The organism is uncultured Alistipes sp., from assembly GCF_902388705.1.
Taxonomy (GTDB): Bacteria; Bacteroidota; Bacteroidia; order Bacteroidales; family Rikenellaceae; genus Alistipes.
The window spans coordinates 1-57,671 of sequence record NZ_CABMQJ010000009.1; the positions used below are offsets into that span (position 1 = coordinate 1).

Below are 57,671 nucleotides of genomic sequence, written 5' to 3' on the forward strand. Positions count from 1 at the left end.
CGCTCACCCGCCGGGCCGTGGAGGTCGTACGCCGCATCCACACCCGCTCGGGCGGCAACTTCCCGATTATCGGCGTCGGTGGCATGATGACCCCCGACGACGTCAAGGCAATGCTCGACGCCGGGGCCGATCTGGTGCAACTCTACACCGGATACATCTACAACGGCCCGGGACTGGTGCGGGACATCTGCCGCACACTGGTCGCCGAGGCAGAGGCAAAAGCCGCCCGGGAAGCCGCAGCCGCGGCAAAAGAGGCCCAAGCTGCTGCGAGTGCCGCAGCCAAACAGGACAAAGCAGCCGCAGAACAGCAAACCGCAGAAACCGCCACACAGGCGGCGGAATCCCCGGCCACGGAAGAGGCCGCGACACCCGGCACGGAACCGGACGAAACGGCACATCCCGCATCCTGACCTTTTGATAACGCCATGAAAGCAACGATCATTACCATCGGCGATGAAATACTCATCGGCCAGATCGTGGATACGAACTCCGTATCCATCGCCCGGCACCTCAACGCCGCAGGCATCGTCGTACACGAAAAGGTTTCGATCGGCGACGAGCGCGGGCAAATCGTCGGAAGTATCGAACGCGCCCTCGCGAACTCGAACGTCGTGATTATCACCGGCGGCCTCGGCCCCACCAAGGACGACATCACCAAAAAGACGCTGGCCGAAATGTTCGGCTGCGAACTCGTCCCCGACAAAACCGTCGCCGACCACGTGAAACGCATGCTGGAAAGCCGCGGCATCGAATTCAACGAGCTCAACCGCGGGCAGGCCATGGTACCCGCCTGCTGCACGGTGCTGTTCAACGCCCACGGCACGGCGCCGGGCATGTGGTTCGAACAGGGCGGCAAGGTGGTCGTATCGCTGCCGGGCGTACCCTACGAAATGGAACACCTGATGCAGGACGAGGTGATGCCGCGCCTGAAAGCCCACTTCGAACTGCGGCAAATCGTACACCGCACGATGATTACCGCAGGGCTGCCCGAGTCGATGCTCGCCGAAAAAATCGAAGCGTGGGAAAGCGCCCTGCCCCCGTACCTGAAACTGGCCTACCTCCCCAATCCGGGAGCCGTGCGGCTGCGGCTGTCGGCCTACGAGGTCGAAGGCGCGAGCGTTTCGAAGGAAATCGAGCGGCAGTTCGAAGCCCTGCGCAAAATCATCCCCCACAACATCATCGGGTACGAAACGGCCACGATGCAGGAGTTGGTGCACAAACTGCTCACCGAGCGGGGGCTGACCCTGGCCACTGCGGAAAGCTGCACGGGAGGCGCCATCGCATCGCGCTTCACGGCCATGCCGGGTGCATCGGCCTACTTCCTCTGCGGCGTGGTTTCGTACAGCAACGCCTCGAAACACGACGTGCTGGGAGTCGACCCCGACGCCATCGCACGCCACGGCGCCGTCAGCGAACAGGTCGCCCGCCAGATGGCCGAAGGTGCGCGCCGTATCGCGGGAGCGGATTACGCCATCGCCACCACCGGCATCGCAGGGCCCGCGGGAGGCTCCCCCGAAAAGCCCGTGGGCACGGTCTGGATTGCCGTCGCAAGCCCGCACCGCACGACCGCCATTCTGAAACAGTGCGGCTCCGACCGGGGACAGATTATCGACCGCGCGAGTGCATTCGCAATCAGCCTGCTGCGCGACGAACTCAACGGGAAATAGCCACTCACCACTCTCCATATGAACAGAATCATAGCCTCGACCGCAATCGCACTCCTCACCCTGACTGCCTGCAGCAGCCGGGCTCCGGAAAAACGGGTGCACCGAATCCTCACGGAGCGCATACAAACCCTCGCCATTGCGGAAAGCTGCACGGGAGGCACGCTCGCCGCACGTTTCACGGCCATGCCGGGCGCATCGGCCTATTTCAAATGCGGCGCCGTGGCATACAGCCTCGACGCCAAACAGCACCTGCTGCAAATCAGCTGCGACACGATTGCCCGCTATGGCGCGGTCAGCGAACAGGTCGTACGCATGATGGCCGAGGGCGTACGCCGCACGTCTAATTCGCACTACGCCATCGCCACGACAGGTATCGCAGGCCCCACGGGCGGAACGCCCGAATATCCCGTCGGATCGGTGTGGATTGCCGTCAGCTCGCCGCTGCACACCACCTCGCGGCTGCTTCACCTCAAAGGCAACCGCCGGCAAATCATACGGCAGGCCGGCACCGCCGCTATCGAGTTGCTCGAGCAGGAACTGCTCGCGGCACAACCGGCTAAATAGTGTAAGATTGCGGCGAAATTGCTTGCTTATCTAAACAATTTCGCTTATTTTTGCACCAATTCAGCCCAAAATGATGAAAAAAGCATTTATTTTGTCGGTATTGCTCGTCTTGGCATTCTCCACGGTCCATGCGCAGAACGAAACCTACAAAAAAGTCGACAGCACACTTTACGCCTACTACCGGTGGTGCAACAACAACATCCGCGATTCGCTCGTCCTGCTCAAAGCCGACACCCTATTCCGGCTCTCGGCCGAAAAACACGACACCCGCATGCAGGCCGTTTCGTTGAGTTTCAAGGCCGATCACTACTATTTCAATAACAACCTCGACTCACTCAAGGCGTGGATTCCCCGCGTTCAGGAGTTCGCCCGCAAGAACGAGCAGCTCAAATATTACTATTTCACCTGGGGGCGGCTCATCCTCTACTACACCAAGCATACCCAGTATACGCTGGCCCAATACGAATTGGAGCGGTACATGGAGCAGGCCGAAAAGGACGACTACAAACCCGCCATCGCCGAAGCCTACAAACAGCTGGGACATATCTACCGCACGCGGGGCCTTAAAAACGTCGCGGCGGAATATTACGGCAAAGCCATCGATTTCATCATCCGGAACGACCTCGACAGCTTCTCGCTTTCGAACCTCTACTCGGAGATGGCCTCCATGCTGATAGACGACCAACGGTATGCGGAAGCCGCCGCCGCAATCGAAAAGGGCAAAGCCTGCATTCCCCTGCCGGAATACATCTGGTCGCTCAAGCTCAAAGAAACGCTCCTGCTGGCCAAGACAGGCCATATCGACGAAGCAAAGGCCCTGTTCAGGGAGGTGCGGAAAGGACACGGGGGCTACCTCACGGAAACGAGCCTGCGCGAAACGCAGTTGGCCGTCTACAACTGCTCGCACGAGTACGGCAAGGCGATGGCGGCAATCGACACCTTGATCGAACTATTCGTAGAAGCCGGATACAAGGAGTCGTACTTCGCCACTCTCTATGAAAACCGGGCGGCAATCAATGCCGCGACGGGTAAATTCGAAGCCGCATACCGCGATTTGCTCCACTATATCGACGTCTACCGCCGGAAAGCCAGCGCCGACAACGAGAAGACCCTCGGGGAGTTTGCCACGCTGCTGGACGTCAGCCGGCTGGACAAGGAGAAAGCGGAGCTGGAACAGCAGGCGCAGGCGGAACGCCTGCACCGCATGCAGCTGGGCACCATCGGTCTGGGAATCATTCTGTTGCTGGCCGCGGTGTTCATCGGGTTCATGACGCTCATGAACCGCCGCCTCGCCCGTGCAAAGCGGGCTGCGGAAGAGGGCAGCCGCATGAAAGGCATCTTCATCCGCAACATAACGCACGAAATCAACACGCCGCTCAACGCCATCGTGGGATTCGCCGAACTGGCAGCGGCGGCGGACAGTCCCGATCCTGCCGAACGGCAGTCCTACATCAACATCATCCAGGAAAACAGCGGATACCTGCAAAAACTCGTAGACGACGTGCTCTACATCGCCGGGCTCGAATCCTCGGATACCCCGCCCGCCATGGGGCCGACCGACATCAACGCCTGCTGCCTGCAATGCATCAAAAACGTAAAGTTCAGCAATTCGCGGGAAATCGACATCCGGTTCCTTCCCGCACAGGAGAAGTTCCAGGTACACACCTCGTGCCTGCTGCTCTCGAAAGCCATCACCGAACTGCTCCGCAACGCCGTACGTTTTGCCGCCGACGGCCGGATCACACTCGCGTATACCCTCTCCGAGCAGAACCGGCAAATCGTCTTCTCGGTAACCGACACCGGCCCGGGCGTTCCGGCATCCGAGGCCGGGCACATTTTCGAGCGTTTCGTCAAACTCGATCCCTTCTCGCAGGGCATGGGCCTCGGGCTGGCCGTATGCCGGCTGATCGCCTCCGCATTGGGCGGCAAAGCGGAACTCGATACGACCTATACGGCAGGGGCACGTTTCACGCTTACGATACCCCTGCGTTAATCACTGGTTATCAACATAATAATCGGCGCACAAGAAAATTAATGCGAATTCTTAATTTTTAATTCTTAATTTTTACGTATATTTGCACTCCCTTACGGGAATAACAATCAAATTACCGAAAACAAAATGAAAGTTTGCGAAATCACAGGCAAGGTCGCGATCGTGGGCAACAACGTATCCCACTCGCACCACAAGACCAAACGCAAATTCAGTCCCAATCTGAAAACCAAGCGTTTCTGGTCTGAACAGGAGGGCCGCTGGATTACCCTGAAAGTATCGGCAGCCGGCATGAAAACAATCAACAAGAAAGGTCTTGCAGCCGCTCTGCGTGAGGCTGCCGCACCCAAGTCCGTTTACTAAAACACCGAAGTAACAAATGGCAAAGAAAGGCAACAGAGTTCAGGTCATCCTCGAATGCACCGAACAGAAAGAGAGCGGAGTTCCGGGAATGTCCCGTTACATCACGACAAAAAACAAAAAGAACACCCCCGACCGTCTGGAGCGTAAAAAGTACAATCCGTTTCTGAAAAAGGTCACCGTTCACCGTGAAATTAAATAGTTTTGAAGCTCTATGGCAAAGAAAGTAGTCGCAACACTGAAAACCGGCACGGGTAAGAACTTTACGAAGTGCATCAAGATGGTCAAGTCGGACAAGACCGGTGCTTACATGTTCAAGGAAGGCATCATTCCCAACGACCAGGTCAAGGAATTCTTCGAAGAGAAGAAATAGTATTTTAAGAGCGATCTTAAATACAAAGGGCATCCGAACGGGTGCCCTTTGTGTGTTTAACAGGCCGACCATTTGATATACGGCGGAAAATCCATATCTTTGGACAACCAAACGACCTCATTCAATAATTGTCCGCAGAAAAAATGCAGAATCAGCAACGAATAGCCATCGCCTTTACGGTCAACGACTCCTATGCCCAGCACTGTTGCGTCGCAATGGTTTCGGCACTGGAAAACAACAAATCCGAACAGCTCGACATTTACATATTCACCGATTATTTTTCGGAGGAAAACCGGCAGCTATTCGAGCAAACGGTAAAACGCTACGGCGACAAACAACGGCTCACGTTCGTGACCGTCGAAGACAGCGCCCTGAAAAAGCTGCGGCTAAACATCGGCTACATCACCCACCATACCTACTACAGGCTGCTGCTGCCGGAATTGCTGCCGGAGCTGGACCGGGTGTTGTACCTCGATTCCGACCTGGTCGTCGACGGGCCCCTGCGGCAGTTATGGGAAACGCCCCTCGACGGATATTACGGCGCAGGGGTCAAAGACACGTGGATCGACCGGAAAAACTACAAATTCCAGGTGGGAATGCACCGGGAGGATCTCTACATAAACGCCGGCGTCATCCTGATGAACCTCTACCTGATGCGCAAGGACGGAATCGCCGACCTGCTGATGAAAACGGCCGTCGAAAAGGGACAGCTGTTCGAGTACCAGGATCAAGATGTAATAAACACGACGCTGAAAGGACGGATACGGCCGCTTCCCGGAATCTACAATTATGCGGCAACCGACGACAAGCTCGGCACGGTAAAAGCCCCGGTAATCATCCACTACAACGGAGATGTAAAACCCTGGGCCCTCAAACGCAGGTGCCACAATACGAAAACGTCCCGTTATTTCACCTACCTGCGGCTCACGCCCTACCGGAAATTCCTGTCGACTTATATCAAATGTCATATAGTGCGGGCCCTCAAAAAAATCGTGGGGGGGGGTTCTGATCCCTCCCGAATCCGGGTTGCACTGGTTATCGACGAATATTTCGGGGCCTGCGGCACGGCGTACGGCGGTTATGGATTTCTGGCCCGCAATTACATCGCCCGCTATCTGCCCGACACCAATATTTCAATCGACGTACTGCTCTCGAACTATTCGCGCAGGAAATTCGCTTTTCATGCCCGGTGTGAAAAAGTCGAAGGGCGCAACGTAATCACGCCCCCGGGACGCTTTTTCGCCAAACGGTGGCTGAAAAGGAAAAACTACGACCTATACCTCACGATTGAACTGACGCACAACCTCCTCAAATACGAACGGCGAAACAAACCGATTATCCACTGGATACAGGATCCCCGTCCATGGAGCGAGTGGCAGGAGATACACACGGTGAAGTTGTTCCCTGAAAAATCCTACTGGGATTCGGGGCTCTACGACACCGTGCACAAACTGTACAACAAAGGGCTGGTCACATTCGTGTCGCAAGGGTACTTCCTCAACGACAAGGCCAGGCAATTATACCGGCTTCCTTACGACGCCCCCATCGCCTATATGCCCAACCCGATCGACATCGATTACGAATTCGACCCGCTGCATTACCAGAAAAAGAACCACATCCTGTTTATCGGTCGCATCGAATCCGTAAAGCGCGGCTGGCTTTTCTGCGAAATAGCCAGGCAGATGCCCCAATACGAATTTTTCATGCTGGGACAGACTTACTGGGAAAAATCGGAGAACGAGAAAGTCATGGCCGGCTACCACGACATTCCCAACCTCCATTTCACAGGGCACGTGGAAGGTGAAGAAAAAATGAAATATATCCGGGAGGCCAAGATACTGGTCAACACCTCGATTCACGAGGCGCTGCCGATCACGTTCCTCGAAGCGCTCGCTTACGGAACCCTGCTCGTCAGTTGCCGGAATCCGGAAGACCTGACCTCGAAATTCGGCCGATACGTAGGCCCCGTACTCGGCGACGGATTCGACAAAGTCCCGCTTTTCGTCGACGCCATCGAAGAGTTAATCAACGACGAGGAATTACGCCGGGAACTCTCCTGCAAGGCAGTCGAATACATCCGGGAGGTGCATCCGGTGCACAAATTCCAGCGCGACATGAAAACACTGATACACAAGCTCGTGCATAAATAATGTATGTGAATCGACCAAACGGAAACGGTGTAACCCCTCGCGGGATTACACCGTTTTATCGTCCCGGCGTGCCTTGTCAGAACTTATGCACGGCACGCACGAGGAACTTATTGTACTTGGGAATGTCGATGACATAGGGAGGCTCGATGCCCATGTGCGTCGTATAGGCCTCTTTCTCATTTTTTTCGGTCGAGGAGAAATAGTAGACCAAACGATCCATCCGTTCGCCGCCGTTATCCTTGAGGGCATTGTTGAACTTGTTGCGTGCCTGGCGGTTGGACTGCAGGCGCGCGCCGCCGTTGTAATTATGGCCGATCGTCAGCATCTCGTCGATGGCGGGCAGGTACCACCCCTCGCCCTTCTCGCGGCACCATTTGAAAGCCGGGAAATCGTCCCACGAAAGGTTGTTACCGGCGATATAGGCCGCTACTTTCTCCATATTTACGGCACCGTCGGCCCGGTCGTCGGCACCTACGACCCGCAGGTCGGGTTTGCGGAACGAACTCCAATGCAGGTAACGCTCGTCGAGCGAAATGATCAGTCCGTGCTGGCGATCCTCCGTAAGCATGCAGACCACGCCCTTGACACCGTTCTGGTTATAGAGTTCGCCGATTTCGTACTCCTTGGCCACATACTGCACGGGAGCCGCCGGTGCAGTGGAGGCAGCAACCGGAGCGGCGGTTGCAGGGGCAACAGCAGGCTCTACGGGAACGGCAGGCGTCAGCGGAGTGGCCGGAATAGTTTCGGAAGCCTTGAAAACCTCCTTTTCCCCGTTGGCATACTGGATATAGCTGATATCGGCGACAGGCACCACGTAGGTCGGCCCGTCGGGATTCGAGAAGCGTTTGTAGCGCACGGCATCGGGCGTTATCTCGGTTACTTTCGCTTCGACTTTCGTAGCATCGGTCTTGACAATCAGGTCTTGGGCCGTCGCGGCAAGTACACCGCAGAATGCTGCCAGAAGCAGCAGGATTGTTTTCTTCATCATCGTTGGAAATGTATATAGCGCAAATATAACGTTTTTTTCCAAACTTTCTTATTATCTTTGTCCGGATATATAGATATTAGGTATGGCATTTTTCGATATTTTCAAAAAGAAACAGGATAACGCCGCCGCGCAGGCTCCCGAAGCGCACAAACAGCAGCAGGACGAGCTCAACGCCGGGCTGGAAAAGACCAAGACGGGCCTCTTCTCGAAACTGGCGCGCGCCGTGGCAGGCCGCTCGACGGTCGACGCCGGCGTTTTGGACGACCTGGAGGAGGTGCTGATCTCCTCGGACGTAGGCGTCGAAACGACCGTAAAAATCATCCGCCGCATCGAAGAGCGCGTGGCGCGCGACAAATACATGAACACCTCGGAGCTGCAATCCATCCTGCGTGAAGAGGTCACGGCGCTGATGGAAGAGTCGCACGGCTCCGAAAAGCATTTCGGGCTCGACGCCAAAGAGGGCGAGCCCTATGTCGTAATGGTCGTCGGTGTCAACGGCGCCGGTAAGACCACCACCATCGGCAAACTCGCGGCCCAGCTCACCAAAGCCGGCCGGAAAGTCTGGATCGGCGCAGCCGATACGTTCCGCGCCGCGGCCATCGACCAGCTCAAGGTCTGGGCCGAGCGCGCCGGAGCCACGATGATCCGTCAGGAGATGGGCTCCGATCCGGCCTCGGTCGCATTCGACACGCTCACCTCGGCCAAGGCCAACGGCGCCGACGTGGTGCTAATCGACACGGCGGGCCGCCTGCACAACAAAGTGAACCTGATGAACGAGCTGACCAAAATCCGCAACGTCATGGGCAAGGTCATCCCCGGGGCACCGCACGAGGTGATGCTCGTACTGGACGGCTCGACCGGCCAGAACGCTTTCGAGCAGGCGCGGCAGTTCACGCAGGCAACGCAGGTGACGTCGCTCACCATCACCAAACTCGACGGCACGGCCAAAGGCGGCGTAGTCATCGGCATCAGCGACCAGTTCCACATTCCGGTACGTTACATCGGCATCGGCGAGGGCATCGACCAGCTGCGCATTTTCGACCGCAGGGAGTTTGTCCACGCCTTGTTCGGCGACGAAAAATAACACCGCATTTCCCCGGGCAAACGACACCGGAGTATCCCGGAAAAGAGATAAACGGCACACCTTTATTATAATATAAGTATACGACCGCAGGCGACAGGCACCGAAATGGTGCCTGTCGCTTTTTTGTGCCCGTACGTCCCGGACTACCCGATTGCGGCAATCAATTATACGCAATTTGAGGATTCAAATACGCAAACCACGCCCACCAAGAACTCCGATATACATAATTTTGAATATCAAATTTCCACATACCGTAAATAGACTGCAAAAGCCGTCTGATATTTTAATTTATTTTAATAATATCAAAACCCAAACAAGAGGAAAAACAAGCCTCTGTACACAATAACCAATATTAACCTTAACTCTATGGAAATGAATTTGACTACTTCGGAGAAGAAAAGGGGAATCGTCCGCTTTCTTCTGATGAGTTTGCTGCTGTGCTTACTCATTCATCCGGCCCAAGCGCAGGAGCGCGTCACGGTTACGGGACGCCTGATCGATTCGGGCCAGCTACCGCTCATCGGTGCTTCGGTCATAGAACAAGGAACCACCAACGGCGTCACGACCGACGCGGAGGGCCGTTACCAGATCTCCGTAAACGGCGACGCCACGCTTACGTTCTCGTTCATCGGCTACAAGCCCCAGAGCGTATCCGTCATGAACCGCACCGAAATCAACATCACGCTGGAAGAGGACGCCACCATGATCGGTGAAGTCGTAGCCATCGGTTACGGCTCGCAGCGCAAGGAAGACCTCTCGATGGCCGTGACGACCATCAAGCTCGACGAAGCCGCCAAGAGCCGTTCCTCCGATTTGGCGACGATGCTCCAGGGCCGTATGCCGGGCGTCACCATCCAGAAAAGCGGCGACCCGATGAAACCGGCTTCGTTCACCATCCGCGGACGCGGTTCGAAAGGCAACGACGAAGGCACCGACCGCGGCCATGACGGCCCGACCTCGGGCGACGGCGTGCTGGTGGTAGTGGACGGCGTACCCAATGCCCCCTACATGGTCGAGGACATCGAAACCATCACGGTGCTGAAAGACGCGGCATCCGCCGCCATTTACGGCGCATCGGTAGGTTCGAGCGGTGTTATCCTCATCACGACCAAACAGGCGCAGAGCGGCAAGATGCGTGTCGACGTGAATATCTCGCTCGGCTTCGAAAAGGTGACCAACCTGCCGAAAATGCTTACGGCCGAGCAGTACAACCGGGTTTGGGCAAAAGCCGTCGAGAACGATCCCGGCAAGCAGCTGCCGAGCGCGGCCAATCCCGAACTGTATCCCTGGGGCAACGTTACGCGCACAGACTGGCTCGATGAAATTTTCCAGACCGGCTTCACCCAGCATTACGCCGCGACCGTTTCGGGCGGCAGCGAAAAGATGCAGTCCATCCTCTCTTTCTCCTACGACAAAAAAGAGGGCGTCCTGCTCAACACGTTCAGCGAAAGCTACAACGGTAAATTCCAGACCGATCTGAAACTGACCAACTGGCTCAAGATTTCGGAAAGGGCTTCGTTCGTCGTTTCCAATGGACAGGGTAACGTAGACACGGGCCACCAGGGCCCGATCATGGGTGCCGTATGGTATCCCCGTGCCGCCTCCGTATACGAAATGAACGAAGACGGCAGCTATGCCCTCGACGACAAGGGCAACAGATACTTCGGCGGTACGAGTCCCAAATGGGCCGACGTAAACGGCACCCCGCTGCTGTACAACCCGGTAGCCTACCTCGAGCGGCTTCACCGGAAATACCCCGAATACAAGATGTTCACGACCACTTCGGTCGAAATCAAGCCCATCTCCTCGCTGACCATCAAATCGGACTTTACAGCCGACCTGCGCTACAAGGAGTCCGACGAATACTATCCCGAAATGACGGAGCGCGGACTTACGCGCGACGACAACCACCGCGAGCAATTCATCGACCGGGACAACCACTGGCTGTCGGAAACAATCGTCACGTGGGCACAGGTGTTCGGCCGGCACCATATCAGCGCCATGGCCGGATTTACCGCCGACTTCCGAAAATCACAGACGCGGGAAATCTACACGCGCGGCTACTCGCCTTCGGTCGACATCAACCACTCGACCTGGAACGAAGCCAGCGAATGGACGCCCACTCCGAAAGAAACCATTTTCGAATATACCATGGCCTCGTTCCTGGGCCGGGTAGGCTATTCGTTCGACGACCGCTATTTCGTCGTGGGTAGCATCCGCCGCGACGCATCGTCGAAACTGCCCCTGACCAAACAGTACGACTGGTTCCCGTCGGTTTCCGGTTCGTGGAAACTCTCTTCGGAAAAATTCTTCCAGAAAGCAGGCCTGGACAACGTATTCGACCTGATCAAATTCCGCGCAGGCTGGGGACGCGTCGGCAATGTGGACCTCTATCCGCGCAACGTCGGACAGGTAGACGTACTGACTTATCGGTATCCGGTAATCTTCGGCCAGGGCCTCGACCAGCTGCTGGACGGTAAATACCTCTCCACGATCCCCAACCTGAACGCCCGTTGGGAAACGACCGAACAGACCAGCGTGGGCCTCGACCTGACCATGTTCAAAAACAAACTGGACATCAGCGTCGACTACTACCACAAGGTCACCAAAGACCTCATCGACTACATCCCGACGCCCGAACAGATCGGCGTGGCCGATCCCCCGCTGGGCAACATGGGTAACGTATTGAACAAAGGCTGGGAGTTCTCGGTCAACTACAACGGCAACGCCGCCCAGGGCAAGCTCAACTACAACGTATGGGGTATGTTCTCGACCAACAAAGGCTATGTCCGTGAATACGGCGTTCGCCAGGGCCCCGTCATGCACGAAAACCCCAATCTGAACAGCAACGCCCTGCTTTACTCCGATGCAGGTCAGCCGTGGTATTCGTTTATGGTTTACCGCACGGCAGGCATCTTCCGCTCGCAGGACGAAATCGACAAGTACATCTACAAGAACCCCGAAACCGGCGAAGCGAAGCTGCTGATGCCCGATGCCAAAGTCGGCGACCTGATCTTCGTCGACACCAACAACGACGGTGTGATTAACGACTCGGACAAAACGTTCGCAGGTTCCTACACCCCGAAAAACACCTTCTCGTTCGGCGGCTCGCTCAACTGGAAAGGCTTCGACTTCAGCTTCTTCTTCCAGGGCGTAACCGGCAACAAGATTTACAACGGCCTGCAGCAGATGGCCATGAACGGCCGAAACGACTACGGCAACCTCATGACCGAAGTGCTGGACACCTGGGATTTCAATCCGCAGAACAGCAAGCATCCCCGCCTGGGCATCACTTCGGACACGAACGGCAACTATGTCAAATTCTCGGATCACTTCCTTGAGGACGGCGACTACCTCCGCCTGAAAAACATTACGCTGGGCTACACGCTTCCCAAGAGCATCAGCCGCTATGTAGGACTCGAGAACGGCTCCCTGCGCGTCTACATGAGCATCGACAACCTATGCACGATCACGGGCTACTCGGGCGTGGATCCCGAAGTCGGAAACTACGGCATCGACCGCGGCGTTTACCCGGTTTCGCGTTTCTTCAACTTCGGCGTGAATATCAACTTCTAACCAACACAAACTACAAAAGCGATGAAAAAGATATTAATAATAGCAGCCAGCCTTTTTGCATGCAGTTCGCTCCTGCCGGGCTGTGACGACTTCCTCGACACCAAAAAATACGGTGCCCCGACGGATTGGCAAACCCAGGAAGACGTACAATACGCAATCAACGCACTTTTCTCTTTCAACACGAACGATTCGGAAGGCGTTACCGGCCGCGGTATCACGTGGTTCGAGTGCTGCAGCGACGACATGACCGTAGGCCGTCCGCAGGGCGAGGCCGAAGACATCCGCAACTTCCGCATGTCGCCCAGCAACGGCCGCGACGTGAAGAACAACTGGAAAATCATGTACGAGGTAAACGCCAAGGCCAACAACATCATCAAGGTCGTTCCCACGATGAACCTCGACGAGGCGTTCAAAACCAAGGCGACCGGCATCGGCTATTTCTTCCGCGGATTCGCCATGCTCTGGATTGCGCCCTATTACGGCGACAACGGCCCTAACGGAGGCATTCCGATTATCCTCGACACGACCGAACCGGCGGCCATGGACAGCCCGCGTCCCGCATCGGTGCTGCAGAACTACGACCAGATTATCAGCGACATGCGCATAGCCGGCGAGCGCCTGCCCCTCTTCTCGCAGTTGGCCCCGACGGAATACGGCCTGCCGCACAAAGCCGCAGCCTGGGCCTTCGCGGCACGCGCAGCCCTCTATGCAGCGCAGTACGACGCCAAATATTACGACGTAGTCATCGAAATGTGCAACAATGTGATGAACCTGACGGGGGCGGACAAGCGCGAGTTGTTCGACGACGGCACGGACAATGCCTTTGCCAACCTCTGGCGCAAGCAGCAGAATTTCGGCAGCGAATATATCTTCTCGCTGCTGGGCAGCGCTGTCGACGGCCCGAAATTCCACGGCATGTCGTTCCAGAACGGCGGTTGGAACCTGTACAACCACTGGGGATATTTCCAGCCCACGCTCTCCCTGTGGGAGGCATTCGAGGCGGGCGATATCCGTCGTGACGCAACGATTCTCTATCCCGGCCAGACCATCAAGTTCATGGGACGCGAGATCGTCTTCGGAAGCCGCTCCTACTCCATCGCATCGGACACGGGCATGACCTTCCGCAAGTTCCTCTCCCCGTGGGAAGAGGCGGACTGCAAGGGAAAAGACGTGAACACCAACGGCGACAATGCCAGCAACACGCTCGGCACCTGCCTGATCCGCTTCGCAGACGTACTGCTGATGAAAGCCGAGGCCCTGATCTGGAAAAACGGCGAGGGCGATGCCGAGGCCAAACAGCTGCTCAACCGTATCCGCAAACGCGCACGCCTCCCGGAAAACAGCCCGGCGACGAAAGCCGAACTGAAGAACCAGCGCCGCTGCGAACTCGCATTCGAGTTCATGCCGAGCCGCCACCTCGACATGATTCGCTGGGGCGATGCCAAAGAGGTTTATGCAAAACCGACGCAGCGCGTGAACTCGCACTGGGACGCCACGACCGAACAGGTCGTAATCGACGCCCCGACCAACTACGACAACGGACGTACGTTCGATCCTACGATCCACCAGGTTTTCCCGATTCCGGTAACCGCATTCAACGGCACGGTAAACCTGAAACAGAACATAGGGTATTAGTAAACCATCAAGACAATCATCGAATATGAAACTGTTGAAACATATTATCCGCGCAGGTCTTTTATGCGGCCTGCTCCTTACGACGGCTGCGGGAAAAGCACAATCCGTGCAGCTGAAAGTATTGGATTGGAACGTGCTGTCGTTCGAAATGACGGACAAGTCCAACCAAATCGACTTCATCATCGACGAATACGTCGCCCTGATCAAGGCGCAGAACCCCGATATCGTCTGCATCAACGAGCTCGAAACCGGCACCAGCCGCATGGGCAAGGAGAAACTCACCGAACTGGCCGCCCGCTTGGACATGTATCCCTACTTCATCATGTCCTACCCCAAAGACGTGGGCTTCTACGGCAACGGCATCCTCTCGAAATACCCGATTCTGAATTCGTTCTCGGCACAGTTCACATACAAGCATGCCAGCGGCGACGGGAACTACCAGTGGAATACCGGCAGCAATTACAACCGGTACGGCTACGACCAGCGCAGCATCGGCTATATCGACATCCTCGTACCGACCTCCGATTCCGACGGACAAATCGTACGCATCGCCTGTGCGCACTACGACCACGGCCCCAATGCCGCACGCACCCTGCAGTCCAACGAAACCGTGACCTACCTGGGACTGGACGACCCCGAATATCCGACGCTGCTGCTCGGCGATTTGAACACGAGTGCCAGCAGCCTGCCGGCCCTTACCGAGCGGGGCGACCATATCGGCGTGTCGTGGGTGGACCATATCTTCGGATTCCCCAAAGGGAAATGGACAAGCAGCGATTTCAAATCCCTCCCGTGTCCCAGTGCCGGCGGTGCATATCTTTCGGACCACAATCCGATTACGGCAACCATGGTACTCAAATAACCGATTGTTGAACCCACAAAAGTCGAAAACATGAAAAATGTAAATAAATATCTCGCAGCGCTCCTCGTACTCGCCCTGGCTGCACCGGTATTTACCGGATGTACCGACGACGACGAGTACTCGTTGAGCTCGATAAGCGCCAAACCGTCGGACAAATTCAATGCGACGATCCAGTTCGTAAGCCGCCTGAACGACGGGGCGCTGGTGACGAGCGACGCCGACTACACGGCGCTCAACAACTACATGGTCAACACGCTCAAAAGCCGCGAAGAGGCCTGGCTCACAATCTTCGACCGCTCGGACAACACGAACCTGTCGAAAGTGATGGAGGTTTCCCTCAACACGTACCGCTGGACATGGTTCGCCTTCAACGGGCTTACGAACCGGACGACCTACAAAGGCAGCACGCTCTTCTTCAACCAGCCCACCCGGCTGGTCAGGGCCACGGCGTCCGGCAAGGGCTGCTACGTCACGGGCTTCTCCCCGCTGATGGAGGGTACCCGCACGGATAAGGACGAAGCAGGCACCGTAACCGGCACCGTAGACATCGCCTACAACATCAATTTCCGCACGGTGCGCTTCGAAACGAACGAACAAATCGGCGCATTCGGCGGCGAGAACGGCACCATGAACAAGCTCAAGCGCGAAAACATGAACATGCTGATGATCGGCACCGTGAAGAACGACCTGTACGGCTCGCTGGAATCCGCCGTAAAGGGCACCGACGCGTCTTTCAACGTCTACAACATCGCGACCGGCAGCGCCTACACGATTTTCATGCTGGCCCAGGAACGTTTCTGGGATTTCACGAGCGTAAGCTCCACGTCGGTAGGCAACGGCATCGAAGCCTATGCCATAAACGTGATGTGGTAAACCTTTACCGGCTCCTTTTTGACAGCGGCGCACCGAAAGTGCGCCGCTCTTTTTTAGGATTATTCCGGGAATAATCCATACATTTGTGCGGAAATACGAAGCACATGAAAAAAATCAACGTCATAACGCTCGGCTGCTCGAAGAACACGGTCGACAGCGAGCACCTGATGGCACGGCTCGCAGCGGCAGGATACGAAGTCCTCTTCGACAGCGACCGCACGGACGCCAAAATCGTGGTCATCAACACCTGCGGCTTTATCGGCGACGCCAAGCAGGAGTCGATCGACATGATTCTGCGTGCGGCAGCGGCCAAGAACGCCGGGAAAATCGAACGCCTGTTCGTCGTCGGATGCCTCTCGGAACGCTATGCCGACGAACTGCGGGCCGAACTTCCCGAAGTGGACGACTTCTTCGGGGCGCGCACCTGGGACGGCATCGTCCGGGCGCTGGGCGCAGCCCAAGACCCGGCGCTGGCCACCGATCGCCTGCTCTCCACGCCCAAACACTACGCCTACCTGAAAATTTCGGAAGGCTGCAACTGGAAATGCGGCTACTGCGCCATCCCGCTCATCCGCGGCCCGCATGTATCCGTGCCGATGGAGGAGCTGGAGGAGGAGGTGCGCAAACTCGCGGCCGGCGGCGTAAAGGAGCTGATTGTCATCGCGCAGGATACGACCTATTACGGCCTCGACCTCTACGGGAAACGACGACTGGCCGAACTGCTGCGCCGCCTGTGCCGCATCGACGGCATCGAGTGGATACGCCTGCACTACGCCTATCCCACGGCTTTCCCCGACGATGTGATAGAAGCCATGGCCGAAGAGCCGAAAATCTGCAAATACCTCGATATTCCGTTCCAGCACATCTCCGACGCCCAGCTCGCGGCCATGCACCGCCGCCACACCAAAGCCGACGCCTATGCGCTAATCGGCAGGCTGCGGCAGGCGATTCCCGACCTGGCGCTGCGCACGACGCTGCTAATCGGCTATCCCGGCGAAACGGAGGCCGATTTCGCAGAACTCGAACAGTTCGTACGCGACGTGCGTTTCGAGCGGCTCGGGGTTTTCGCCTATTCCGAAGAGGAGGGCACCCGTTCGGCGCAAGAATTGCAGGACGATGTTCCGGAAGAGGTCAAGCAGCAGCGCGTCGAGCGCATCATGGCGCTCCAGAACAAAATCGCACTCGAAAACAACCTGCGCCGCGTAGGGCGCACCGAACGGGTGCTGATCGATTCGCGGCAGGGCGATTACTATGTCGGGCGCACGCAGTACGACTCGCCCGAAGTGGATCAGGAAATCCTGGTTCCGGCAGCCGGACGGCGCTTGCTGCGGGGACATTTTTACGAGATAAGCATCTGCGAAGCCGCCGACTACGACCTCTACGGTCGGGTGGCGGGGAAATAAAATTTGCTTTTTAGCGTTCCTTTTCGTACCTTTGAAATGTAAATCGGACTTTACCCGACCCCCAATGGCCGAAAAAAGCGTGATAACAAATATCGAGGCCCGCATCCGGCAGCTTATCGACGACCACAAAAGGTTGTCGGAATTGTGCGCGGAACTGACGGCGCAACGCGACAGCCTGAAAGCCGAAAACCGGACTTTGCAGGAGCGTATCCGCGAACTCGACGGCGAATTATCGCGTATGCAGCTGACCGAGGGACTGGCGGGCGAAAGCCGTAACCGGGAAAAAGCGCGGGCGCGCGTCAACCGTCTTATGCGGGAGGTCGACAAATGCATCGCGCTGCTCGGAAGGCCGCAATAAGGACAACACGGCGGACGGTATCCGCAACGCCGGGGCCCCAAGCCGCAGGATGCAGGAAAGAAGTAAGACAAACGAAACAAAGAGATGGCACAACAGGCGATAACCCTTAAAATAGCAGGCAAAAGCTATTCGCTCAACATCGAGCGTGAAAAAGAGGAGGTGTACCGCCTGGCCGAACGGGAGGTGAACAATTACCTCGCAGCGATAAAACAGAACAACTTCAAGAACTGGACAGACCAGGACTACCTGTCGATGGCGGCACTGAAATTCGCCATTGCACTCGTCGACATGCGGCAGAGCCGCGAAGTGGGCGACGACGATGTGAAACACCTGGGACGCCTCGGGGAGGAAATCGACGCTTACCTCAATACCCTGAAAGGGTAACGCAGGGAAGCCCGGCACCCGGCACGGCGAAACCGGGCACAGAGGTTCTTTAACATACGAAGGAAAAATCTACCCGCATAGATTCCTTACAGCTTTGCGAAACTGAACACTTTTTAAATTGGGGCAACTCACGGCGCTTCAAAATCAGGCCTTAACCCTTCGGGGTGTATGCTGCGGCGTACCGTTGGACGATTGCGATTGTCGGAGCCCCCACACGTGACTTATCTTGCAGATTCGTCAAACAAGAGTAAGGAATCCTATGCGGTTTTTTTTATGTACAACAACAAACCCTTATAATAACAACTCAAAACAGCAACAAAATCATGTATACTACCATTTTGGTTGCCTGCATCTCTGCCGTGGCCGGCATCGGGATCTACGCGGTGGTTACGAACCTCGTAGCCAAGACCTCGATCCGCAAGCGCCGCGAAGCCGCCGTCAAGGAGGCCGAAGCCGAAGGCGAGATGATTAAGAAGGAGAAAATCCTCCAGGCAAAAGAGAAGTTCATACAACTGAAAAGCGAATACGACCGGCAGGTCAACGAACGCAACCAGAAAATCGCCCAGAGCGAACAGCGGGCCAAGCAGATCGAAAGCAACCTGCAGAACCAGCAGCGCGACCTGGAAAACAAACTCCGGGAGAACGACCGCCTGAAAGAGCAGATGCAGAACCAACTGCAGATACTCGAGCACAAGAAAGACGAGGTCGATCAGATGATGCGCGAACAGAACGCACGCCTGGAGCAGATTTCGGGCATGAGTTCGGAGGATGCCAAAAACATCCTGATCGAAAACATGAAGGCCGAGGCCAAAACCGAGGCTGCCTCCTATGTCAACGAAACCATCGAGGAGGCGAAGATGACCGCCACGAAAGAGGCCAAGCGTATTATCGTAGCTTCGATTCAGCGTGTCGCGACCGAAACGGCCATTGAAAATGCCGTCACGGTATTCAACATCGAAAGCGACGAGGTCAAGGGCCGCATCATCGGCCGCGAGGGCCGCAACATCCGTGCACTGGAAGCTGCGACCGGCATCGAAATCATCGTCGACGACACCCCCGAAGCCATTATTTTGAGCGGATTCGACCCTGTGCGCCGCGAAATCGCCCGCCTGGCCCTGCACCAGTTGGTAACCGACGGCCGTATCCACCCGGCACGCATCGAGGAGGTCGTAGCCAAAGTCCAGAAGCAGATTGAGGAGGAGATTGTCGAAGTCGGCAAGCGCACCACAATCGATTTGGGCATCCACGGCCTGCATCCCGAACTGATTCGCATGATCGGTAAGATGAAGTACCGTTCGTCGTACGGCCAGAACCTGTTGCAGCATGCACGCGAAACCGCGAACCTCGCGGGCATCATGGCTGCGGAGCTGGGCCTGAACCCCAAAACGGCACGCCGCGCAGGCTTGCTGCACGACATCGGCAAGGTACCCGACGACGAACCGGAACTGCCGCACGCAATCATCGGCATGAAACTCGCCGAGAAGTACAAGGAGAAACCAGAAGTATGCAACGCCATCGGCGCCCACCACGACGAGGTGGAGATGACTTCGCTCATCGCCCCGATTATCCAGGTATGCGACGCGATTTCGGGTGCACGTCCCGGCGCACGCCGCGAAGTGGTCGAAAGCTACATCAAGCGCCTGAAAGAGATGGAGGACATCGCCCTCTCGTACCCCGGCGTGCTGAAAACCTATGCTATCCAGGCCGGCCGCGAACTGCGCGTAATCGTCGGCGCCGACAAGCTCTCGGATCAGGAGTCGGAGGGGCTGTCGCACGATATCGCCAAGAAGATTCAGGACGAAATGACCTATCCCGGACAGGTGAAAATCACCGTTATCCGCGAAACGCGGGCCGTATCGTACGCCAAATAACCGGACTGCAACCGAAAGGTCATCGCGGCCTTACCGATAAACAGTACTTTAAATCCCTCCCGGAACCGGGAGGGATTTTTTTGTCCGGCCAGGTGAAAATTTCCGTATCCGAGAAACCGGACTGCGCCACGTGCCAAACAGTCGGATTACGACAGGAAAGGTCATGCAGCCGCACCGGCACATTGAAAATCCCGCCTTTTATAAGGCGGGATATTTTAATATACGACAGAGCCCAACCGCGGCCCCCGGGAAATCCATCGGGCACAGACTATTTCCAACCGCTCATTTTCCGGAAATCGGACGGTGTAACCCCCTCCTTATGCTTGAAAAACGTGGAGAACTGCCCGGCATTCACGAATTTCAGGGCATAGGCAATCTCCGCGATATTCATATTCGTATTCGTCAGCAACTCCTTGGCTTTCAGCAACCGCTGTTGCAGTTGATACTGGGCCGGAGAGATCCCCGTATACTCCTTGAACATCTTCCGGAACCAGGAATAACCCACCCCGAGTTTACCGGCAATGGCTTCGACATCGAGCGGATTGTCCATGTCCCGCATCAACTCCCTCGCCGCATTCACCTTTTCCAGCACGAATGTATTCGCATACGAATTGTTCCGCTCCTTATAATAGACGGAACCCAGAATATGCAGTACGATACTCGAAATAATCTGCTGGCATCCCGCCTTCTCGGCAGACGCCAACTGGAGAACCTCTTCGTAAAGGCTCACGATTCCCGAACTTACCCCGATAACGTGCAGCGGATGCTCCCGCGCAAGAAACCTGTTTTCCACCCGGTCATCGATATACGGCCCCTTAAACCCGACCCAATACTCATCCCAGCCAGTTTCCGCATCCGGATGATAGCTGTGCCACTCCCCGGGAAAAAGCAGGATCATCGTACCGGCTTTCACATGCACCTCGGCACAGGATCGGGAAGAAAAGCGACCGAAGCCTTTGGTAATATACACCAGTTGATACTCGTTCAGCACCCTCCCTACTCGGGGCATGAAGTTATACTTATCCGGATGCGCGGAGAGGGGATACCTCGTTCCGGGCGGAATGAACTGGTAGCCGACCGTCGTCACGACAACACCCCACCGTTCGTCCTTGTCGCCGATGGTCAGATAACATAACTTGTCGCGCTCCTGCTGCATATCGGATTGGGTGGATAAATGCCACCTTTCATAAGCAAATATACTATTTTCTGCATAATAAACAGATTAAAACGGCAATAAGATTCTTATGACAGCGTCTTATTGCCGTTTTCGGAAGGAATATCCGCCTGTAACCGCACCGTTTTACGGGAAAGAACGAGCTGTTTCCGGACTCTGCAGCAATGCTATCAACAGCCGCATAGATACGACAAAAGGTCCGGGCCTCCCGGAATCCGAGTACGGCAGTCTGCAACCTCCGTGGCAAAAATACGGCAGGGGCGCGCCTATGCTGTACGAATTCGGACAAGGCTGCCCGTTCGCCCCAGGACTCTCCGGGCACCGGCACCGACAAGAATCGGCCACAGGAAAAGTCCCGCATCAAGTTCTCCGGCAACAGCAGCCGTTCCGGCAAATAACGACACGGCTGTTCGAACAGTAGCGTCGAAAATACGGCCTAAAAGGCATCTATCGGGCATTTCGTACGACCGTAAGCTGTCCGTTCCAATTTTGTCCGACCCTCCAAACACCCCGTTTTACGCGATTTCAACCTGTGAAAATACCGGGATAAAACCATAAAAACCGGTATTAGTATTAAATCTGATATTGAAATTTTAAAAAATGACAACAAAAAGCCCGGGCCGGCTGGGAGCCTGCAAAAATGCGCCCGCATTTATACACAGAGCACGATTACGTACTACAAATTCTCAAAATCGTACTAAACGGGGGGGGGAAATCCAGTATATTTGAATTGCAAATTAAACGTTGCAGATTTTAATATTTTCAAATAATAAACCTAAAAACAACCTAAATTGGACAAGCCTATGCAGAACTAACTCCCATTTCCCTCGGGTTTTTCTTAATTATATATAGGTATAAGACCCGACGCGGGATTTTATCTCATTCATTTATCTACTATGGACAAAACCAACCAATCTTTATGAAGAAAAATTTATCCATTTTTATGACAGCCGGAAGCTGGTTGCAGCGTGCAGTTGTGTTGTTTTTGTGCGTTGCCGCAATGCAGACCCTGCATGCCCAGGACACAAAAAAGACCGTTACGGGTACGGTTGTCGACCAGAACGGCCAACCTGTCGTCGGAGCTACGGTCATGATTCTGAACACAACGAAAGGTACCGCCACCAACGGCAACGGACAGTTCAACCTTTCGGGCGTATCCGACAACGACGAGCTGAACATTTCATTCCTCGGCTACAAGCCCGTAACGATTAAAGTCGGCACCCGTACCGCCGTTTCGGTGACGCTCGAAGAGGATTCGAGTTATCTGGACGAGGTCGTAGTCGTAGGTTACGGCACGACGACCCGCCGCCACATCATTTCGTCGGTATCGACCGTCAAATCAGATGTCATCGAAAATCGCCCGGTAGCGAATGTCCAGCAGGCTTTGCAGGGTGCTGCAGCCAACTTGATCATTCAGACCAAGAACTTCGACCCGACCGGCGATGGACAGATGAACCTTTCGATCCGCGGTGTGAATACCATCGGTAACAATACGCCGCTGGTAGTTATCGACGGCGTCCCCCAGTCGGACGCAGGCCGTATGAACGAACTCAACCCGAACGACATCGCTTCGATCAACATCCTGAAAGACGCCGGTTCGGCTGCTATCTACGGAGCACGTTCATCGAACGGCGTCATCCTGATTACGACCAAAGGCGGTAATAAGGAAATGGCCCCGAAGATTCGTTTCAGCGCGCAGCTCGGTGTGGAGAATCCCCACACGCTCTACGAGCAGGTTCCCACATACCTTAACTCCATTCTGCGCAACGAAACCCTGACCAACGTAGGCCGCGACCCGTATTTTACGCCGTCCGAGATTCAGGAGTTCTATATCCACGGCGACAGCGAGCCCATGTACAAGCAGGCGATGCAGAACGCATTCCAGCAGAATTACAACGTGAGCGTTACAGGCGGTACGAAGACAACGACCTATATGCTTTCGGCAGCCTACTACGATCAGGAATCCAACTACGTCGGCAACGATTACGGTATCAAACGCTACAACCTGCGTTCGAACCTGACGACCGAATTCGGCCGCCTGAAACTGGGAGCCAATGTCAATTTCACCCGTTCGGAAACGAACTCACCCGCAGATGCGAACGTCGGATTCCTCTTTGCAGACCTCGTCCGCTTCCCGAGTTATTACTTCAACCGTCAGTACGAAAACGGCATTTTCTACGGTAACAACTATAAATACGGAGGCTATTCTGTCAGCCCGTTGGCTGGCCTGATCGGCGGTGGAACCAACAAACACGACAACGAATACCTCACCGGCACCTTCACTGCCGATTTTGAAATCGCCAAAGGCTTGAAAGCCCGTGCAATTTTAGGAGCTGAAGTTCGCCATGATCACCGTTTCACATCGCATAAAACATATATGTATGCGACGGACAGCGGTTCTGAACAGGCAGATCCCTCGTCGGCTACGATCGGCGGCAGCAAAGATCGTAATGTAGACGACTGGGTAAACAAAAGCACCTATGTAAGTGCCCAGTTGATGTTGGACTACAACCGTACATTCGCCGAAAAACACAATGTGTCTGCGATGCTCGGCTGGTCTGACGAATCGAATGTCAGCTACAGCCTTACCGCTGCTAAAAAATACATGAACAGCATCGATCAACCCGGCGAAGGCACGGTTGTCGATGAAAGCACTTCGCTCTCCTCGCAGAACAAGAGTCGTTCTGCCCTCCAGTCCTTCTTCGGCCGTGCCGGATACTCGTACGACGAGCGCTATTATTTCGAATTTACGGCTCGTTACGATATGTCGTCTAAATTCCTTAAAAAGCGCAACGGCGGTTTCTTCCCGGCCGTATCGCTTGGATGGCGTCTGTCGCAGGAGGCTTTCATGGACACGTACCGCGACCGCGTAGGCGATCTGAAACTCCGTGCATCGTACGGTATGAACGGTAACCAGCAGGATGTCGGCAACTACGACTTTATGACAACCTACGGCCTGTGGCAAAACGCCTACGGCTTCAACGGCAAACCGGTTCAGGGTCTGATGTTCACCATGGGTAACGAATTCCTGACCTGGGAAACGTCTAAAACATTCAATATCGGTTTGGACGCTACGTTCTTCAAAAACCGCTTGAGCGTAAACTTCGACTACTTCTACAAGCGTACAGAAGACATTCTGCTCAACCCGATCGTTCCCGGAACTTTCGGTGCCAGCATTGCCAAAGAAAACCGGGGTATATTGGACAACCAGGGTTGGGAGTTGACCATTAACTACAACCTCACCCACGGAGCATGGAAGCACAATTTCTCGTTCAACATCGCAGACTCGAAAAACGAACTCGTTCGTTACGGAACGCGCGACATCCACGCAAACGACGGTGTAACCGTTCTTCGTCAGGAGGGACTTCCCCTGAACGCTTACTACGGTTACAAAACCAACGGCTTCTTCCAGAACTACGAGGAGATTGAAAATGCAGCCATTCCGACAACGATCGACCGCACGCAATTGCGCCCGGGTGACGTACGCTATGTCGACCTGAACAAGGACGGGAAAATCGACGAAGAAGACCGCACATACCTGGGTTACGGATTCCCGCGTTATACCTTCGGTTTCAACTACAATGTAGCATGGAAAGGTATCGACCTCGGTATTATGCTGCAAGGCGTGCTGAAGCGTACAAACGCTATCCGCGGCGAGCTTGTTGAGCCTTTCCACTCCGACTACTCGATGACCATGTTCAAACACCAGCTCGACTACTGGTCGCCGGAAAATCGCGACGCACGTTGGCCCCGCCTCTCCGCTTCGGGTTCTGTCAGCACGCAGAACAACTGGGGACAGGCCGGTTCGGAACTGAACATGATCGACGGCGCATACCTGCGTGTAAAGAATATTCAGGTAGGCTACACGTTCCCGCAGAAATGGACCAAGAAATTCGGTTGCCAATCGTTGCGAATCTATTTCGCAGCACAGAATCCGCTGACCTGGACCAAATACGATTTCGTCGATCCCGAGACCTCGGAATTCGGCAGCAACATGGGCCGCGGCGGAGCGAACTCGGTACGTAACTACCCCACTCTGCGTTACTTCGGCGGTGGTATCGATTTGACTTTCTAACAAACTAACCGAAAACGATTATGAAAATCAGAAATATATTAGCCATCCTTACTCTCGGTATGGTAAGTTGCGTCGGTCTGGAACAATTCCCCACCAACTCGTTTACCGACGAAAACTACTGGAAGTACGACGAGAATGTCCGTGCGGCCCTCTATTTAGGGTACAACCAGTGCTGGTCACATGAATATTATTTCAATAACAACCTGCTTTCGGACGATGTCTATGGCAGCCGCCACTCTCCGTGGGGACTGTTGAATGTCGCAACGGGCATGGCAAATACGACCGTAGAACGTTTCAGCAAAGAGTGGAATGACTGCTATCAGGAACTCCGCACGCTCCATACGGCACTCGACGCCGAGGATCGCATCGATACGGGCGATCCGGTATTCAAGACCCGTATGCTTGCAGAACTTCGTCTGATGCGCGCATTTACCTACCTGCGTCTGGTAACATGGTTCGGTGACGTTCCTTTCTACACAACCAACCCGACGCTTGCCGAATCGCGAGTTACCCCTCCGACCAGCGCTGCGACCATCAAACAGTTCATCCACGAGGAATTGGCCTATGCAGCCAGCATCCTTCCCAAAAACACCGAAATTAAAGACGACGAACGCGGCCGTTACACCTGCGGTACCGCGATTGCGATCAAAGCCCGCGCCTATCTGCTGGACAACGATTTCGAGAATTGCGCCAAAGAATGTGCAAAATTGATCAATACGACCGAATACGGCACCTACTCCCTCGAAGAGGATTATGCAAAACTCTTCCGGGAACAAAGCTGCTGCTATGGCCCCGAGTCGATTATGACCATTGAATTCGCAACCCTCGATGGCATTAACAACATCGTCCGCAGCTGGGACGGCAAATCTTGGCTGCCCCAGTCTATCGGCAACAAGGGCGTCACTTCACAGTCGCCGACCCAGGAACTGGTTGACGCTTTCCTCAAACTCGACGGCAGCGTAGCCGACGACACGGATTACATCAGCCGCGACAAGCGTTTCTACACGACGATTGCCTATAACGGATGCGAAGTTGAAATTCCGGAGGCAATGGGACTCGGCCTCACCGGCTCGGAAGGCAAAGGCAAGGGAACGTACACAATGTACACCAACGCCAGTCAGGAGGAAGCAACCGGCGACAAGGAGTTGTACGATTCGTATAACGGCTCGCAAGACCGGACTGCGACAGGTTATTACGCCCTGAAAAACTTCAACCCGACCATGATGAACTCGGGAGGAAATTCCTACAAATCCATCATGGAAATCCGTTTTGCCGACGTCCTGCTGATGTACGCAGAATCGAAGAATGAATTAGGCGAAATGTCGGAGGAGATTTGGAACCAGACGATCAAACCGCTGCGTGAACGTGCCGGATTCGGCGAAACTTACTGCGCATATCCGGGTGGAAACGACCTGCGCCAGGTTATCCGCGACGAGCGCCGTGTGGAGCTCGCCCTCGAAGGCCGCCGTGTATTCGACCTGCGCCGCTGGGCTGTACTCGACAATCCGTCGATCAAGTCGACAGGAACCGCAATCCTGACTTCGCAGGCTACCGGAGCTCCGTTCCGAAGTGGCGAGAGCATCATATGCCAGAATAAATACGGCCTGAAATATTGGTTCGCTATTCCGCAGTCAGAACGCGACATCAACTCGAACCTGCCCCAGAATCCGGGTTGGTAGAATGGTGACATTAGGAGTAAAACACGAATTTAAGCAAAACACATGGAAGCTATATTGAAAAAAACTATATTCCTGGCAGTCGCTGCGCTTTCTTGCGGATTCGTCGCTTGCGATGAGGACGGACAGGATATGAACTACAACATAAAGCCCGGAAATGTTCTCTACTCCCCTTCAACCGGGATAGCGGTCGACCTGTCGAAAGGCGAAAGTACTACTTTCGAATGGGCTCCTTCCGTACCCCAGGACGGCGGATATGTAAGTTACGAAGTATTGTTCGACAAGGAGAACGGAGATTTCTCGAATCCTGTCGGAACCGTATCCAGTCAGCTGACCGGTTCGAAATCATATGTAACGCTCTCGGCCAGGGATTTGAACAGCGTAGCCCGCAACGCAGGCATCGATATCAACTCGACGGGAACGCTCAAATGGACAGTGCGTGCCTCGAAAGGGCTGTTCGGAAGCATTTATTCGCAGGCGAACACCATGACAGTCAAGACCATGAACGCAATGGATCCATTGCCTGAAACCGTGACTTTGAAAGGCGACGCAACCGAAGATGCCGAGGGTATCGCGATGGTGGCATCACCGGGGCTCAATGACAAACCCGCCAACGACGGCACGTTCGAATGCTTCACCCGGATTTCGAACGGCAGCTTCACCATCGAAGACGATCTGGGCCGCTACTACCAACTCAATGCAAACGGCACCATGGAAGAAGTTGAAACTGCCGTTGCGAATTCCATGTCGAACGGAGCCGGTATTTACTGGATCAAAGTAGAGTTCGACGGCATGGTTTGGAGTGCGAAGAAAGTTTCCAAAATGGAATTGCAGGCTTCAAACAGCAATATTCTCGGAGGAAAGGGCATGCCTGGCTGTGAATGGAAAATGTTCTTCACAATGAACTATGAAGGCAAAGGCGTATGGGCCATCAAAGACTACGACAATAAAATGTCCCTGCAGACCGAGGACAAGGGTGTAACATCGAGCCCCGGCGATAGCCGCCATAAGTTCAAAATGACTTTGAGCGACAATACAGTCTACTATTTCGGCAAGAGCGATAAAGTATCACTGGGCACATCTTATTCGACTGATTTCCTGAAATGTACTGTATGGGCAGAAGCAAATGTCGGTAATGCAGACTGGGATAAATCCTGGGAGTTCCTTTCGAGTGATTGCGGCCGTCCATTCGACGGATACCTCTACCTGAATGGGGATAACGCGGCAGGAACGTTCTACCACGAATACAAATTCAAATAATCCGGAGAGCGGATACCTGCCTGCCTGATTTGAGGCAGGCAGGTACCGAAACCCGGTTATCGGGGAGCGCTCCGATCCCGATTCCGGAGCAAATGATAAGCATTGAAAAAAATTAACGAACCTAATATTATGAGAAAATCACTATTCAAAGGAGCTTTCGCCTCTTTTATCGTAGTGGCAGCCATACTTGTTTCTTGTACGGATGATTACGAAGATAAGACGAATCCCCCTATTTGGACAGGAAATACTTCGTATGCCCCCTACGCAATCGATTGGGCCGAAGCCGCAGATTCCGTATCGCAAGCCTTTATCGAGCGCTTCTATTGCAGCGAACCCCGCAACGGCTCGGACGGCGTCTTCTCCTACACTCCCTACAACCGGGAAGGCGGAAACGGCAACTGCTATTGGCAGCAGGCGCATGCAATGGCCGCTATGGTAGATTACTACAACCGCATTAAAACGAGCGATCCGACGGAGGAGGCCCGCATACGCAATTACTTCAAGCGTTGGTACGACAAGCGCGGTAATAATTACGATTGGGATAACCGCGGTTCGACGGGATTCGGTAACGTCTTTACAGACGATACCTGCTGGATTACCATTACCCTGCTCCAGATTTACGATGCAACGGGCGAACAGTTCTATTTCGACGCAGCAAAAAAGACCTGGGATGAATCCATCTGGCCTCGCCATGAGCTGAACCAGTACGGTTGGCTTCCCTGGAAACTGAACGATCTGGGTGCAAACGAGTGTACAAACGGCCCCGGCAGCATCATTGCCTCGATGTTGTCGCAATACGCCAAGGATGCCGGCGACGAAGCGGCAGCCCAGGAATACCTTAACCAGGCTTACACCTGCTTCGACCAGAATTTGAGTGTAATGGCATCCAACGGTACGCTCGGAGGAACTCCGTTGAGCTATACGCAGGGCACCTGCATGGAGGCAGGCCGCCTGATCTGGAAACTGACTGGCGACGTAGCTTATCTGCGCAAAGCCATTTTAGCTGCACGCGGACAAATGACCTCGACGGGCATGAATGAAGTGTATGAACTCGAAACCGTTGCGCGCGACGAGGGTACCGACGGCAACAACTCCATTTTCCATGCAGTTATGTTCCACTGGGCAACACGTATGGTCCTCGATGCCGAAATCGACAAGCACGATGCCAAGATCCGCAAGGAGCTTTATACCTACCTGCTTCGCCATGCTTCCTATTATTGGACGCGCGGTATCGACAAGTCGGAGGAGAATTGGCCGAATTCGTATTTCGGAGTGAAATGCTATCAGGCTTTCCAGTTCGGTGTGGACGATGCCAAAGACAAATATGGGCCCATGGGTGCTTACGCCAGCGCCGCCCAGGTAATCGAAGGCATGTGCATGCTCAAGGATGTTAAGTTCTAATTCAACAAAAACAACCGCTATGAAGAAAATTATCATGTTGTTGGCCGTCGGAGCCATGGCTCTCGGGTTCACTGCGTGCAACGACGACGACAAAAATACCGATATTATACCCGCGGATAACTTATACCTCCCGCGCAACAATTATCCGATAGACATCACGACCGGTCAAACCGTCAAGTTCGAATGGGAGGCCTCCAAAGCCGGCGGGAACGCATATGTAATTTACGAGCTGCTGTTCGACAAAGAGAACGGTGATTTTTCGAATCCGCTCTATGTCGTATCCAGTGCAAACAACGGCTACAGCCCGACTGTCGATGTTACGAGCGAAACCATGAATACGCTGGCGGTTCGTGCCGGATGCGCCCCGGGTGCAACCGTTGCCATCAAGTGGACGGTCCGTGTCTGGAAGGGTCTTTCCTCGACGCTCTACACCGGTAACAACGGGGAACGCACACTGCTTGTCACCCGCCCCAATACGATCGAACCGCTGCCGGGCAAGGTAAGCATTCAGGGTTCCGTGACGGAAAACCAGGGCACCCTCACACTCTCGGCTGCAAGTGTACTTCACTCGTCGAAAGGAACATACAAAGACGAACGTGAAAACGGCGCTTTCGAATGTTTCACCAAACTGACGGCCGGCGAATTCAATATCGTCGACGATTTGGGTCGCTATTTCTATCTGCAGGATAAAAACACCATCCGTATCTCCGAAACAGAAACGGAACCTGTAGCGACAACGGTTTCAAAAACGGGTATCTACTGGATATATCTGAATTTCAACACGATGACCTACAAGATGAAGGAAATATCAAAAGTCGAGTTCCTTCTCTCGAGCCCGGGTAATATGGCTGAACTGACCTACGAAGGCAACAGCGTATGGAGCATCGAAGACTACGAATGGAATGTCAAAGTAGGTGGAAACGGCGATACCCGCCACAAATTCGTATGCTCCTTTGCCGACGGTTCTGCCGAGTACTGGGGCCACTTCGAGGACGATTGCCGTGGTTCCGGGGAGTCCGAGGAAAATAAGAATCCGCTGTTCTACAACATTTTCCGCCACTCGTACGACGGCAAATGGGATAACACGTGGAAAACCAACGAAGCTGCAAGAGAAGGTTTCGGCAAACTGGTTACGTTCCGTCTGCACATGAACAACACGGACGCCCCGCTTTTCCTGCTCGAGCGCTCGTTCAGCGACAAACCCGGAATGGCAATCCCCACCTCCGTAAACATCTCGGGTGCTGCCACCGAAGCACAGGCAACCATCGCCCTTTCGGCAGCCAGCATACTCCACACGTCGAAGGGCGGCGAGTTCAACGACGACCGGGAGGCCGGAGCTTTCGAGGCATACACCAAACTGACGGCCAACACGCTGACCATCACAGACAACAACGGCATCAATTACAGCCTTGCCGATGACGGCAGCATCGAGAAAGCATCCGGTGCAAACGCCACGACGATCAAGGAAGAGGGTATTTACCGCCTCTACATGGACTTCAATACGATGAAATATACGATGCAGAAGATCAGCAAAGTCGAATTCTGGCGTATAAACGGCGGTGAAAAAGCGGAACTCACTTACGACGGAAACGGTGTTTGGAGCATTACCGATTATGCTTGGCGCGTGGCCGAAAACGGGGACAGCCGCTACAAATTCATCTGTTCCTTTGCCGACGGCACGGTAGAACACTGGGGCCACCGCGAAGACGACTGCCGCCAGTCCGGATTCGCAGAGCCGGGGCAAGGTGGAGGCGCTACAGAAAAAGGCCCGTTGTTCTACAATGTTTTCCGTCTTTCGACAGACATCGGCGAATGGGATCACACTTGGAAAGTAAATCAAGATATCAGAGAGGGCTACGATAAACTAGCAACTTTCCACGTATACATGAACAACACGAAGGACAAACTCTTCCTGCACGATCGTTCGTTCAAGTAACCGCACGCACTTCGGGGCGGAAACCCCGATATGATTTCAGAAAAGATTTCCCGGGCAAAGCCCGGGAAATCTTTTTTAGGACAAAACCGCTGTTTGCGGAAAACCGTATGCCGGCCATGCATCAAACAAATAATCCTTATCTTTGTACGATGAAACCATCCGAAAAGCTGACAGCCTACATCGAGGCTGAAATCATCCCCCGATACGAAGCCTTCGATCCGGCGCACCGCACGGATCACGTCCGCACGGTCATCGGGCAAAGCCTCGCGCTCGCGCGGCATTACGACGTGGATACGGAAATGGTCTATGCCATCGCCGCCTACCACGATACGGGACTGGCATACGGACGGGAGCGGCACCACATCCATTCGGGCGAGATACTCCTCGCCGATACGTTCATGCAGAGGCTGTTTTCCCGCGAGCAGCTCGCCGTGATGCGCGACGCAATCGAGGATCACCGGGCCTCGTCCGACCACGCCCCGCGCACGATTTACGGACGCATCGTCGCCGAAGCCGACCGCTGCATGGAGCCGGAAACCGTAATCCGCCGCACCATACAATACGGGCTGGCCCACTACCCCGCACTCGACCAGACGGGACAGTTCGAACGCTGTATGGCACATCTGCAAAAGAAATATGCCGAGGGCGGTTACCTCCGGCTGTGGATTCCCGAATCCGAAAATGCCCGCAAACAGGCCGAACTGCGTTCGCTGATTCGCGACAGCGCACGCCTGCGCGAAACTTTCGACCGGATTTACCGGCAGGAATGCACCGGCTGACACGCTGACAACGGAAAAACGCCGCCGCCAACAGTCTGCGCCGCGACGGAAAGAGATGCCGGTTACGACATGCACTACCGCAGCCCGCCGCCGGACAAGCTCCCGCACATCGCCGGCGCCGGGGCAATTTCCGGAAGCTTGTGCCCCGCTCGCTGCCGCAACGATTACCCTAAAAATATCCCCGGAACTTTTCTCAAGTTCCGGGGATATTTTTCGCAATGACAACGCTACTCGGCGTCGTGCGGGAAATATTTCATATACTGCACACGCTGATAGACGTCGCTTTCGGCATTTCCGTAGTTCATCCTGCCGCGGAACTCGGCCAGCGACTCGAAGCCGTGGCGCTCGGCCCACAAATCGATAAACCGGTTGATGTCCACGATTACGCCGTAGCCCTTCTCGTGAATCGCAGAGCAGACCTGCACGGCATTCGCACCGCACAAAAGCGACTTGACGGCAGCCTCGCCGTCATGCACGCCCGTCGACACGGCGACGTCCAACTGCGGCAGGGCCGTCGAACAAAGCGCCACGCTGCGCAGCACGTTGCGCAGCTCGCCGGCTTCGCTGAAAGGATTGCCGTTGACAAACGCCAGCCGCTCCACATCGATGTCGGGCTCGAAGAAACGGTTGAACATCACCACGCCGCGGGCCCCGCGGGCGAGCAGCGTATCGGCCACGGCCAGTACATTGGTCAGGCGCATCGGCAGTTTCACCGAAACCGGAATCTTCACCGCCCCGGCCACACGGCGCACGACGTCGGCATACTCCTGCTCCAGCTCCTGCGCCGAACGGTGGCGGTCGGTCGGCTGGAGGAAGATATTCAGCTCGAGGGCCGCCGCACCGGCCTGCTCCATCGACACGGCATAATCCGTCCACCCGTCGTCCGAAGCGATGCAGTTGATGCTCGCGATAACGGGGACGCCCGTCGTGCGGGCATCGGCCACGAGTTTCAGGAATTCGCCCTTGTAGGCGTCGCCGATATAGCGTTCGAGATACTCGCCCGAATCGCCCATGCCCTGCGACGCATAGTCGAGCGCCGCGGCATGGCGGATAATCTGCTCCTCGAAAATAGACTTCAGGACAACGGCGCCCGCACCGTTGCGGACACACTGTTCGATATTGGCCATATTCGCCGTATAGGGCGAACTGCTGACCACGACGGGACTCGAAAGGTCGAGTCCGAGATATTTTGCTCTCATAAAATCTGGACGTTAATAATCAAAAATCGCTTTCGGCCGGAGAGCCGCAAGAACGGCACCGCACTTCGCGGAAAGTACCGCCCGGCACACTCGCCGGTGTGCGCACCCGGCCATCGTTCCCTCTGTTCCGCTATCCCGGAGGAGGGGTTAAACGAACGGAATCTTCACCACTTCGGCCCGCACGGGCTTCTCGCGGATGATGACGGCAACCTCCGTGCCCGGCTTCGCGTATTCGGGTTTCACGTATCCCAGTCCGAATCCGACCTTCATGCAGGGCGACATCGTACCCGAAGTGACGTGGCCGATTTCCGTACCGTCGGAGGCGGCAATCTTGTAGCCGTGACGGGGAATACCGCGGTCAATCATCTTGAAGCCCACGAGCTTGCGCGTCACGCCCTCGGCTTTCTGCTTCTCCATCAGTGCGCGGTCGATGAAATCCTTGCCCTCGGCGAACTTGGTAATCCATCCCAATCCGCCCTCAATCGGCGACGTCGTGTCGTCGATATCGTTGCCGTAAAGGCAGAAGCCCTTCTCGAGGCGCAGCGTATCGCGGGCGCCGAGCCCGATATTCTTCAGGTCGAACTCCTCGCCGGCCTCCCAAAGCGCTTTCCAGAGTTTGTCGCCGTCCTCATTGGCCACATAGATTTCACAGCCGCCCGAACCGGTATAACCGGTAATCGACAGAATCGCATCGCAGCCTGCGACAGGCATCTTGCGGAACGTATAGTACTCCATCTCCCCGACCGGTTCCGCACACATCTTCTGCACGATTTTCATCGCCAGCGGCCCCTGTACGGCCAACTGGCAGATTTCGTCCGACGCATTGTACAGCTCCTTGCCGTGGCCGGCTTCCATGCCGAAGGCCTTGCCCTGCTCGCAAATGTGGTTCCAATCCTTTTCGATATTGGCGGCATTGACGCAGAGCATGTAGGTTTGCGCGTCGACCCGGTAAACGAGAATGTCGTCCACGATACCCCCGCGGCCGTTGGGCATGCAGGAATACTGCACCTTGCCGTCGAAAAGTTTCGATACATCGTTGGTGGTGATGCGTTGCAGCAAATCGACCGCCCGGGGCCCCTTGACCCAGATTTCGCCCATGTGGCTCACGTCGAATACGCCGGCACCGTTGCGGACGGCCATGTGTTCGTCGTTGATGCCCGTGAACTCAATCGGCATGTTGTATCCCGCGAACTCGGCCATTTTCGCCCCCGCGGCAATGTGGTACTTGGTAAAAGCAGTGGTTTTCATTATCGGATTTTTTTAGGTTTTACTCGCGGCGTTTCACCCCCAGGCGCGGACAGCGGTGGAACTCCTTCGTCCGGTCGAACAGGTAACGGTAGGTGGTGTGCATCTTGTGGCGCGTGGCGCAGACGTAACTCTCGATCATGCGGTTCATAACCGGATTGAAGTCGCCGACCCATGCGAACTCGATGGTCTTATAATGGTTGCGCGGCGTGCGCATGTATTTCTCGAGGATGTAGCGCATCATGCCCGACTCGACGCCCTTGCCGTGGAACTCGGGGGCGATGCCGAAGATGATGCCGAAGATACGGTCGCTGGCCTTGCGGACTTTCAAATCCCACATCAGGCGCAGTTTCTGGAACAGCCCGAACTTGCCGTTGAACTTGCCGATGATGCGGTTCAAATCGGGAACCATGATGAAAAAGCCGATCGGTTCGTCGTTGAAATAGGCGAAGAAGATGATTTCGGGGTCGATAATCGGCTTCATCGTACTCATAATCTTGGAGGCCTCCTCCTGCGACATGGGTTTCACGCCCGAGAAGAGCGACCACGCCTTGTTGTAGATGATGCGGAAATTCTCGGCCTCCTCTTCGATGCGCGACATGTCGATCTGGCGGAAACGATAACCCGGCGTCGAGAAGAGGCGTTTGGCGCGGTCGTGCACCATCGCGTTCACGTCGTCGTCGTAAATTTTCCAGATATAGGTATTCTGGTTGAAATAGTTCCGGAATCCGTAATTCTCGAACAACTCCTTGTAATAGGGCGGGTTGTAGGGGTTTTCGTACAACGGCTGGAATTCGTATCCCTCGACCAGCAATCCCCACCAGGCGTCGCGCTGTCCGAAATTGATCGGGCCGTCCATCGCCTCCATGCCGCGGCTGGCGAGCCACATGCGCGAAGCGTCGAACATCAGGTTCGCGACCTGCTGGTCGTCAATCGACTCGAAAAAGCCGCAGCCGCCCGTGGGCTGCTCCTCGATGGCGGCTTTCTCGCGGTTGTAGAACGCAGCGATGCGGCCTACGGCCCGGCCCGCCTTGTCGCGCGCTATCCAGCGGACGGCCTCGCCGTCGGCATACAGTTCGTTGATTTCCGGGTTGAAAATCTTGCGGATATCGGGGTCGAGCGGACACACCCAGTTGCGGTTTCCCTTGTATATCTTCTTGGGAAAGTCGAGCCACTCGCGTTCGAGCGCGGGCGTGGTGACCTCCTGAAGTATATATTTGTCTGTACTCATTACAAATGTTTTTTTGACCAGAACAAAGATAGAAATAAAAAACGAAAATAAAACAGGCCGTACCGGAAACTCGCACACACATGGCAGCCAGCGCAGGAGCGCGCACATTTCCCGCCCCGGAATACGGAACACGGCCCGGCGGCAGCAGCCGGAAATGATTATTTCGCGGCTGGCGGAGCCCGTTTTTCACAGTTGGCAAATTTTTCCTATTTTTGTTGATTATAAACAGGCGACACGATGAACAAAAACCTCGAACAATATCTTCCGGACGGGAATAGGGCCCAGTACCGGTTTATGAAATACCGTATTCACAAAATCCTGCTGGTCTGCTGCAGTTACGACGGATACATCCTCGAGGAGGACGGGCATATCGAGTCGCAAATCAACCAGGAGTATCTCGACCTGAACATGTCGAACCCGCCCTCGTTCACGCGCGTCAGCTCGACGCTCGAGGCGCTCGATTTGCTCGGCAGGGACGATTCGTTCGACTTCATCCTGACGATGTACAACGTCGGCGAACTGGACGTATTCTCGTTCGCCAAGATCGTCAAGGAGCGCCATTCGCAAATTCCCGTGGCGCTGCTCACCTCGTTTTCGAAAGACATCTACCGCCGCCTCGAGGAGCAGGACCGCTCGGGGCTCGACTACATCTTCGGCTGGCACGGCAACACCGACCTCATCATGGCGATCATCAAGCTCGTCGAGGACAAGATGAACGCCGAGGAGGATATTGCCCAGGGCGGCGTGCAGGCCATCCTGCTCGTCGAGGACTCCATCCGCTTCTATTCGACCTACCTGCCCGAACTCTACAAGCTAATCCTGCTGCAGAACACCGAGTTCCTGAAAGACGCGTTCAACGAGCAGCAGCAAATCCTGCGCAAGCGCGCACGCCCCAAAATCCTGCTCGCCACGAACTACGAAGAGGCGGTGGAACTGTACGAACGCTACAAGAAAAACCTGCTGGGCGTGATCTCCGACGTGGGGTTCGTGCTGCACCGCAACGACCCGCCCGAGAGCGAGAAGCGCGACGCAGGCATCGACCTCTGCCGCCGCATCAAGGCCGACAATCCGCTGATGCCCGTGCTGCTGCAGTCGTCGCAGACCGAATTCGAAGCGCAGGCCCGCGAACTCGGCGCCGGATTCATCGCCAAAAACTCCAAGACGCTGCTTTCGCAACTGCACGACTACATCGCCAAGGAGTTCGCATTCGGCGAGTTCCTCTTCAAAGATCCCGATACGGGAGCCGTCATCGGCAAGGCCAAGGACCTGGCCCAGATGCAGGAGATGATCGCCACGATCCCCGACAAGGCGTTCGAGTACCACACCTCGCAGAACCACCTCTCGAAATGGCTCTACTCCCGCGGTCTTTTTCCGCTGGCGGCGGCAATCCGCAAGGGCAACAAGAGCCAGTTCCCGTCGGTGGAGGAACACCGGCAGCGAATCGTCAACCTGATCAAGGACTACCGCACCCTGCTCGGGCAGGGCGTCGTGGCGCGCTTCGACCCCGAAACATACAGCGACGCGGTGGCCTTCGCACGCATCGGCGAGGGTTCGCTCGGAGGCAAGGCCCGCGGCCTGGCCTTCATGAACTCGATGCTGCTCAAACACCGCCAGTACGACAAGCACACCAACGTACGCATCATGATTCCCCGTTCGGTGGTCATCGCCACCGATTATTTCGACGATTTCATCCGCCTCAACGGCCTCAAATACATCATTTCGCAGGAGTTCTCGGACGAAGAGATACTCTCGGAGTTCGTCAGTTCGACGGTTCCCGTCAAATTGCAGCAGGAGCTGAAAGCCTACATCCAGACCGTCCGCACGCCGCTGGCCGTGCGCTCGTCGTCGAAGCTCGAGGACTCGCACTACCAGCCTTTCGCAGGCATCTACTCTACCTACATGATTCCCTACGTGGACAACGAAGACCAGATGCTGCGCCTGCTGCTCAAAGCCGTCAAGAGCGTCTACGCCTCGGTCTACTTCGCCACGTCGAGGGCTTACCTCTCCTCGTCGCAGAACCTGATTTCGGAGGAGAAGATGGCCGTCATCATCCAGGAGGTATGCGGCACGGAGCAGGACGGACTTTTCTTCCCGACCCTCTCGGGCGTCGCACGCTCGATCAACTACTATCCCATCGGCGACGAAACCGCCGCGGACGGCGTCTGCAACATCGCCATGGGATTGGGCAAACTGGTGGTCGACGGCGGCCGCACGCTGCGTTTCTCGCCCCGCTACCCGCAGAAAGTGCTCCAGACCTCGACACCCGAGCTGGCGCTGCGCGACACGCAGAACGAGGTGCTGGCCCTGAGCCTGGAGCCCGAAGAGTTCCGCACGTCGATTAACGACGCGGTGAACCTGCGCAGGCTCGACCTTTCGCAAATCGCCAATTTCCGCAACGCCCGGTTCGTCTGCTCGGTATGGGACCGCGAGAACGAGCGTATCTCGGACAGTCCGTTCGACCGGGGGCGCAAAGTCATCACATTCAACAACATATTAAAATACAACACGTTCCCGCTGGCGGAAATCATCACCGACATCCTGACGCTGGGCGCCGAGGAGATGCGTTGTCCCGTGGAGGTCGAATTCGCCGTCAACATGGACGTGGCGCCGGGGCAGCAGCAGATATTCAACCTGCTGCAAATCCGCCCGATCATCGACAACCAGGACAACCGTCCGATCGACTGGAGCCTGGTGAACACGGCCGACGCCCTGATTTACGGGGAAAACGCCCTCGGCATCGGCATGATGAACGACATCTCGGACATCATCTACATCAAGAACGATACGTTCGACTCGCTTTCGACCGAGAAAATCGCCGACGAACTGCTCGCCTTCAACAACCGCATGCGCGACGAGAAGCGCTCCTACATCCTCGTAGGTCCGGGCCGCTGGGGCTCGTCCGACCCGTTCCTCGGGGTTCCCGTAAAGTGGAACCACATCTCGGAGGCCAAGGTAATCGTCGAATGCGGCATCGAAAAGTTCGAAGTGGAGCCCTCGCAGGGCACGCACTTCTTCCAGAACGTCACCTCGCTGGGCGTGGGCTACCTTACCATCAGCCCGTTCCGCGGCGACGGCATCTTCCGCGAGGAGGAACTCGACCGACGCAGCGCAATCTACGAGGGAACGTTCCTGCGGCAGGTGCGTTTCGAGCGTCCGCTGTGGGTCTGCATCGACGGCCGCTCGAACAAGGGTATCGTAAAAAAAGAGCAGGAACAATAATAATTCCGCTGAAAAATTTGCCTGAAAGTTACAATCTATAAGAAATAATATTATATTTGTAATAAAGAAACAACCTTTAAAACTTCAGGCAATATGAATGTAAACAAATTAATGGCGGAACTTGAGCGCAAGCACCCCGGCGAAAGCGAATACCTGCAGGCCGTGCGCGAAGTTCTCATGACGGTAGAGGACACCTACAACCAGCATCCGGAATTCGAGGCCAACCGCATCGCAGAGCGTATCGTGGAGCCTGACCGCAGTTTTACTTTCAAGGTGGTCTGGGTAGACGACAAGGGCGAGGTGCAGGTCAACACCGGCTACCGCGTCCAGTTCAACAACGCAATCGGCCCCTACAAGGGAGGCCTGCGTTTCCACCCCTCGGTGAACCCCTCGATTCTGAAATTCCTCGGCTTCGAGCAAATCTTCAAAAATGCGCTGACGACGCTGCCGATGGGCGGTGCCAAAGGCGGCTCGGACTTCAACCCCAAAGGCAAGTCAAACGGGGAGGTCATGCGTTTCTGCCAGGCCTTTATGGTCGAGCTGTGGCGCCATATCGGCCCTGAAACGGACGTTCCCGCCGGTGATATCGGCGTGGGCGGCCGCGAAATCGGCTACCTCTACGGCATGTACCGCAAACTGGCGCGCGAAAATACGGGCGTACTGACCGGCAAGGGCATGACCTACGGCGGTTCGCTGATTCGTCCCGAGGCCACGGGCTTCGGTGCGGTATACTTCCTGCGCCAGATGCTCGAAAAGGCGGGCATGGACATCAAGGGCCAGACCATCGCCATCTCGGGCTTCGGCAACGTGGCATGGGGTGCTGCGACCAAAGCGACCGAGCTGGGCGCCAAAGTCGTGACAATCTCGGGCCCCGACGGATACATCTACGACCCCGAAGGCCTCAACGCCGAAAAGATCGCCTACATGCTCGAACTCCGCGCGTCGAACAACGACGTGGTGGAACCCTATGCGCGCAAATTCCCCAACGCACAGTTCTTCGCAGGCAAAAAGCCGTGGGAGGTCAAGGTCGACATCGCCATGCCGTGCGCCACGCAGAACGAGCTGGACGGCGAGGATGCCAAGAAACTGCTGGCCAACGGCGTGAAGCTCGTGGCCGAAGTTTCGAACATGGGCTGCCGCCCCGAGGCCATCGACGCTTTCATCGCGGCGAAGATTCCCTACGGACCGGGCAAGGCCGTCAACGCGGGCGGCGTAGCCACTTCGGGACTGGAAATGACGCAGAACGCCCAGAAACTCAACTGGACGGCCGAGGAGGTCGACGCCAAACTGCACCAAATCATGTCGTCGATACACCACGCCTGCCTCGAATACGGCACCGAAAAAGACGGCTTCGTCAACTACATGAAAGGCGCCAACATCGCCGGCTTCATGAAAGTCGCCAAATCGATGGTCGAACAGGGCGTCCTGTAAAACCGGGTACATGCTATAAAAAAGCGGGCTTCCTCACACAGGGAGCCCGCTTTTTCATCATAGCTGCCGTCTAAAACACGGCGCAGGCCTCCAGCGTCAGCATCAACTTGTGCAGCCGCTGGCGGGAACCGCCTGCAAAAGGCGGAGCCATGTCGTAGTCGGTCGCGAACCGGATTCCGAAATTCTGGCTGGCAAGGTAGGTCGACGAGATGCCCGTGCCGAGCACAAAACCGCCGCGCCCGCCCAGCTCGTACAAGGAGGTTCGGCAGGTTTTGTAATGTTCGAATCCACCGAGCGCCTTCGCCCCCAGCAACCACCGTGCGGAGAGCGGATAGGAGAGGTAAAGCCCCGCCGCCACGGAACAGGATTCGAAGTCGCTGTCCTGCGAAACGCCGTTGACGCTCATTTCCAGATTGGTCACGGCCAGACGGCCTCCCACGCCGACATAGGGCGAGGCGAACCAGGCCCCCTGCACGCCGACGGTCGGGCCCGCTTTGAATTCGGTGTGCATGCCCGGATAAGGCATATAGGAACCGGGCACGATCGTCAGGCCCAGTTCAAAGCTGATGAACGAAGGCCTGCGGTAACGATCGTACACGAGTTGCGTTTCCGGGACATTCAACCCTTTGTTTTTGAAAATCAGGTCGGCGAGGAAATAGCCGAATTCCGTAGCCAGGATGCCGATGCCCGCCCCCACCATTACGTCGCTCATCCAGTGGCGGTTGTTGAGCTGGCGCGTGACGCCCGTTACCGTCGCGACGGTATAGGCACCGATACTGTACCACGGACTGCGGTGCCCGTACTCCTTGTGGAGCATCGTCGCCGTCATGAATACCGTCGCCGTATGGCCCGACGGAAAGGAGTTGCGGGAAGAGCCGTCGGGGCGCATCACGCGGCAGGAATATTTCAGGGAGTTGACGGCCGTCGCCATCAGCCCGACGGAAAAAGCGTCCGAAGCGAGCATGCGGCCCCACGAACTGCGGCCTTTGACGCCGCAGGCTTTCATCCCGAGCATCAGCGCCGCAGGAGCATATTGCAGGTAGTCATCGTAATCGTGGTGGAACGACTTGACGTAACCGTTGCGCAGGCGCCGGAAATCGGAGTCATAGGCCTGCATAACGACACCGCCGATGACCAGGGGCACACCGACGAAAGCCATCCGGTAGGCTTTCGAAGAGGTATGGCGGTCGATACGCCGGGCATAAGCGCTTTCGTGTGCCGGAACCAGGCATTCGTTTCCCAGGCTGTCCTGCATCTGCGCCGAAACGCAAAAAGGTGCTGCAAACGCTGCCAGCAGACTAAAAAAGAGGGATTGTTTCATCTACGGCGCCATCATCGCCTGCGCCGCACGGCCCGGACAATTTCACCGCCCACGGCGATGAGCGACGTGCAGCCGATGATGGCGGCCCACTCCCGCCATGCCAGCGGTTCGGTACGGAACACTTCGCCGCCGAATTCGACGATAAGCACCTGACCGACGGCGATAGCCAGCAGAATCAGGAAAAACTCCCTGCATCCGCGAAGGCACGTAAAGACCGAATGGCGTGTTTCGAAACCTTTGGCGTTGAACATATTCCAGAATTGCAGGAAAACGAACGTCGAGAAGAAAACCGTCAACTGGCGCACGGTCAGTCCGCCCGTCGTAATCGTCCACCAGAACAGCATGCTCAACAATACGGCGACCATGATGACGCCGCAGGTGAAAAGCGTGCGGGCCATGCCGGGGGTAATGATGAATTCGTCGCGCGGACGGGGCTTTTCGAGCATCACCTCGGGATTCGGCGGCAGCGAGGCCATCGCCATCGCCGCGAACGTATCCATGATGATGTTGACCCAGAGTATCTGCACCACGGTCAGCGGCATGTCGGTGCCGAACACCGCCCCGACGAAACAGATGAGGATGGCCGCGAAATTAATCGTAAGCTGGAACAGCACGAAGCGCTGGATGTTGCGGTAAAGCGAACGGCCCCACATCACGGCCGTGGCAATCGAGGCGAACGAGTCGTCGAGCAGCGTAATGTCGCTGGCGTCCTTGGCCACCGAAGTGCCCGACCCCATCGAGAGGCCCACATTGGCGAAATTCAGCGCCGGAGCGTCGTTCGTGCCGTCGCCCGTGACGGCGACCACTTCGCCGCACTGCTGCAGCAGCCGCACGAGCCGCTGCTTGTCGAGCGGTCGGGCGCGGGACATAATCTTCAGCTCCTGCACGCGCCCGAGCAACTCCTCGTCGCTCGCCGCGGCGAATTCCGTACCGGTCATATGGTTGCGGTCGTTGTCCCGGGCATCGTCCCAAAGACCGATTTGGCGGGCAATCTCCCGCGCCGTGGCCGGCGTATCGCCCGTGACGATTTTGACGTCGATCCCTGCCTTGAGGCAGCGGCCCACGGCATCGGGCACATCCTCGCGCACGGGGTCGGAAATCGCCGCAACGCCCGCGAAGTGCAACCCGTTTCCGGCGACCGCACGCTGGCAGTCCTCCTCGGCGGTTTCGGCCCACGCAACGGCGAGCGTACGCATCGCGCAGCCCTGGAACCCGAGCAGCTGCTCGGCGACCTGCGTGTCCTTGCCGTCGGGCAGGCACATGGCACGCACAATCTCGGGTGCGCCCTTGACGCAGACTATCCGGCGGCCCGAAACGCCGCTTTCGATAATCGTCGCCATATATTTACGCTCGGTCGAGAAGGTCAGGCGGTCGACAAGCTTCGCATCCGCACGCAACGGTTCGTAATCTTCGCCCTGCGACCGGAGCCACTCGAGCAGGGCCCCCTCGGTCGGATTGCCGATAACGGCGCCCGAAGCGTCGAGGAAAGCCGTCGAGTTGGCAGCGACAATCTCGGCGAAACCATGCATCGGCAAGTCGTCGTAGCGCACCACATCCTGCACGTGCATCCGGTTCTGGGTCAGCGTACCGGTCTTGTCGGTGCAGATGACCGTCACGGCGCCCATCGTTTCGCAGGCGTGCATGCGCCGCACGAGGTTGTTGGTCTTGAGCATGCGCCGCATGGACATGGCCAGCGACAGCGTAATGCTCATCGGCAGCCCCTCGGGAACGGCCATCACGATAATGGCCACCGAAACCATGAAGACATGCAGCACCTGCTGCGAAATCGTAAGCCAGTCCTGCTCCAGCAGGTCGCCGACGAAAACCGCCTTGCCGAGCATGACGCAGAAAATCGCAACGGAGAGTGCGATGCCGGCACGGCCGATGAGTTTCGAAAGGCGCGTCAGCTGGCGGTTGAGCGGGGTCTGCTCCTCGCTCTGGACAGTCGCCTGCTCGGTGACGCGCCCGGCCTCGGTCGCATCGCCCACGGCCGTTGTGACCATGATGCCGTAGCCGTCCGCCACGGTCGTACCCCGCAGGACGGCATTCGACGGATAGGTGGCATCGGAATCGAAATGCGCCTCGTCCACGGTCTTGTCCACTTCCGGCTCGCCGGTAAGCGTCGACTCGTTGATGCGCAGCGACACGGCTTCGACCAGCTCGCCGTCGGCCGGAACGGTTTCACCGCTCTCGATGTAAAGCACATCGCCCACGACAACGTCGCGGCGCGGAATTTCCCGTATCGTACCGTCGCGCATCGCTTTGACCGGAATATCGTCGTTGACCTGGTTCAGCCGCCGGAAGCGCCGCATGGCGTCCCACTCGAACCAGAAGCCGACACAGGTAGCCAGGATGATGGCGCAGATTATGCCGATGGACTCCGTGAAATCCTTATGCACGAAACCGATGGCGAGCGAAAGCACCGCCGCCAGCAGCAGGATGCGGATAATCGGGTCGCGGAATTTGTCGGCCAGCAGTTTCCAGACCGAATCATCTTTCGGCGGGGTGATTATGTTGTCGCCGTGTTTTTGGCGGCTTTCGGCGACTTGCTGCGCCGTGAGGCCCCGGGGATTGTAACGAATCATCTGTTTGTCAATATTTATTCAGGGAAAACTGCCGCGTCGACGCATCGAGCCGCACGGCAATGAACAATAGGATTGTAAAGGCGATCAGTGACGAACCGCCGTAACTCATGAAAGGCAGCGGAATGCCCATGACAGGCATCAGGCCGATGGTCATACCCACGTTCACCAGCACGTGGAACAACAGAATCGCCGCGACGCAATAGCAATAGATGCGGCCGAAGGGCTCCTGCTGCCGCTCGCCCATGCGCATCAGGCGTAGAATCAGCAGGCACAGCAGCGCCAGGACGGCCATCGTCCCCACGAAGCCCCACTCCTCGCCCACCGTGCAGAAGATGAAGTCGGTGTGCCGCTCGGGAACGAAGCCGTATTTGATTTGGGTTCCTTCCAGGAAACCCTTGCCCCAGAAACCGCCCGAGCCGATGGCGATTTTCGACTGGTTGACATTGTAGTCCGTGCCGAGCGGATCGCTGATGATGCCCAGGAAACTCAATATGCGGTCGCGCTGGTGCTGCTTGAGAATCGAGTTGAAGATATAGTCGGTCGTGGGCAGGAAAACCATCGTACAGAGGAACAGCCCCATCGTGATGAAGATGTTGTTGAGGTTCGAGCGGTAGGCATACGCCGCAACGCCGACCAGCGACAACAGCGTCACGGTCAGCAGGCAGGCGTGCAGATCCATGAACCCCGGGGCGAGGAGCCCCATCACCATGCAGAGCAGGATACTCGCCAGCGCCAGCCCGGCGAGATAGATGATGCGCGAGCGCCACAGGCCGTTCATCATCGCCTCGGAAAGCGTGCACACCAGGATAATCGACACGAGCAGCGTCATGGGCGAAAGCAGGAACGAGAAGATGAACAGCGCGGCAATCAGCAGCACCGGAATGCAGAGCCACTTATTGAGTCCCTCGCGGTAGAGCACGAAGAGGAACGAGCCGAGCACGATACCCGAACCAGTGTCGTTCTGCAGGATGATGATGAACAGCGGAATGCAGATTACCACGCCCACCTTGAACAAATCGCCGGGGCGGTTGATCGAGAACGAGTAGGCGCTCATCACGCGCGCAAGCGCGAGCGCCGTGGCGATTTTAACGAATTCGACGGGCTGCACGCGCAGCGACCCGAACTCGAACCACGCCTTGGCGCCGTTGACCTCGCGTCCGAACACCAGCGCACCGAGCAGCAGGACAAGTCCCGCGAAATAGGCCGGATAGGCGAACATGTGGTAGTACCGCTCGTCGAGCAGCAGCACGACGAGCGCCGTGGTCCACGCTACGGCAATCCACATCAGCTGCTTCATATAGAAGTGCGAGAAGGAGAACAAATCGGCCGCCGTCTCGTCGTACGAAGCCGAAGTAATCGACACCCATCCCGCCGCCACAATCAACACATACAGCAGCACCGTCCAGAGGTCGACCCCGTAAAAAATACTGTTATGGCGGTTAGCGGTCATAGGCGGGATAATAGATGTTCATATTCTTGATATGCTCCAGCAAAGCCGGGCGGCGAATCGTATCCGTCAGGTAATACTCCTCCAAGAGGCTGGCGATAGGCAGGGCCGCCGAGGCGCCGAAACCGCCGTTCTCGACATAGACCGAGATGGCGATTTTCGGGTTGTCCTTCGGGGCGAACGACAGGAATGTCGAGTGATCGCGCCCGTGGGGGTTTTCGGCCGTACCGGTCTTGCCGCAGACGTCGAGCCCTTCGAGGCGCGCCAGGGTCGACGTGCCGCCCACGTTGACGCCCCTCCACATGCCGTCGACAATCGGTTCGAAATGTTTAGGGTCGACTTTCGTGTAATGGCGCTCGTAAAAACGGCGGTCGAGCGAATCCTGTCCCTCGATTTTCTTGACGATATGCGGAATGTAATAATAGCCGCGGTTGGCGACGATGGCCGCCAGGTTGGCCAGCTGCAGCGGCGTGCAGCCCAGCGCATCCTGCCCGATGGCGAGCGAGATTACGGTCAGCGAGTTCCACGAGCCCCGGTACTGGCGGTCGTAGAACGAACGGTCGGGCACGTAACCGCTGCCCTCGTCGAGGAAGTCGGAACCGAGCTTGCGGCCGAAACCGAAACTCTCAACGTACTCTTTCCAGACATCGAAACCCTCCTTGACGTTTTCGTATTTGCGGTTGTCGAGGATATCGCGGAAAACATAGCAGAAATAGGCGTTGCACGAGGTGGCCACGGCATAGCGCAAATCGAGCGGCGAAGCATGCACATGGCATTTCATGCGCCGCCGCCCGGCCTGGTAGCCCTCGTGGCAGACATGCATGTCCGAGGGACGGAGCACCCCTTCCTGCAGGCCGATGAGGCCCTGCACCAGTTTGAACGTCGATCCCGGCGGGTATTTGGCCTTCACGGCACGGCTGTAAAGCGGTTTGCGTTTGTTGCCGAGCATTTTCATGTAGTTGTTGCCGCGTTCGCGCCCCACCAGTTCGTCGGGGTCGTAGGTCGGCGAGGAAACCATCATCAGGATTTCGCCCGTCGAGGGTTCGATGGCCACGGCCGCGCCGACCTTGCCCCGCATCAGCTCCTCGCCCAACAGTTGCAGTCGGGCGTCGATGGTGCTGACGATGTATTTGCCCGGATCGGGCAGCGAGTCGTAAACGCCGTTCATGTAGGAACCCTTGATGGCACCGTGGGTATCTATCTCCTGGATGCGGACGCCCTTTTTTCCCTTGAGCAGAGGCTCGTAAGCCGACTCCACGCCTCCCATGCCCACATAGTCGCCGACTTTGTATTCGGGGTTCCGCTTGAGGAAATCGGGATTCACCTCGCTGACGAATCCCAGCAGGTTGCCGCCGATTTTGCGCGGATAACGCCGGACGGTGCGGTAGACTGTGTAGAATCCCCGGAAATTGCACTCGTCGAACCGGAGCTTGTCCTCCTTGGAAATATAATTCGTCACCACACGGGGCGCACGGGGACGCATCCGGGCGTTGGCCAGCTCTTTTTCGAGCTTCTCGCGCGAAAGGCCCAGCACGTCGCACATGCGTGCCGTATCGAATCCGTGTTTGTCGATTTCGCTGTAAATCACCATCAGGTCGTAGCACTCGCGGCTCTGCACGAGGTATTCCCCGTTGCGGTCGAACACCTCGCCGCGCGGCGGGTACTGCACGACATGGCGCAGCACATTGGCCTTGGCCAGTTCGTTGTAACGCGAATCGACAAGCTGGATATAGGCCAGGCGCCCGGCAATCAGCAGGAAGATGAAGAGCACCACGCACTGCAACGTGCGCATCCGGACGAAACCCTCGGAGTTTCTCATACGCGGACGGGAAGTTTGGCGGTGAAAATCCGGGCGATAATCCAGACAAAGGCCACGGACACGGCGCTGCTCGCGACGATACGCACCAGCGTACGCACGAGATGCGTCCATGAAAGGGCCTCCAGCGAGAAAAAGAGGGCGTGGTGCACCAGCACCAGCACGACGATGTAGTTCAGAAACACCCGCTTACCGAGGCGGCCGGTGCAGGGGATACCGCCCTCGCGCATGTCGTCACGGCCGTACAGCACCCCGAGAAGCGCCGGACGGACGAACGCGATGAACAGCGTGGCGATGGTGTTCACCCCCGCGGCCCCCATCGCAAAGTCCATCGTCACGCCCACGGCCAGGCCCGACAGCAGCAATACGATTGGCGGCGTATCGAGCGGCAGCAGGGCGATGAAAGCCACGTAGACGAGCGGATTGAGGTAAATGCTGATCGACAGGTTGTCGAACAGGAAAACCTGCAAAAGCACCGTCACTACGAAGAGCATGAAATATGGAAGCGTCCTGTACATCTAATTCAGCCGGGTATGTTGTTCTACTTTTTCACTGTTCTGCAGACCGCGCACCTCCGACATATCGCGGTTCTCGACGAGAATCACGTCCGTCAGGCGCGACATTTCGGCCGCCAGCCTCACATGCACCTTATAGGCCGTGCGGGTTTCGTTCAGCTCGGCGCTTTCGACCCAGCCGATGAGCACGTCGGCCGGGAAATACTGCGAAAACCCGGTCGTAACGACCTCCTGCCCGGGCTGCGGCTCGGCATATTTCGACAATTCGTCCAGCACCACGGTATGCGGGTCGACCCCGTCCCAGTAAATCGAGCCGAAGTAATCGTCCCCGACGAGTTTGCCGCTGGCGCGGAATGAGGTGTTGAGCACCGACATCACCACCGAATAACGCTCCGAGCAGTCGACCACGTAGCCCGCCATCGAGCCGTCCGAAGCGAGCAGCGCCATCTCCTCGACGACCCCGTCGCGGCGGCCGCGGTTCAGGACAATCAGGTTCTGCGCCCGGTTGACCGTATTGGAAATCACCGAAGCGGTCATGACGCGGTACTTCGAAGCCCCGAGTTCCTGCATGTAGCTGTCGAGCCGCACCACGTCGCCGATCTCTTCGGACATGGCGAGCCGCTCTTTGAGCTCGGCCACATACGCAAGCAGGTTGCGGTTCTCCCGTCCGAGCGAAAAATAATGCCGGATGCCCGCAAACAGGCCGTGCACGCCCCCGACCACCTGGTTCGAGCGTGCCAGCAGCCGCGCCTGCGTGTAGTAGGTCGAGTGGGCGTAGTAGCTGATGGCTATGGCCTCGAGCACGACGAACAGCACCACGACATAGGTACTCCGGATGAACTCTAAAAGCTTGCGCAAGGTTTCTCGTTAATTTGAGATTGCGGACACCGGGCCCGCAATCATTATTTCGCATGGGCCGGATTTTACTCCGGTCCGTTTCGTATCCTTTTTTCTCCGCCTTCTGTGCCGGGAGGCCTCCGCACTGCGCAAACCTGCCGGCACCCCGCAGGCCGCTCGGCGGGCGAAATCCCGGAGCCGCTCCGCGGGCAGATTACTTCATCAAGAACGAGAAGCGGTTGATGTTCTTCAGTGCGATGCCCGTACCGCGTGCAATGGCACGCAGCGGATCTTCGGCCACATGGAACGGAATGCCGGTCTTTTCGTTCAGGCGTCGGTCGAGGCCCTTTATGAGGGCGCCGCCGCCCGCCAGGTAAATACCGTTCTTCACGATGTCGGCGTAAAGCTCGGGCGGCATCGACTCGAGCACCTTCATCAGCGCGGCGTCGATCTTCGTGAGCGACTTCTCGAGGGCATAGGCGATTTCGCTGTAACTCAACGACACGGTCTGCGGCAGGGCCGTCAGCATGTTGGGGCCCGTCACCACGAAGTCCTCGGGCTCTTCCTCCAAGTCGGAAACGGCGGCGCCGATCGAACATTTGATGGCTTCGGCCGTGCGTTCGCCGATACGGATGTTGTGCTGCTGGCGCACGTAACTCTGGATGTCGTTGGTAAAGACGTCGCCGGCGATATTGATCGACTCGGAGCAGACGATGCCGCCCAGCGAAATGCAGGCGATCTCCGACGTACCGCCGCCGATATCGATGACCATGTTGCCCTCGGGCGCTTCGACATCGAGGCCGGCGCCCAGCGCGGCGGCCATCGGTTCGTAGATCATGTAGACTTCGCGGCCGCCGGCGTGCTCGGCCGAGTCGCGCACGGCACGTATCTCGACATTGGTCGAACCCGACGGGATGCAAATCACCATCCGCAGCGAAGGGGCGAAAAGGCTGCCCGAGGTCTTGACTTTCTTGATCATCCCGCGCAGCATCAGCTCCGTAGCGTTGAAGTCGGCTATCACACCGTCTTTCAGGGGGCGGATCGTTTTGATGTTCGGATTGGTTTTCTCATGCATCTGGCGCGCCTGATGGCCGATGGCCACGAGTTTGCCCGTATGCACGTCGAGGGCCACGATCGACGGTTCGTCGACGACGACCTTGCCGTTATAAATTATCAGCGTGTTGGCCGTACCGAGGTCGATGGCCACCTCCTGTGTCAAAGAAAAAAGTCCCATAATGCAACACCCAACGGTTATGTTTCCACTAATTATTTTATTATCAACTTCATATATGCCGTTCGTTCCGGCCTTCCGCCGGAATCGCAATCCCAAGATGACATATCCGGACAAAGGTAGCAAAAAGCGAGGGATATTTTTACATTTTTTTATTATTTTTTTTGATTACATTTGTACACCGAAACAATCGCTCCTTACATGGAATATAAAATCGGAAAAGAGGCCCGCTGCGCCGTCATCGGTTACGGCAGCTGGGCGACAGCCATCGTCGGGCTGCTCACAGCCAACGAATTGCGTGTAGGCTGGTATGTCCGCAATCCCGAAGTGCTCGACGGACTGCTCACCGAGGGCCGCAATCCCCGCTATTTGAGCGACGTGGAGTTCGACCGCGGGCGCATCGCCCCCTCCGACGACCTCGATGCCGTAGTCCGCGACGCCGACATCGTCATCCTGGCGACTCCCTCGGCCTACCTCAAGACATTCCTCGAACCGCTGACGGTTTCGCTGCACGACAAATTCATCGTTTCGGCCATCAAGGGCATCGTCCCGGGCGACTACAAAACCATCGTCGAATACATCCACGACCGCTACGAATTGTCCTACAAACAAATCGGCATCGTCACGGGCCCCTCGCACGCCGAAGAGGTTTCGCGCGGCAAGCTCTCCTACCTCACGGTGGTCTGCACCGATCCGGAGAACGCCCGGATGCTGGGGGCGAAATTCGCAACGGACTACATTCATTTGAGTTACTCGACCGACCTTTACGGCATCGAATATGCCGCAATCCTGAAAAACATTTACGCACTCTCGGTCGGCATCGCCGTCGGGCTGGGCTACGGCGACAACTTCCTCGCGGTGCTAATCGCCAACAGCGCCGGAGAGATGCGCCGGTTTCTCGAAGAGAGCTATCCGGCGGAACGCGACACGCTCGTTTCGGGCTACCTGGGCGACCTGCTCGTGACCTGCTATTCGGTATACAGCCGCAACCGCAGGCTCGGCCTGCTAATCGGGCACGGATGCACGGTCAAGAGCGCCCTGAACGAAATGACGATGGTGGCCGAGGGCTATTTCGCCGCGGACTGCATCCGCCACATCAACGCCCGCCACAAGGTCGAAATGCCGATTGCCGACATGGTCTACAACGTACTTTACCAGGGGGCGTCGGCCCGCAAATGCATGAAAGAACTGACAACCAAATTAATTTGACAATACCATGGAAACGATTAAATTAGACATCTCCAAAACGGGCATTGCGGTTTCGGCCGACTCCGCGACCAGGGCACAGGCAGCCAACGCACTGCTGCAGTCGGGCAAGGGTGCCGGCAACGACTTCCTGGGGTGGGTGCACCTCCCCTCGTCGATTTCGGCGGCCGACATCGAGGCCATCGAAAAGCAGGCGGCAAAACTCCGCGCGAAAGCCGAAGTCATCATCTGCATCGGCATCGGCGGTTCGTACCTGGGCGCCAAGGCCGTACTCGAGGCCATGAGCGATTCGTTCAAGTTCCTGCACAAAAAGCAGACGGCCCCCACGGTGCTCTTCGCAGGCCAGAACATCTCCGAGGATTACACCTACGAACTGCTCGAAGCCGTCAAGGAGTATTCAATCGCAACCATCGTCATCTCCAAATCGGGTACGACGACCGAACCGGCCATCGCATTCCGCCTGATAAAGGCCGAAATCGAGAAACGCTACGGCAAGAAAGAGGCTGCCGAGCGTATCGTGGCCATTACCGACAAGGCGCGCGGGGCGCTGAAGACGCTCGCCACCAACGAGGGTTACCCGACGTTCGTCATTCCCGACGACGTGGGCGGACGGTTCTCGGTGCTCACGCCCGTAGGCCTGCTGCCGCTGGCCGCAGCCGGCGTCGACATCGCCGAACTGGTGCGCGGCGCGCAGGAGATGGAGCGTGCGACGGCCGACGGCACGCCGTTCGAAAAGAACCCGGCTGCCATCTACGCCGCCGTGCGCAACGAACTCTACAACGGAGGCAAGAAAATCGAAATTCTCGGTTCCTACGAGCCCAAACTCCAGTATATCAACGAGTGGTGGAAACAGCTCTACGGCGAAAGCGAAGGTAAGGACGGCAAGGGCATCTTCCCGGCAAGCGTCACGCTGACGGCCGATTTGCACTCGATGGGGCAGTATATCCAGGACGGCGAGCGCACGTTGTTCGAAACCATCATCTCGGTAGCCAAACCCGCACATGAAGTGATTATCGAAGCCGACGGGGAAAACCTCGACGGCCTCAACTTCCTGGCCGGGAAACGCATCTCGGAGGTCAACCGCATGGCCGAACTGGGCGTGCAACTGGCGCATGTGGACGGCGGCGTGCCCAATATCCGCATCGAAATCCCGGAAATCGGCGAGCACGCCATTGGCGCCCTGCTCTACTTCTTCGAAAAAGCCTGCGGCATCAGCGGCTATATGCTCGGCGTCAATCCGTTCGACCAGCCCGGCGTGGAGGCCTACAAGAAGAACATGTTCGCCCTGCTGGACAAACCCGGCTACGAAGAGGCGTCGAAAGCCATCAAGGCCCGGCTGTAAGCACACCGGCATACGGTAAAAGGCGGAACCTTTCGTGTTCCGCCTTTTGCTTTGCCCGCCGGGCTGCAGTCCATGCCGACACGTCCGGCACGAAACCCCGTGCGACACCCCGCAGGGCATACGGTGCAGGCTCCTCTGGCATAAAAAATGCATTCGCGGGAATAAATCCCCCAAAAGAATTCACTCCATTGCAAGCCTATGAAAGTCCGCCCGTTATTGGTACTGCTGTTATTCGTGGTATCGACATGTATCCTCATCTGGATATTCTTCGCAGCGATGCGCGAGCGCAAGTCGCCGCAGCACTCGCCGTGGGAGGAAATCCTGTCGGATTTGGACGCATGCTGCCGCCGTAAACACATCCAATCGGCACAGTTCGACCACTTTGCGGACATCGCTGCGAAAGAGCATCGGCACGATGCCGCACGGCTGTTCCGCGCCATGGCGTTCGCCGAACGGCTGCACGAATACAACTGCGCAGACGTAATCGTGCGGTCCGGCGGCAACTACACTCCGCCGGTAAAAGTCACGGTGTTCCACGGCACGACCGACAGCAACCTGCAACGAAGCATCGACTACGAACGCCGCACGCTCGAAACGCATTCCACGGACGACATCGGCCGGGCGCTCGCCAAAGGCAACCGCTATGCGGCCCGCACCTTAATCTGGGCACGTGCAGGGGATGTCCGGCACCTGGCGCTGATCGCACGCTGCCGCAGGACGGCACCCGGAGCCCAAACCCACACCGGCCACACACCCGGCATAAGCGCCGCCCCGGGAAATGAAGCCGGCGCATCTCCGGCCTCCGATCAGTCCGACAACCCCGCGGAGAGCTATCTGGTCTGCCCCGTATGCGGAAACATCTACGCCGCGGACTACTGCGACCCGTATTGCCCCCACTGCCTGACCGACGGCCGGCTGTTCATCCGGTTCGAATAAAAAAATGGACGGACTTTATAAAGTCCGTCCATTAATTGCCGGCAAAACCGGTCGTTTCCGAAATTTCCATCGGACAGCCCCCGGCTATAGGGAATCGTATATTTCCGCTATTTTGGCATCGATGCTTTCCCACGTAAAATTCCGTATCACACGCTCACGGCCGGCGGCTCCCATTCCCGCATGCATCTCGGAATCAGACAGCAACATATCGACGGCCCCGGCAAAAGCAGCCGCATTCCCGTTTTCCACTTCGATTCCGGTCACCCCGTTCAGATTGACGAAATTCACCCCCGATGTAGGAATCGTAAAAGTAACAGGCGGAGTTTTACAATACATGGCCTGTAACAAGACGATCCCGAATGCCTCGGCAGAAGTTATCGACGGGAAAGCAAATACGGATGCTGCATGCAGATATAGTTTCAACTCGTCGTCGGGAATTCGCCCGACAAAATGGATGCGCGGAGAATCCGACATGGCTTTCAGCTCCTCTGTTAAAGGGCCCTCTCCGCCGATTACGACCACACAATCGTTTTTTATCATCCTTTCAGCCTCTATCAGGTATTCGAACCCCTTATACGGGACATGCCGACCGAAAGCGAGCACGACCGGTTTATTGCCAAAACGCCGTTTTAACTCCTCAATGCGTTTTTCGTCATCAGGCGATATATCCAGATCATCGGTCGTAATCACATTTTCGACCACGGTACACTTTTTCTGAAATTTACCAAGGGCTGCCGCATCAGTCTGCAATTTAGGGCTCGTGGCAATAATAACATCTGCCCGCCGGAACAACCACTGTTCGATTGGCCGGTAGCAGGCATAGAGCATTTTCGACGTGCATATCTCGGCATGGTAGTGAACAATCAGTTTACACCGCCGCGGAATCACGAGAAGCAGATAAAGACTTACCAGCGGATTGGGAGCATGAAAATGGATGATATGCGGTTCGAAAGATGAAATCAGTCTTTTCAATCGGCCAAAATAAGAAAAAGAAACAGGCTGGCTGGCCACACTGGCAAAAGGCCCTACCCTGGTTATTTCAACACCTTCGTACACATCGTTCATACTGTCCCTATCGCCATTGAAGCAGACAACCCGATGCTGATACCGATGCGAATGCACGATAATTTCGTGGCACACAGTTTCAATCCCGCCTATATACGGCGGATAGAATTTCGAAATATGAAGAATTTTTTTCATGATACAGGATTAAAAAAAGACGAAATCCCCCAATGTCTTTTCAACAAGGCCCAAAAACATAATAATCGGTATTTCACCTTGAACATGAGCGAAAAAGAACTTTGCCTACAGGAACTCGACACAGTCGCCTCGTGCCTTCGATAAAATAAAAGGGGCTGATTTACAAAAGCGACCTTCCCGCGCAGGCAAGCCAGCAGCCCAAGCCAGATGTCGTGTGGAACGGTATGAGCAGGAAAAGGCAAGGCACTATCGAGCAACTCCCGACGAAAGGCCATACACGACCCGAGAAACGAATTGCGTATGAGATTACGAAGCACTCCGGGCCGCGAATCGTTAAGTTCAAAATAAGATTCATGCATGATCCGTAGAGAGGCGTCAGTGACCTTGCAGTCCGAGAGGACAAGCAGATGGTCGCGCAACGCCGAACTCATGACGTTCACCTTGCCCGGAAGCCATACGTCATCCTGGTCCGCCAAAAAAATAAAATCCCCCTTTGCATGATACAAGGCATTTTCAACATTGTGTGTCGTATAATCAAAAGTATGGGGAAACCGCACCAACTTGTCATGATGCAAAACCCTGATACGGGAATCGCCTATTCCAGAAATGATATCGAGTGTACAGTCAACCGATCCGTCATCGGATACGATTACTTCATCGTTTGGGCCTAATTGGGCAATAATGGAAACGAGTTGTTCGCGAATATATTTTTCACCGTTATATGTAGCAACACAGACAGAGATCATGAGACTCATTCATTGACAACCTACGTGTAGCAATGCGCGAGAAAAATCCCGCATTTATTATACACGTAAAATATTCAGCACTAAAATAAATAGCGGGTAAAAAAACATTTCAAAAAATAAACACTTCGGGTACGGATCGTCAAACCTATTGTATGTGACAAGACACAATATTGCCTGAATATCCAGTCCGCCATATCATAATATTCACAATTCCGGGCACAGGCAATATAGATATCGAACCGCTGTTTCAATTTTTCCGGATCAGTTTCCAAATTGGAAAAGTGCTGCATACACTCACAAGACAAAAGATAGAAACACCGGACACCGACATGCAACAATTTCCGGATAAATTGCATATCGGCAAAATCCAGCCATACCTTCTCATCGTATCCACCACTTTGCATAAACAATGAGGTTTTCACACACAACCCGCTATTGATAACCAAATACTGCCGGATGGGATAAGTCTTTTCTGCAACCAAATGCGTAGCCTGTTTTCTCCAACGCTTCATGGGCGACAACAAACTTTTACCAGACAATGACACCCGTGGCGCAAACACCTGGATTCCCGGATTCTCCTGAATAGCCTTCACATAAGATTGGAGAAAATTATCGGGTAGGACAGTATCCTGATCCAATAACAACACCCAGTCAAACCCCTTTTCTTCTGCATAACGGGCTGCCGCATTATAGGCGGCTCCCAAACCCGTATTTCCCGGACAATGGAAATAATGTATGTCTGGGAATTCAGAAAGCCCGACATCTGCCAACGGGGAATTATCATAAATGAAAAAATCGACAGTTGCATCACAATCCCCCACCTGCCTGTAAAGAGACAGAAAGGATGCGGACCGATTCAATTGCATTTTGTATAATACGACAACACACAAGATATTGACCGCCATACATCTATTTTTTTAATCTCTCAATAACTGGACACAGTACGCTTTGCCAGGACAGCTCCTGTAAATCGGAATTATTATATACGTCAACAACTGTCTTTCCATCAATAATATGCTGTAATACATCTTGCAAATGAGCAAAATCCTCTTGCTTTATAAACTCTCCGTATTTTCCTTCAATCAAATCGTGAGCAGCACCGACTTCGGTCGACACCAGATAGCAACCAAACCGTTTGGCCTCATTTAAAACAAGTCCGTAACTTTCCCAGCGCGAAGTAAGAACAAATACTTTGGCCCGATTATAATATTCCCATAAAGTCCGTTTATCGAAAATTGCCCCTATAAAAATCAACGAGTCCTTTTTATCCGGATGTGTTTTGAAAAAACGGTCAATTTCTATTTTAAAATGTGGTTCGACAGAACCGATAAAATAAAATTTCCAATCTTGCAGCTCAAGCTTTTCCAAAGCCTTAAGGAGCATTTCGGTATTTTTCTCTTCAGTTCCAAGCCGCCCGACCGTCAGCATGATATTTTCTTTTTCGGGAAAAGGTTTCGGAATAACCCCCAGGCGGCTCCGCAGGCGCTCATCGAATCCATTGGGAGCAAAGACCAGTTTATCTCCAAAAGCTAAATAAGGAGAACTACTTTCAGACATGGTATGAAACGCCTCCATCGTTTCACACGATATGACATCAATCTTTCTGATTGCCATCCTGTACAAACAACGCCTGACCCATTCACCCGGATTCCATCCCCAGGAAGAGGAGTTGGGAAATTTTTCAATAATATGCTGATTGGTATCGCATTTAACATATACTTTCCC

43 protein-coding genes and 1 pseudogene (1 of these 44 running past the window's edge) are annotated in these 57,671 nt (G+C 55.9%); 28 read left to right on the forward strand and 16 right to left on the reverse strand.

Annotation, left to right across the window (positions count from 1 at the left end; genetic code table 11):
* The 8 genes and pseudogenes from QZT71_RS04740 to QZT71_RS04775 all read left to right on the forward strand — a co-directional run.
* Positions 1-410, forward strand: a pseudogene (locus QZT71_RS04740) (quinone-dependent dihydroorotate dehydrogenase); the annotation flags it as partial.
* Between the two features lie 15 nt (positions 411-425).
* Positions 426-1,667, forward strand: a complete 1,242-nt coding sequence (locus tag QZT71_RS04745; protein ID WP_295913187.1) for a competence/damage-inducible protein A — start codon at positions 426-428, stop codon at positions 1,665-1,667.
* Between the two features lie 18 nt (positions 1,668-1,685).
* On the forward strand, positions 1,686-2,231 hold the full coding sequence (locus tag QZT71_RS04750; protein ID WP_295913189.1) for a CinA family protein: 546 nt from the start codon (positions 1,686-1,688) through the stop codon (positions 2,229-2,231).
* A 73-nt stretch (positions 2,232-2,304) separates the two neighbouring features.
* Positions 2,305-4,224: a HAMP domain-containing sensor histidine kinase gene (locus QZT71_RS04755; protein ID WP_295913191.1), complete on the forward strand. Its 1,920-nt coding sequence runs from the start codon at positions 2,305-2,307 to the stop codon at positions 4,222-4,224.
* A 126-nt stretch (positions 4,225-4,350) separates the two neighbouring features.
* Positions 4,351-4,584 (forward strand): 50S ribosomal protein L28, encoded by a 234-nt coding sequence (gene rpmB, locus QZT71_RS04760; protein ID WP_022062508.1) that lies wholly within the window; start codon positions 4,351-4,353, stop codon positions 4,582-4,584.
* A gap of 16 nt (positions 4,585-4,600) precedes the next feature.
* Complete coding sequence (rpmG, locus tag QZT71_RS04765; RefSeq protein ID WP_009596501.1) at positions 4,601-4,783, forward strand: 50S ribosomal protein L33; 183 nt, start codon at positions 4,601-4,603, stop codon at positions 4,781-4,783.
* A 12-nt stretch (positions 4,784-4,795) separates the two neighbouring features.
* On the forward strand, positions 4,796-4,954 hold the full coding sequence (locus QZT71_RS04770) for a DUF4295 domain-containing protein (RefSeq protein ID WP_009596369.1): 159 nt from the start codon (positions 4,796-4,798) through the stop codon (positions 4,952-4,954).
* A gap of 143 nt (positions 4,955-5,097) precedes the next feature.
* Positions 5,098-7,104: a glycosyltransferase gene (locus QZT71_RS04775; protein ID WP_295913207.1), complete on the forward strand. Its 2,007-nt coding sequence runs from the start codon at positions 5,098-5,100 to the stop codon at positions 7,102-7,104.
* Positions 7,105-7,180: 76 nt separating this feature from the next.
* Here the strand turns inward: QZT71_RS04775 and QZT71_RS04780 are convergent, their stop codons facing one another.
* A complete protein-coding gene (locus QZT71_RS04780; protein WP_295913209.1) occupies positions 7,181-8,092 on the reverse strand; it encodes a hypothetical protein in 912 nt (303 codons plus the stop codon).
* A gap of 82 nt (positions 8,093-8,174) precedes the next feature.
* Here QZT71_RS04780 and ftsY point away from each other — a divergent pair, with 82 nt between their 5' ends.
* The 9 genes from ftsY to rny all read left to right on the forward strand — a co-directional run bounded on the left by ftsY (position 8,175) and on the right by rny (position 20,138).
* The gene (ftsY, locus tag QZT71_RS04785; protein WP_295913212.1) at positions 8,175-9,176 is read left to right on the forward strand and encodes a signal recognition particle-docking protein FtsY; all 1,002 of its coding nucleotides are present in this window, start codon (positions 8,175-8,177) and stop codon (positions 9,174-9,176) included.
* A 366-nt stretch (positions 9,177-9,542) separates the two neighbouring features.
* Positions 9,543-12,752: a TonB-dependent receptor gene (locus QZT71_RS04790; RefSeq protein ID WP_295913215.1), complete on the forward strand. Its 3,210-nt coding sequence runs from the start codon at positions 9,543-9,545 to the stop codon at positions 12,750-12,752.
* A gap of 21 nt (positions 12,753-12,773) precedes the next feature.
* Positions 12,774-14,387, forward strand: a complete 1,614-nt coding sequence (locus QZT71_RS04795; RefSeq protein ID WP_295913217.1) for a RagB/SusD family nutrient uptake outer membrane protein — start codon at positions 12,774-12,776, stop codon at positions 14,385-14,387.
* A 25-nt stretch (positions 14,388-14,412) separates the two neighbouring features.
* Complete coding sequence (locus tag QZT71_RS04800; protein WP_295913219.1) at positions 14,413-15,249, forward strand: endonuclease/exonuclease/phosphatase family protein; 837 nt, start codon at positions 14,413-14,415, stop codon at positions 15,247-15,249.
* 30 nt (positions 15,250-15,279) lie between these two features.
* Complete coding sequence (locus QZT71_RS04805) at positions 15,280-16,122, forward strand: hypothetical protein (protein WP_295913220.1); 843 nt, start codon at positions 15,280-15,282, stop codon at positions 16,120-16,122.
* Positions 16,123-16,226: 104 nt separating this feature from the next.
* Positions 16,227-17,525, forward strand: coding sequence for a 30S ribosomal protein S12 methylthiotransferase RimO (gene rimO / locus QZT71_RS04810; protein ID WP_295913222.1), 1,299 nt, complete (start codon positions 16,227-16,229; stop codon positions 17,523-17,525).
* Between the two features lie 64 nt (positions 17,526-17,589).
* A complete protein-coding gene (locus tag QZT71_RS04815) occupies positions 17,590-17,883 on the forward strand; it encodes a hypothetical protein (RefSeq protein WP_295913223.1) in 294 nt (97 codons plus the stop codon).
* A gap of 84 nt (positions 17,884-17,967) precedes the next feature.
* Positions 17,968-18,267, forward strand: coding sequence for a cell division protein ZapA (locus tag QZT71_RS04820; protein ID WP_295913225.1), 300 nt, complete (start codon positions 17,968-17,970; stop codon positions 18,265-18,267).
* Positions 18,268-18,590: 323 nt separating this feature from the next.
* Entirely contained in the window at positions 18,591-20,138 is a 1,548-nt protein-coding gene (gene rny / locus QZT71_RS04825; RefSeq protein WP_295913227.1) for a ribonuclease Y, read from the forward strand.
* A gap of 268 nt (positions 20,139-20,406) precedes the next feature.
* Here rny and QZT71_RS04830 read toward each other — a convergent pair whose 3' ends face one another.
* The gene (locus tag QZT71_RS04830; protein ID WP_295913230.1) at positions 20,407-21,294 is read right to left on the reverse strand and encodes an AraC family transcriptional regulator; all 888 of its coding nucleotides are present in this window, start codon (positions 21,292-21,294) and stop codon (positions 20,407-20,409) included.
* A 937-nt stretch (positions 21,295-22,231) separates the two neighbouring features.
* Here QZT71_RS04830 and QZT71_RS04835 point away from each other — a divergent pair.
* The 6 genes from QZT71_RS04835 (at position 22,232) to QZT71_RS04860 (ending at position 32,439) form a co-directional block, all read left to right on the forward strand.
* On the forward strand, positions 22,232-25,387 hold the full coding sequence (locus QZT71_RS04835; protein ID WP_295913233.1) for a TonB-dependent receptor: 3,156 nt from the start codon (positions 22,232-22,234) through the stop codon (positions 25,385-25,387).
* A 20-nt stretch (positions 25,388-25,407) separates the two neighbouring features.
* Complete coding sequence (locus tag QZT71_RS04840; protein WP_295913235.1) at positions 25,408-27,066, forward strand: RagB/SusD family nutrient uptake outer membrane protein; 1,659 nt, start codon at positions 25,408-25,410, stop codon at positions 27,064-27,066.
* 42 nt (positions 27,067-27,108) lie between these two features.
* Entirely contained in the window at positions 27,109-28,323 is a 1,215-nt protein-coding gene (locus QZT71_RS04845; protein ID WP_295913240.1) for a SusE domain-containing protein, read from the forward strand.
* 129 nt (positions 28,324-28,452) lie between these two features.
* Positions 28,453-29,724 (forward strand): glycoside hydrolase family 76 protein, encoded by a 1,272-nt coding sequence (locus QZT71_RS04850; RefSeq protein ID WP_295913244.1) that lies wholly within the window; start codon positions 28,453-28,455, stop codon positions 29,722-29,724.
* Between the two features lie 19 nt (positions 29,725-29,743).
* Positions 29,744-31,660: a SusE domain-containing protein gene (locus QZT71_RS04855; RefSeq protein WP_295913246.1), complete on the forward strand. Its 1,917-nt coding sequence runs from the start codon at positions 29,744-29,746 to the stop codon at positions 31,658-31,660.
* A gap of 149 nt (positions 31,661-31,809) precedes the next feature.
* Positions 31,810-32,439: an HD domain-containing protein gene (locus tag QZT71_RS04860; protein ID WP_295913248.1), complete on the forward strand. Its 630-nt coding sequence runs from the start codon at positions 31,810-31,812 to the stop codon at positions 32,437-32,439.
* A gap of 227 nt (positions 32,440-32,666) precedes the next feature.
* Here QZT71_RS04860 and QZT71_RS04865 read toward each other — a convergent pair whose 3' ends face one another.
* The 3 genes from QZT71_RS04865 to QZT71_RS04875 form a co-directional block, all read right to left on the reverse strand.
* Positions 32,667-33,638, reverse strand: coding sequence for a dihydroorotate dehydrogenase-like protein (locus QZT71_RS04865; protein WP_295913251.1), 972 nt, complete (start codon positions 33,636-33,638; stop codon positions 32,667-32,669).
* Positions 33,639-33,785: 147 nt separating this feature from the next.
* Positions 33,786-34,886 carry a glycine cleavage system aminomethyltransferase GcvT gene (gcvT, locus tag QZT71_RS04870; protein WP_295913253.1) on the reverse strand — a complete coding sequence of 367 codons (1,101 nt, stop codon included), beginning with the start codon at positions 34,884-34,886 and terminating at the stop codon, positions 33,786-33,788.
* Positions 34,887-34,905: 19 nt separating this feature from the next.
* The gene (locus QZT71_RS04875; protein ID WP_295913256.1) at positions 34,906-36,114 is read right to left on the reverse strand and encodes a hypothetical protein; all 1,209 of its coding nucleotides are present in this window, start codon (positions 36,112-36,114) and stop codon (positions 34,906-34,908) included.
* A 237-nt stretch (positions 36,115-36,351) separates the two neighbouring features.
* On the opposite strand from QZT71_RS04875, the gene QZT71_RS04880 reads away from it, so the two are divergent.
* Together QZT71_RS04880 and gdhA are read left to right on the forward strand one after the other, a co-directional pair.
* Complete coding sequence (locus tag QZT71_RS04880; protein ID WP_295913260.1) at positions 36,352-39,333, forward strand: PEP/pyruvate-binding domain-containing protein; 2,982 nt, start codon at positions 36,352-36,354, stop codon at positions 39,331-39,333.
* A gap of 93 nt (positions 39,334-39,426) precedes the next feature.
* On the forward strand, positions 39,427-40,764 hold the full coding sequence (gene gdhA, locus QZT71_RS04885; protein ID WP_295913263.1) for an NADP-specific glutamate dehydrogenase: 1,338 nt from the start codon (positions 39,427-39,429) through the stop codon (positions 40,762-40,764).
* A 70-nt stretch (positions 40,765-40,834) separates the two neighbouring features.
* On the opposite strand, the gene QZT71_RS04890 is transcribed toward gdhA, so the two are convergent.
* The 7 genes from QZT71_RS04890 to QZT71_RS04920 all read right to left on the reverse strand — a co-directional run bounded on the left by QZT71_RS04890 (position 40,835) and on the right by QZT71_RS04920 (position 50,519).
* Positions 40,835-42,085, reverse strand: a complete 1,251-nt coding sequence (locus QZT71_RS04890; protein WP_295913266.1) for a phosphatase PAP2 family protein — start codon at positions 42,083-42,085, stop codon at positions 40,835-40,837.
* 11 nt (positions 42,086-42,096) lie between these two features.
* Positions 42,097-44,670: a calcium-translocating P-type ATPase, PMCA-type gene (locus tag QZT71_RS04895; protein WP_295913268.1), complete on the reverse strand. Its 2,574-nt coding sequence runs from the start codon at positions 44,668-44,670 to the stop codon at positions 42,097-42,099.
* A 7-nt stretch (positions 44,671-44,677) separates the two neighbouring features.
* Positions 44,678-46,120 (reverse strand): rod shape-determining protein RodA, encoded by a 1,443-nt coding sequence (rodA, locus tag QZT71_RS04900; protein WP_295913272.1) that lies wholly within the window; start codon positions 46,118-46,120, stop codon positions 44,678-44,680.
* Positions 46,110-47,936, reverse strand: a complete 1,827-nt coding sequence (locus QZT71_RS04905; protein WP_295913277.1) for a penicillin-binding protein 2 — start codon at positions 47,934-47,936, stop codon at positions 46,110-46,112. The genes rodA and QZT71_RS04905 overlap by 11 nt, the downstream gene beginning before the upstream one ends.
* Complete coding sequence (locus QZT71_RS04910) at positions 47,933-48,451, reverse strand: rod shape-determining protein MreD (protein ID WP_295913281.1); 519 nt, start codon at positions 48,449-48,451, stop codon at positions 47,933-47,935. The genes QZT71_RS04905 and QZT71_RS04910 overlap by 4 nt, the downstream gene beginning before the upstream one ends.
* Positions 48,452-49,306, reverse strand: coding sequence for a rod shape-determining protein MreC (gene mreC / locus QZT71_RS04915; RefSeq protein WP_295913282.1), 855 nt, complete (start codon positions 49,304-49,306; stop codon positions 48,452-48,454).
* 193 nt (positions 49,307-49,499) lie between these two features.
* Entirely contained in the window at positions 49,500-50,519 is a 1,020-nt protein-coding gene (locus tag QZT71_RS04920) for a rod shape-determining protein (protein WP_295913284.1), read from the reverse strand.
* Positions 50,520-50,717: 198 nt separating this feature from the next.
* Here QZT71_RS04920 and QZT71_RS04925 point away from each other — a divergent pair, with 198 nt between their 5' ends.
* The 3 genes from QZT71_RS04925 to QZT71_RS04935 all read left to right on the forward strand — a co-directional run bounded on the left by QZT71_RS04925 (position 50,718) and on the right by QZT71_RS04935 (position 54,000).
* Positions 50,718-51,725, forward strand: a complete 1,008-nt coding sequence (locus tag QZT71_RS04925; protein ID WP_295913287.1) for an NAD(P)H-dependent glycerol-3-phosphate dehydrogenase — start codon at positions 50,718-50,720, stop codon at positions 51,723-51,725.
* A gap of 7 nt (positions 51,726-51,732) precedes the next feature.
* Positions 51,733-53,064, forward strand: coding sequence for a glucose-6-phosphate isomerase (locus QZT71_RS04930; RefSeq protein WP_295913295.1), 1,332 nt, complete (start codon positions 51,733-51,735; stop codon positions 53,062-53,064).
* A 216-nt stretch (positions 53,065-53,280) separates the two neighbouring features.
* Positions 53,281-54,000, forward strand: coding sequence for a rubrerythrin family protein (locus tag QZT71_RS04935; RefSeq protein ID WP_295913299.1), 720 nt, complete (start codon positions 53,281-53,283; stop codon positions 53,998-54,000).
* 84 nt (positions 54,001-54,084) lie between these two features.
* Here QZT71_RS04935 and QZT71_RS04940 read toward each other — a convergent pair whose 3' ends face one another.
* From QZT71_RS04940 to QZT71_RS04955, 4 genes are all read right to left on the reverse strand, one after another.
* Entirely contained in the window at positions 54,085-55,200 is a 1,116-nt protein-coding gene (locus tag QZT71_RS04940) for a glycosyltransferase (RefSeq protein WP_295913302.1), read from the reverse strand.
* Entirely contained in the window at positions 55,197-55,955 is a 759-nt protein-coding gene (locus QZT71_RS04945; protein WP_295913310.1) for a glycosyltransferase family 2 protein, read from the reverse strand. Before QZT71_RS04945 ends, QZT71_RS04940 begins: the two co-directional genes overlap by 4 nt.
* 71 nt (positions 55,956-56,026) lie before the next feature.
* Entirely contained in the window at positions 56,027-56,851 is an 825-nt protein-coding gene (locus QZT71_RS04950; RefSeq protein WP_295913314.1) for a glycosyltransferase, read from the reverse strand.
* Positions 56,852-56,855: 4 nt separating this feature from the next.
* Positions 56,856-57,671, reverse strand: partial view of a glycosyltransferase family 4 protein gene (locus QZT71_RS04955; RefSeq protein WP_295913317.1) — the 3' portion only. 336 nt of this gene lie beyond the right edge of the window; only the last 816 of its 1,152 coding nucleotides appear in the window; its start codon lies off the right edge, out of view; its stop codon occupies positions 56,856-56,858.

What these genes read in the sequence shown, in the direction of transcription:
- QZT71_RS04790 (WP_295913215.1), top strand. Translation starts at nt 9,543, where the DNA reads ATGGAAATGAATTTGACTACTTCGGAGAAGAAAAGGGGAATCGTCCGC.
- QZT71_RS04850 (WP_295913244.1), top strand. Translation starts at nt 28,453, where the DNA reads ATGAGAAAATCACTATTCAAAGGAGCTTTCGCCTCTTTTATCGTAGTG.
- QZT71_RS04890 (WP_295913266.1), bottom strand. Translation starts at nt 42,085, where the DNA reads ATGAAACAATCCCTCTTTTTTAGTCTGCTGGCAGCGTTTGCAGCACCT.
- ftsY (WP_295913212.1), top strand. Translation starts at nt 8,175, where the DNA reads ATGGCATTTTTCGATATTTTCAAAAAGAAACAGGATAACGCCGCCGCG.
- QZT71_RS04945 (WP_295913310.1), bottom strand. Translation starts at nt 55,955, where the DNA reads ATGAGTCTCATGATCTCTGTCTGTGTTGCTACATATAACGGTGAAAAA.
- QZT71_RS04745 (WP_295913187.1), top strand. Translation starts at nt 426, where the DNA reads ATGAAAGCAACGATCATTACCATCGGCGATGAAATACTCATCGGCCAG.
- rimO (WP_295913222.1), top strand. Translation starts at nt 16,227, where the DNA reads ATGAAAAAAATCAACGTCATAACGCTCGGCTGCTCGAAGAACACGGTC.
- QZT71_RS04925 (WP_295913287.1), top strand. Translation starts at nt 50,718, where the DNA reads ATGGAATATAAAATCGGAAAAGAGGCCCGCTGCGCCGTCATCGGTTAC.
- QZT71_RS04950 (WP_295913314.1), bottom strand. Translation starts at nt 56,851, where the DNA reads ATGGCGGTCAATATCTTGTGTGTTGTCGTATTATACAAAATGCAATTG.
- rny (WP_295913227.1), top strand. Translation starts at nt 18,591, where the DNA reads ATGTATACTACCATTTTGGTTGCCTGCATCTCTGCCGTGGCCGGCATC.
- QZT71_RS04795 (WP_295913217.1), top strand. Translation starts at nt 12,774, where the DNA reads ATGAAAAAGATATTAATAATAGCAGCCAGCCTTTTTGCATGCAGTTCG.
- QZT71_RS04875 (WP_295913256.1), bottom strand. Translation starts at nt 36,114, where the DNA reads ATGAGTACAGACAAATATATACTTCAGGAGGTCACCACGCCCGCGCTC.
- QZT71_RS04830 (WP_295913230.1), bottom strand. Translation starts at nt 21,294, where the DNA reads ATGCAGCAGGAGCGCGACAAGTTATGTTATCTGACCATCGGCGACAAG.
- QZT71_RS04910 (WP_295913281.1), bottom strand. Translation starts at nt 48,451, where the DNA reads ATGTACAGGACGCTTCCATATTTCATGCTCTTCGTAGTGACGGTGCTT.
- QZT71_RS04940 (WP_295913302.1), bottom strand. Translation starts at nt 55,200, where the DNA reads ATGAAAAAAATTCTTCATATTTCGAAATTCTATCCGCCGTATATAGGC.
- gcvT (WP_295913253.1), bottom strand. Translation starts at nt 34,886, where the DNA reads ATGAAAACCACTGCTTTTACCAAGTACCACATTGCCGCGGGGGCGAAA.
- QZT71_RS04860 (WP_295913248.1), top strand. Translation starts at nt 31,810, where the DNA reads ATGAAACCATCCGAAAAGCTGACAGCCTACATCGAGGCTGAAATCATC.
- QZT71_RS04755 (WP_295913191.1), top strand. Translation starts at nt 2,305, where the DNA reads ATGAAAAAAGCATTTATTTTGTCGGTATTGCTCGTCTTGGCATTCTCC.
- QZT71_RS04930 (WP_295913295.1), top strand. Translation starts at nt 51,733, where the DNA reads ATGGAAACGATTAAATTAGACATCTCCAAAACGGGCATTGCGGTTTCG.
- QZT71_RS04750 (WP_295913189.1), top strand. Translation starts at nt 1,686, where the DNA reads ATGAACAGAATCATAGCCTCGACCGCAATCGCACTCCTCACCCTGACT.
- QZT71_RS04800 (WP_295913219.1), top strand. Translation starts at nt 14,413, where the DNA reads ATGAAACTGTTGAAACATATTATCCGCGCAGGTCTTTTATGCGGCCTG.
- QZT71_RS04780 (WP_295913209.1), bottom strand. Translation starts at nt 8,092, where the DNA reads ATGATGAAGAAAACAATCCTGCTGCTTCTGGCAGCATTCTGCGGTGTA.
- QZT71_RS04840 (WP_295913235.1), top strand. Translation starts at nt 25,408, where the DNA reads ATGAAAATCAGAAATATATTAGCCATCCTTACTCTCGGTATGGTAAGT.
- QZT71_RS04845 (WP_295913240.1), top strand. Translation starts at nt 27,109, where the DNA reads ATGGAAGCTATATTGAAAAAAACTATATTCCTGGCAGTCGCTGCGCTT.
- QZT71_RS04905 (WP_295913277.1), bottom strand. Translation starts at nt 47,936, where the DNA reads ATGAGAAACTCCGAGGGTTTCGTCCGGATGCGCACGTTGCAGTGCGTG.
- QZT71_RS04895 (WP_295913268.1), bottom strand. Translation starts at nt 44,670, where the DNA reads ATGATTCGTTACAATCCCCGGGGCCTCACGGCGCAGCAAGTCGCCGAA.
- QZT71_RS04920 (WP_295913284.1), bottom strand. Translation starts at nt 50,519, where the DNA reads ATGGGACTTTTTTCTTTGACACAGGAGGTGGCCATCGACCTCGGTACG.
- rodA (WP_295913272.1), bottom strand. Translation starts at nt 46,120, where the DNA reads ATGACCGCTAACCGCCATAACAGTATTTTTTACGGGGTCGACCTCTGG.
- QZT71_RS04865 (WP_295913251.1), bottom strand. Translation starts at nt 33,638, where the DNA reads ATGAGAGCAAAATATCTCGGACTCGACCTTTCGAGTCCCGTCGTGGTC.
- rpmG (WP_009596501.1), top strand. Translation starts at nt 4,601, where the DNA reads ATGGCAAAGAAAGGCAACAGAGTTCAGGTCATCCTCGAATGCACCGAA.
- QZT71_RS04855 (WP_295913246.1), top strand. Translation starts at nt 29,744, where the DNA reads ATGAAGAAAATTATCATGTTGTTGGCCGTCGGAGCCATGGCTCTCGGG.
- QZT71_RS04835 (WP_295913233.1), top strand. Translation starts at nt 22,232, where the DNA reads ATGAAGAAAAATTTATCCATTTTTATGACAGCCGGAAGCTGGTTGCAG.
- QZT71_RS04880 (WP_295913260.1), top strand. Translation starts at nt 36,352, where the DNA reads ATGAACAAAAACCTCGAACAATATCTTCCGGACGGGAATAGGGCCCAG.
- gdhA (WP_295913263.1), top strand. Translation starts at nt 39,427, where the DNA reads ATGAATGTAAACAAATTAATGGCGGAACTTGAGCGCAAGCACCCCGGC.
- QZT71_RS04770 (WP_009596369.1), top strand. Translation starts at nt 4,796, where the DNA reads ATGGCAAAGAAAGTAGTCGCAACACTGAAAACCGGCACGGGTAAGAAC.
- QZT71_RS04805 (WP_295913220.1), top strand. Translation starts at nt 15,280, where the DNA reads ATGAAAAATGTAAATAAATATCTCGCAGCGCTCCTCGTACTCGCCCTG.
- QZT71_RS04820 (WP_295913225.1), top strand. Translation starts at nt 17,968, where the DNA reads ATGGCACAACAGGCGATAACCCTTAAAATAGCAGGCAAAAGCTATTCG.
- rpmB (WP_022062508.1), top strand. Translation starts at nt 4,351, where the DNA reads ATGAAAGTTTGCGAAATCACAGGCAAGGTCGCGATCGTGGGCAACAAC.
- QZT71_RS04815 (WP_295913223.1), top strand. Translation starts at nt 17,590, where the DNA reads ATGGCCGAAAAAAGCGTGATAACAAATATCGAGGCCCGCATCCGGCAG.
- QZT71_RS04775 (WP_295913207.1), top strand. Translation starts at nt 5,098, where the DNA reads ATGCAGAATCAGCAACGAATAGCCATCGCCTTTACGGTCAACGACTCC.